General features: G+C 38.7%; 52 protein-coding genes and 1 tRNA gene (2 of these 53 running past the window's edge). 15 read left to right on the top strand and 38 right to left on the bottom strand.

What is annotated here, in order from left to right; translation table 11 throughout:
- Both H5126_RS11830 and H5126_RS11825 read right to left on the bottom strand, forming a co-directional pair.
- On the bottom strand, nt 1-107 hold the 5' portion of the coding sequence (locus H5126_RS11830) for a hypothetical protein (protein WP_002961147.1). Its footprint begins 322 nt before the window's first position; only the first 107 of its 429 coding nucleotides appear in the window; its start codon is at nt 105-107; the stop codon falls past the left edge of the window.
- Nucleotides 108-306: 199 nt separating this feature from the next.
- A complete protein-coding gene (locus H5126_RS11825) occupies nt 307-486 on the bottom strand; it encodes a hypothetical protein (protein ID WP_002961145.1) in 180 nt (59 codons plus the stop codon).
- A gap of 280 nt (nt 487-766) precedes the next feature.
- Here H5126_RS11825 and H5126_RS11820 point away from each other — a divergent pair, with 280 nt between their 5' ends.
- Together H5126_RS11820 and H5126_RS11815 are read left to right on the top strand one after the other, a co-directional pair.
- Nucleotides 767-1,156 carry a YkgJ family cysteine cluster protein gene (locus tag H5126_RS11820; RefSeq protein WP_024597255.1) on the top strand — a complete coding sequence of 130 codons (390 nt, stop codon included), beginning with the start codon at nt 767-769 and terminating at the stop codon, nt 1,154-1,156.
- A 215-nt stretch (nt 1,157-1,371) separates the two neighbouring features.
- Nucleotides 1,372-3,741: a TonB-dependent receptor gene (locus H5126_RS11815; RefSeq protein WP_182721383.1), complete on the top strand. Its 2,370-nt coding sequence runs from the start codon at nt 1,372-1,374 to the stop codon at nt 3,739-3,741.
- Nucleotides 3,742-4,102: 361 nt separating this feature from the next.
- Here H5126_RS11815 and H5126_RS11810 read toward each other — a convergent pair whose 3' ends face one another.
- From H5126_RS11810 to H5126_RS11780, 7 genes are all read right to left on the bottom strand, one after another.
- Nucleotides 4,103-4,723 carry an FKBP-type peptidyl-prolyl cis-trans isomerase gene (locus H5126_RS11810; RefSeq protein ID WP_002962890.1) on the bottom strand — a complete coding sequence of 207 codons (621 nt, stop codon included), beginning with the start codon at nt 4,721-4,723 and terminating at the stop codon, nt 4,103-4,105.
- 69 nt (nt 4,724-4,792) lie between these two features.
- Nucleotides 4,793-5,179: a hypothetical protein gene (locus H5126_RS11805; protein WP_182721384.1), complete on the bottom strand. Its 387-nt coding sequence runs from the start codon at nt 5,177-5,179 to the stop codon at nt 4,793-4,795.
- A gap of 53 nt (nt 5,180-5,232) precedes the next feature.
- Nucleotides 5,233-5,323: transfer RNA gene (locus H5126_RS11800), tRNA-Ser, on the bottom strand.
- A gap of 144 nt (nt 5,324-5,467) precedes the next feature.
- A complete protein-coding gene (locus H5126_RS11795; RefSeq protein ID WP_024596649.1) occupies nt 5,468-5,845 on the bottom strand; it encodes a hypothetical protein in 378 nt (125 codons plus the stop codon).
- Nucleotides 5,846-6,048: 203 nt separating this feature from the next.
- Nucleotides 6,049-6,597 (bottom strand): NAD(P)H nitroreductase, encoded by a 549-nt coding sequence (locus H5126_RS11790; RefSeq protein WP_138489000.1) that lies wholly within the window; start codon nt 6,595-6,597, stop codon nt 6,049-6,051.
- Nucleotides 6,598-6,726: 129 nt separating this feature from the next.
- The gene (locus tag H5126_RS11785; protein WP_182693918.1) at nt 6,727-7,410 is read right to left on the bottom strand and encodes a DoxX family protein; all 684 of its coding nucleotides are present in this window, start codon (nt 7,408-7,410) and stop codon (nt 6,727-6,729) included.
- Nucleotides 7,411-7,503: 93 nt separating this feature from the next.
- Nucleotides 7,504-9,465 carry an FAD-dependent oxidoreductase gene (locus tag H5126_RS11780; protein WP_182721385.1) on the bottom strand — a complete coding sequence of 654 codons (1,962 nt, stop codon included), beginning with the start codon at nt 9,463-9,465 and terminating at the stop codon, nt 7,504-7,506.
- A gap of 219 nt (nt 9,466-9,684) precedes the next feature.
- Between H5126_RS11780 and sppA the strand changes: the two genes are divergently transcribed.
- Together sppA and ansA are read left to right on the top strand one after the other, a co-directional pair.
- Nucleotides 9,685-11,550 carry a signal peptide peptidase SppA gene (sppA, locus tag H5126_RS11775; RefSeq protein ID WP_182721386.1) on the top strand — a complete coding sequence of 622 codons (1,866 nt, stop codon included), beginning with the start codon at nt 9,685-9,687 and terminating at the stop codon, nt 11,548-11,550.
- Nucleotides 11,551-11,632: 82 nt separating this feature from the next.
- Nucleotides 11,633-12,643 carry an asparaginase gene (gene ansA, locus H5126_RS11770; RefSeq protein ID WP_002962901.1) on the top strand — a complete coding sequence of 337 codons (1,011 nt, stop codon included), beginning with the start codon at nt 11,633-11,635 and terminating at the stop codon, nt 12,641-12,643.
- 68 nt (nt 12,644-12,711) lie between these two features.
- Here the strand turns inward: ansA and gndA are convergent, their stop codons facing one another.
- Complete coding sequence (gene gndA / locus H5126_RS11765) at nt 12,712-14,085, bottom strand: NADP-dependent phosphogluconate dehydrogenase (protein WP_182721387.1); 1,374 nt, start codon at nt 14,083-14,085, stop codon at nt 12,712-12,714.
- A gap of 377 nt (nt 14,086-14,462) precedes the next feature.
- On the opposite strand from gndA, the gene pyk reads away from it, so the two are divergent.
- Nucleotides 14,463-15,899 carry a pyruvate kinase gene (gene pyk, locus H5126_RS11760; RefSeq protein WP_024596643.1) on the top strand — a complete coding sequence of 479 codons (1,437 nt, stop codon included), beginning with the start codon at nt 14,463-14,465 and terminating at the stop codon, nt 15,897-15,899.
- A gap of 276 nt (nt 15,900-16,175) precedes the next feature.
- On the opposite strand, the gene H5126_RS11755 is transcribed toward pyk, so the two are convergent.
- The 10 genes from H5126_RS11755 to thrS all read right to left on the bottom strand — a co-directional run bounded on the left by H5126_RS11755 (nt 16,176) and on the right by thrS (nt 26,792).
- A complete protein-coding gene (locus H5126_RS11755; protein WP_024596642.1) occupies nt 16,176-17,000 on the bottom strand; it encodes a LytTR family DNA-binding domain-containing protein in 825 nt (274 codons plus the stop codon).
- Nucleotides 16,993-18,069: a sensor histidine kinase gene (locus H5126_RS11750; RefSeq protein WP_024596641.1), complete on the bottom strand. Its 1,077-nt coding sequence runs from the start codon at nt 18,067-18,069 to the stop codon at nt 16,993-16,995. The genes H5126_RS11755 and H5126_RS11750 overlap by 8 nt, the downstream gene beginning before the upstream one ends.
- 249 nt (nt 18,070-18,318) lie before the next feature.
- Complete coding sequence (locus tag H5126_RS11745) at nt 18,319-19,875, bottom strand: SulP family inorganic anion transporter (protein ID WP_002960702.1); 1,557 nt, start codon at nt 19,873-19,875, stop codon at nt 18,319-18,321.
- 129 nt (nt 19,876-20,004) lie between these two features.
- Entirely contained in the window at nt 20,005-20,463 is a 459-nt protein-coding gene (locus H5126_RS11740; RefSeq protein ID WP_002960703.1) for an Lrp/AsnC family transcriptional regulator, read from the bottom strand.
- A 106-nt stretch (nt 20,464-20,569) separates the two neighbouring features.
- A complete protein-coding gene (locus H5126_RS11735) occupies nt 20,570-21,211 on the bottom strand; it encodes an MBL fold metallo-hydrolase (protein ID WP_182721507.1) in 642 nt (213 codons plus the stop codon).
- Between the two features lies 1 nt (nt 21,212).
- A complete protein-coding gene (locus H5126_RS11730; RefSeq protein WP_182721506.1) occupies nt 21,213-23,030 on the bottom strand; it encodes a M14 family metallopeptidase in 1,818 nt (605 codons plus the stop codon).
- Between the two features lie 444 nt (nt 23,031-23,474).
- The gene (rplT, locus tag H5126_RS11725; RefSeq protein WP_002960711.1) at nt 23,475-23,834 is read right to left on the bottom strand and encodes a 50S ribosomal protein L20; all 360 of its coding nucleotides are present in this window, start codon (nt 23,832-23,834) and stop codon (nt 23,475-23,477) included.
- A gap of 15 nt (nt 23,835-23,849) precedes the next feature.
- Nucleotides 23,850-24,050, bottom strand: coding sequence for a 50S ribosomal protein L35 (rpmI, locus tag H5126_RS11720; RefSeq protein ID WP_002960713.1), 201 nt, complete (start codon nt 24,048-24,050; stop codon nt 23,850-23,852).
- Between the two features lie 211 nt (nt 24,051-24,261).
- Nucleotides 24,262-24,822 (bottom strand): translation initiation factor IF-3, encoded by a 561-nt coding sequence (infC, locus tag H5126_RS11715; RefSeq protein WP_002960714.1) that lies wholly within the window; start codon nt 24,820-24,822, stop codon nt 24,262-24,264.
- A 59-nt stretch (nt 24,823-24,881) separates the two neighbouring features.
- Nucleotides 24,882-26,792 (bottom strand): threonine--tRNA ligase, encoded by a 1,911-nt coding sequence (gene thrS / locus H5126_RS11710; RefSeq protein ID WP_024595638.1) that lies wholly within the window; start codon nt 26,790-26,792, stop codon nt 24,882-24,884.
- A gap of 354 nt (nt 26,793-27,146) precedes the next feature.
- On the opposite strand from thrS, the gene H5126_RS11705 reads away from it, so the two are divergent.
- Together H5126_RS11705 and H5126_RS11700 are read left to right on the top strand one after the other, a co-directional pair.
- On the top strand, nt 27,147-27,593 hold the full coding sequence (locus tag H5126_RS11705) for a DUF3010 family protein (RefSeq protein WP_024595637.1): 447 nt from the start codon (nt 27,147-27,149) through the stop codon (nt 27,591-27,593).
- Between the two features lie 185 nt (nt 27,594-27,778).
- Nucleotides 27,779-29,512 (top strand): AMP-binding protein, encoded by a 1,734-nt coding sequence (locus H5126_RS11700; RefSeq protein ID WP_182720869.1) that lies wholly within the window; start codon nt 27,779-27,781, stop codon nt 29,510-29,512.
- Nucleotides 29,513-29,654: 142 nt separating this feature from the next.
- Here H5126_RS11700 and hflX read toward each other — a convergent pair whose 3' ends face one another.
- The 6 genes from hflX to H5126_RS11670 all read right to left on the bottom strand — a co-directional run bounded on the left by hflX (nt 29,655) and on the right by H5126_RS11670 (nt 36,082).
- Nucleotides 29,655-31,004 carry a GTPase HflX gene (gene hflX, locus H5126_RS11695; protein ID WP_024595635.1) on the bottom strand — a complete coding sequence of 450 codons (1,350 nt, stop codon included), beginning with the start codon at nt 31,002-31,004 and terminating at the stop codon, nt 29,655-29,657.
- Nucleotides 31,005-31,331: 327 nt separating this feature from the next.
- A complete protein-coding gene (locus H5126_RS11690; protein WP_182694991.1) occupies nt 31,332-31,802 on the bottom strand; it encodes a DUF1456 family protein in 471 nt (156 codons plus the stop codon).
- A 117-nt stretch (nt 31,803-31,919) separates the two neighbouring features.
- Nucleotides 31,920-33,164, bottom strand: coding sequence for a lipoprotein-releasing ABC transporter permease subunit (locus tag H5126_RS11685; protein WP_182692978.1), 1,245 nt, complete (start codon nt 33,162-33,164; stop codon nt 31,920-31,922).
- Complete coding sequence (lolD, locus tag H5126_RS11680; RefSeq protein WP_007375330.1) at nt 33,154-33,852, bottom strand: lipoprotein-releasing ABC transporter ATP-binding protein LolD; 699 nt, start codon at nt 33,850-33,852, stop codon at nt 33,154-33,156. Before lolD ends, H5126_RS11685 begins: the two co-directional genes overlap by 11 nt.
- Entirely contained in the window at nt 33,845-35,062 is a 1,218-nt protein-coding gene (locus H5126_RS11675) for a lipoprotein-releasing ABC transporter permease subunit (RefSeq protein WP_033029508.1), read from the bottom strand. The genes lolD and H5126_RS11675 overlap by 8 nt, the downstream gene beginning before the upstream one ends.
- A gap of 147 nt (nt 35,063-35,209) precedes the next feature.
- The gene (locus tag H5126_RS11670; RefSeq protein WP_182720870.1) at nt 35,210-36,082 is read right to left on the bottom strand and encodes a LysR family transcriptional regulator; all 873 of its coding nucleotides are present in this window, start codon (nt 36,080-36,082) and stop codon (nt 35,210-35,212) included.
- Between the two features lie 134 nt (nt 36,083-36,216).
- Here H5126_RS11670 and H5126_RS11665 point away from each other — a divergent pair, with 134 nt between their 5' ends.
- Nucleotides 36,217-37,338, top strand: coding sequence for an S-(hydroxymethyl)glutathione dehydrogenase/class III alcohol dehydrogenase (locus tag H5126_RS11665; protein ID WP_182720871.1), 1,122 nt, complete (start codon nt 36,217-36,219; stop codon nt 37,336-37,338).
- Between the two features lie 66 nt (nt 37,339-37,404).
- Nucleotides 37,405-38,247, top strand: a complete 843-nt coding sequence (gene fghA, locus H5126_RS11660; RefSeq protein WP_182720872.1) for an S-formylglutathione hydrolase — start codon at nt 37,405-37,407, stop codon at nt 38,245-38,247.
- Here the strand turns inward: fghA and H5126_RS11655 are convergent.
- Nucleotides 38,201-38,575, bottom strand: a complete 375-nt coding sequence (locus tag H5126_RS11655; protein WP_008134020.1) for a hypothetical protein — start codon at nt 38,573-38,575, stop codon at nt 38,201-38,203. The two genes, fghA and H5126_RS11655, sit on opposite strands and share 47 nt — an antisense overlap.
- 513 nt (nt 38,576-39,088) lie before the next feature.
- Between H5126_RS11655 and H5126_RS11650 the strand changes: the two genes are divergently transcribed.
- Both H5126_RS11650 and H5126_RS11645 read left to right on the top strand, forming a co-directional pair.
- Nucleotides 39,089-39,505: an MgtC/SapB family protein gene (locus H5126_RS11650; protein WP_002960738.1), complete on the top strand. Its 417-nt coding sequence runs from the start codon at nt 39,089-39,091 to the stop codon at nt 39,503-39,505.
- A gap of 149 nt (nt 39,506-39,654) precedes the next feature.
- Nucleotides 39,655-40,839 carry a DUF1624 domain-containing protein gene (locus H5126_RS11645; protein ID WP_182715344.1) on the top strand — a complete coding sequence of 395 codons (1,185 nt, stop codon included), beginning with the start codon at nt 39,655-39,657 and terminating at the stop codon, nt 40,837-40,839.
- Between the two features lie 62 nt (nt 40,840-40,901).
- On the opposite strand, the gene H5126_RS11640 is transcribed toward H5126_RS11645, so the two are convergent.
- Together H5126_RS11640 and H5126_RS11635 are read right to left on the bottom strand one after the other, a co-directional pair.
- Entirely contained in the window at nt 40,902-41,927 is a 1,026-nt protein-coding gene (locus H5126_RS11640) for an energy transducer TonB (RefSeq protein ID WP_182720873.1), read from the bottom strand.
- Nucleotides 41,928-42,118: 191 nt separating this feature from the next.
- Nucleotides 42,119-44,026, bottom strand: a complete 1,908-nt coding sequence (locus H5126_RS11635) for a beta-ketoacyl synthase (RefSeq protein WP_182720874.1) — start codon at nt 44,024-44,026, stop codon at nt 42,119-42,121.
- Between the two features lie 126 nt (nt 44,027-44,152).
- Between H5126_RS11635 and H5126_RS11630 the strand changes: the two genes are divergently transcribed.
- Nucleotides 44,153-45,163 carry a GlxA family transcriptional regulator gene (locus tag H5126_RS11630; protein WP_138488986.1) on the top strand — a complete coding sequence of 337 codons (1,011 nt, stop codon included), beginning with the start codon at nt 44,153-44,155 and terminating at the stop codon, nt 45,161-45,163.
- A gap of 88 nt (nt 45,164-45,251) precedes the next feature.
- Nucleotides 45,252-46,478, top strand: coding sequence for an EAL domain-containing protein (locus tag H5126_RS11625; RefSeq protein ID WP_182720875.1), 1,227 nt, complete (start codon nt 45,252-45,254; stop codon nt 46,476-46,478).
- Between the two features lie 16 nt (nt 46,479-46,494).
- Here H5126_RS11625 and H5126_RS11620 read toward each other — a convergent pair whose 3' ends face one another.
- From H5126_RS11620 to H5126_RS11610, 3 genes are read right to left on the bottom strand one after another with little or no spacing between them, the layout of a single operon-like run.
- On the bottom strand, nt 46,495-47,007 hold the full coding sequence (locus H5126_RS11620; protein ID WP_002960746.1) for an MgtC/SapB family protein: 513 nt from the start codon (nt 47,005-47,007) through the stop codon (nt 46,495-46,497).
- Between the two features lie 8 nt (nt 47,008-47,015).
- Nucleotides 47,016-48,128, bottom strand: a complete 1,113-nt coding sequence (locus tag H5126_RS11615; RefSeq protein WP_182715339.1) for a GNAT family N-acetyltransferase/peptidase C39 family protein — start codon at nt 48,126-48,128, stop codon at nt 47,016-47,018.
- A 4-nt stretch (nt 48,129-48,132) separates the two neighbouring features.
- Nucleotides 48,133-49,527, bottom strand: a complete 1,395-nt coding sequence (locus H5126_RS11610; RefSeq protein ID WP_024605990.1) for a RimK family protein — start codon at nt 49,525-49,527, stop codon at nt 48,133-48,135.
- 293 nt (nt 49,528-49,820) lie between these two features.
- On the opposite strand from H5126_RS11610, the gene H5126_RS11605 reads away from it, so the two are divergent.
- Nucleotides 49,821-50,171, top strand: a complete 351-nt coding sequence (locus H5126_RS11605) for a zinc ribbon domain-containing protein YjdM (protein WP_182715338.1) — start codon at nt 49,821-49,823, stop codon at nt 50,169-50,171.
- A gap of 139 nt (nt 50,172-50,310) precedes the next feature.
- On the opposite strand, the gene H5126_RS11600 is transcribed toward H5126_RS11605, so the two are convergent.
- From H5126_RS11600 to H5126_RS11575, 6 genes are all read right to left on the bottom strand, one after another.
- Nucleotides 50,311-50,814, bottom strand: coding sequence for an REP-associated tyrosine transposase (locus tag H5126_RS11600; protein ID WP_182715337.1), 504 nt, complete (start codon nt 50,812-50,814; stop codon nt 50,311-50,313).
- A gap of 170 nt (nt 50,815-50,984) precedes the next feature.
- Nucleotides 50,985-51,746, bottom strand: a complete 762-nt coding sequence (locus H5126_RS11595; RefSeq protein WP_182715336.1) for a BRO family protein — start codon at nt 51,744-51,746, stop codon at nt 50,985-50,987.
- A gap of 404 nt (nt 51,747-52,150) precedes the next feature.
- Nucleotides 52,151-52,627, bottom strand: a complete 477-nt coding sequence (locus H5126_RS11590) for a GreA/GreB family elongation factor (protein ID WP_182720876.1) — start codon at nt 52,625-52,627, stop codon at nt 52,151-52,153.
- A 182-nt stretch (nt 52,628-52,809) separates the two neighbouring features.
- Nucleotides 52,810-53,745: a protein translocase subunit SecF gene (gene secF, locus H5126_RS11585; protein ID WP_182715335.1), complete on the bottom strand. Its 936-nt coding sequence runs from the start codon at nt 53,743-53,745 to the stop codon at nt 52,810-52,812.
- Nucleotides 53,738-55,576: a protein translocase subunit SecD gene (gene secD / locus H5126_RS11580; protein WP_182715334.1), complete on the bottom strand. Its 1,839-nt coding sequence runs from the start codon at nt 55,574-55,576 to the stop codon at nt 53,738-53,740. Before secD ends, secF begins: the two co-directional genes overlap by 8 nt.
- 108 nt (nt 55,577-55,684) lie before the next feature.
- Complete coding sequence (locus H5126_RS11575; RefSeq protein WP_182694981.1) at nt 55,685-56,146, bottom strand: hypothetical protein; 462 nt, start codon at nt 56,144-56,146, stop codon at nt 55,685-55,687.
- A 101-nt stretch (nt 56,147-56,247) separates the two neighbouring features.
- On the opposite strand from H5126_RS11575, the gene H5126_RS11570 reads away from it, so the two are divergent.
- Nucleotides 56,248-57,671 carry the 5' portion of an ABC transporter ATP-binding protein/permease gene (locus tag H5126_RS11570; protein WP_182715333.1) on the top strand. The gene runs 355 nt beyond the window's last position, so only the first 1,424 of its 1,779 coding nucleotides appear in the window; its start codon is at nt 56,248-56,250; its stop codon lies beyond the right edge, outside the window.

Raw genomic sequence — 57,671 nt, 5'->3', positions numbered from 1 at the left:
AATTGAGCAAATAAAGATTCAAATTTTTCTCGGTTATTTTTGTTAGCCGCCGCCATTAAATCTTCTGCTAGGTCATGTACCGCTTTATATATTTTTGTATTCATCATCACTGGTTATCCTTTAGTGCAACTAAACTAATTTACTGACTCAATTTAGCTAAAATGTATCATTACAGTCATTATAAAATGTATTTAAACAACTGATTTATTTAATTTGGTGTATAGCGTAATAATACATTAATAATGAACATCGCGTAGGCGTTAAACACACTGTAATTAAACTTTATCGCAATTACTCTTAGTAACCTCACACACTGAATAAACTTGCAACCCAATCCAACGTAAAGATGGTCGTAAACACTTTAAGTGCAATGACAACTATAAATAATAAGATGATTGCCGCTTTGGCTTTACTACTTTTGAGGTTGTTCCAATATAATAACTTTGCATTAAATTCTGTTTTTAACTTAGTAACAGCTTCTTTCATAATTACATCCTACTTAGGGATCCCGCTCAGCAACATTTAATAACTACAAAGCTGCCCAAGCAGGTTTCATAACATTTTTCGCCACCTTAGAGTAAAGCATTAAATAAAGCCTGTACTATATAAAATGTAACAAGGGGTTTTAACTTAAGTTATTGTATCTAACTTTTTTACACACCCAAAAAGCAAACACTGGGGCAATTCAGTAGAGCGTTAATAATAAATTTGGTGCTACACTAATACCTAACTTAAATGTGTTAACAGCCAACTAAATTAGCAAATTATGAAAGAGTGCAACCAGTGTGGTAAATGCTGTATTAAATATGGTGGCGGCGACTTAAGCGCAACGAAAGAAGAAATAGGTTTATGGGAGCTCTTTAACCCCGAAATTTATGAGTACGTTAAAAACAACGAAATTTGGTTTGACCCAAAAACAGGCTTAAGACTTCAAGTGTGCCCATTTTTAGAAATTGCGCCTAAAAAGGAGCCTCTCGCTAAAAATATGTATACCTGCAGTATTTACCTTGACCGTCCAGAAGACTGCCGTCACTACCCTAGCCTTATTTCAGAGATGATCCGCGACGAATGCGAAATGATTGAATCTATAGATATAACAAACCAGACAAGAGCGCAGCATAAACTAGATTTGATAATGATAGATAGCCGCTCTTAAATACCCAGATAAACCTGCAGCGCTATGAGTCTCGCACTTAAATAAATAAGTATTTCTATTAACATACCTATTATTATAATTTTTATAAAATTGGTTTAATCGTCATTTTTAGATCATTCATCGCAAAACACAAAGTTATACTATAACATTGTTGATTCACTGATTTTGCGGTGTTATATTATATCACAACATAATAACCGCGAACCAATATATCCATGACAAAGTTAACATTAATCTCCTCTGCTATTTTTTCTGTTTTATGTTCTCAATCAGCTTTGGCTGCCACTGTTACTGGTAAAGTAATGGATGATAAAAATCAACCAATCAAAAATGCCTCAATTCATGTGCATGGCAAAAACCAAAGCGTTAAAAGTAATGATTTAGGCGAATTTGCTATAGAAATCGATGCAAATAGCCAATTACATATTAGTAAAGACAACTACGTAGACTCTCGTATTGCTGTAAGCGAATCTTCAAATAATCTGTCTGTGTCACTTAAGCCAACATCAGTTGAGACAGTGGTTGTTTATGCCTCTGCACTTCATAAAAATAGCCTCGAGATGATATCGCCAGTAAGCGTGCTCTCAGGTGATGAATTAAGAAATAAATCTAAACCAACTCTTGGTGAAACGCTAAAAGGTTTACCAGGCGTAAATGCAAGTTACTTTGGCCCTGTATCATCAAGCCCAATTATTCGTGGTTTAGATGGCCCTCGCGTTAAAATCACACAAAACGGATTAGATGCCAGCGATGCATCACGTATTGGCCCAGACCATGCGACATCAAGCGATAGCCTAGCAGCAGAACAAATTGAAGTATTACGTGGCCCAAGTACCCTACTTTATGGCTCTGGTGCAATTGGCGGTGTTGTAAACGTGGTTGATAACCGCATTCCTACAGACAATATCGACGAGCTTACGGGTGCTGCTGAATACAGCCACGATACAGTGTCAAACTCAAACACAGTAGCTGCAAAACTTGAAACAGGTAATGAAGGCTTTAACCTTCATTTTGATGGCACTAAGCGCAGTGGCGATGATTACCAAACACCTACCTTCACTATTGCCGACGATGATGGCGATGTAGAAACAGAGAATTCTGTAGAAAATACTTTTATTGATAGCGAAACACTTAACTTTGGTACTAGCTATGTTGGCGATCATTTAACGATTGGTTTTTCGTACGGTAGTATTGATACCGATTACGGTATTCCTGGGCATGAGCATCATCACGATCACGAAGGTGAAACTGAAGAAGAGCATGCAGAACATGAAGACGAAGCAGCTGAAGAGCCGGTTTATGCACATTTAGAGCAAGATCGCTGGCAAGGGCTTGTAAGTTACGCCCTTCATAATAACTGGATTGAAACCATCAACCTACGTGTTGGCTACACAGATTACTCGCACAGCGAAATTGAAGATGGCGAAATTGGTACTACTTTTAAAAATAAAACGACTGAAGCACGTTTAAATGTAGAGCATAAGTTTGCTGATTGGCACGGAATGATGGGCTATCACTACAGCGATTCTGACTACGATGCAATTGGTGAAGAAGCCTTTACACCCGCAAGTGTAACTACAACTAACGCATTATATTTACTAGAAGAGCGTGAATTTGGCGACATTACAATTGAACTTGGCGCACGTGTTGAAGATTACAAAATTGAAAGCCAAATCACGGCACACGAGCATAGCCACGATGAAGTAGAAATAGATCACAGCGACGAAGAAACCATTGGGTATAATGAAAGTTTTACCAATTTAAGTGCCTCTGCTGGTGCCATTTGGCAATACAAGCCAGGTCATAGTATCGCTACGAGTATTTCTCATTCAGAACGAGCACCACTTTCGGCAGAGCTTTTATCTAACGGTTTACACATTGCAACTGGCACTTACGAGCTAGGCCTTGGTTACAATATTGAAGATAATGAAGCGCATTTTGAGCCAGAAAATATCAAGCAGGAAACTTCAACAAACTTAGATTTAAGCTTTAGACGCTTTAGCGGTGATTTTGGTTACACCGTTAACTTTTTCTATAACGATATCAAAAACTTTTATTTTCAAGAAAATACGGGGTTAGTTTACGATGAAGAAGATGGTTTAGAATCAGCTATTGGTGCACATGACGATGCTGTTGCGGTTTATCAGTTTACAAGTAAAGACGCAGAGCTTTATGGAATTGAGTTTGACGCGCATTACCAAGTAACACCAAGCGCTATGGTTAAAGTATTTGGTGACTCAACTCGTGCAAAACTAAAAGACGACGAAGGTAATTTACCACGTATCCCTGCCAATAAATTAGGCTCTGAGTTACAGTACGATTTAGGTGACTTACAACTAACATTAACGGGTACTCATTACTTTGATCAAAACGATGTAACTGCCTTTGAAACTCAAACTGATGGCTATACGTTATTTGATGCACAAGCTAATTACCAATTAGGTTTAGGCAGTGTCGATGCACAGCTGTATATAAACGTTGATAACATTACTGATGAGTTAGGTTTTGTACATAGCTCATTTATTAAAGATAAAGCCCCACTACCAGGCAGAAACTTCCGCTTTGGTGTTCGTGGCTATTTTTAATAATTAAAAGTAGTTTTAGTTTATAAACCGCATTTTATTAATGCGGCTTTTTTATTTTTAGAATATATAATATCGATCGGCAATAATACTTGATCAATTCAAGGGATTAAACTTTGCGCTAACTGCGTAAAAAATTATGATATACGACTGCATGGATGCAAAAGGTAGAGCAATGCAGGAGCAATTAGTGATAACAATTAGTTAAAAAAGTTTTTGCCTTGTTATCAACCCTATTTTCTTAGCGCAAAATAGATCACTTAATTAATCGAATTGGTATAAAACACTTAGATTACAGACACAAAAAAGCCGTATTCAGATTGAATACGGCTTTTTAAACTCTTAATTTTAAAATTTATTTAAATTAAGAAATGATTTCGTGTAGTTCAACGTCAAATACAAGCGTTGAGAAAGGTGCGATTGCAGCACCTGCGCCACGTTCACCATAAGCAAGCTCATGAGGAACGTAGATACGCCATTTAGTACCTACAGGCATCATTTGTAATGCTTCAGTCCAGCCTTTGATCACGCCACCAACTGGAAATTCAGCTGGTTGACCGCGCTCGTATGAGCTATCAAACACAGTACCGTTAATTAGTGTACCGTGGTAATCAACACGTACTGTAGACTCAGCTGTTGGCTTTTCGCCTTCGCCAGTCGCTAGTACTTCGTATTGAAGACCAGACTCAGTTACTGTGATTTCAGGACGTTTTGCGTTTTCTTCTAAGAATGCAATACCTTCGGCAGAAAGTACTTTAGATTCTTCTTCACGACGAGCTTGGATCTCTTCGTTAATCTTTTCGAATGCAGCTTGAATCTCAGGGATCTCAACTTGAAATGCGCTACCAGCGTACGCATCTTTCATGCCTTCAAATACTGAATTTAGGTTTAAGCCTTCAAAAGGATTAGACTTAAGTTGCTCACCCATTTGTAAGCCAATACCGTAACTTGCTTTTTCAGCATCTGTAGTAAAATTATCTGACATAATGTGTTTTTCACGTTTTGTTAGTTAAAAGACACGTATATGCTATCACAAAATAAACCCCGTTTGGGGCTAGTTTTTGCTGAGTTTTAGCTTAATTAGGCCAACAATATAACTACAAAGCGGTAAAGTGAATAAAATTCCAACAAGTAAAGGAATAGCTAATAATCCAGATTCACCAGACAATAAAAATGGCACTGCAACTAAGCCTACTAAACCAATAAAAGCAGAGCCAATTACTGGCCAATGTTTATCATATTTAGTAATAAGATGGGCAGCCAAAATATTAAAACCAAGACCATAAGCAAAAGCGGTAATTAATGGATATTCTGGCTGTGCGTCGACCGCCATTTTTGCCAACAAGCTAATAGCACTTTGATAGCAGTAACCAAATACCACCCATAATAAAACATGTTTTATTAATAGCTGTGAGGTTGATAGGTTTGTTGCTTTAGTCATTAATTAAACTCCACAAAGCAAAAAACCGCCTATAAGGCGGTTTTTTTAAATAATGGTGGAGAGATAGGGATTTGAACCCTAGATGGGCTATAAACCCATGCCGGTTTTCAAGACCGGTGCATTCGACCACTCTGCCATCTCTCCGTACGGCGCGAATAATATGGTTAAACGTGTTACTTGTAAAGAGCTAAATATAAATTAATCGTAAATAATAATTAAACGATTAAAAACAAGTCACATTGCTCTTTTGTTAAGCTAATTACTTCAACACGCATATTAATTCAATACTCAGTAATATTGTTTAGGCCTGCGAGCAATCCAAGAACAAATTAAACAAGCCAATAAACTCAATGCCGCGAATGTTACACTTTGAAAAATTAAGTCAAATCGATTTAAATCATCACTTGGCACTATTACAAACATAAAAGCGGGGAGTACACTTAGCGCTAAAACATAACAACACACTTTAAATGCCCGTCCAAAGTCAAAACGTTTAGACTGTTGCATCCACAAAGTTAACAGTATTAGCATACCTATTGCAGAGCCTGCTATAAAATGCGCTGCATTTGTACTCATTGCAACATACAAGGTTACAAAAGCACCAACAATTCCCCAAATTGACCACGCAAGCCAGTTTTCTTTTTCCTGTAAAAATAAATTTCCCATTGTTTTCGTCTTCTTTATCGTTATTTTTATTAAGACTTTCCATAATGTATCAAAAAACAACCGATTAAAAAACAAACTGAAGAAGAATTATTAACTTTTGTGCTTCCAAGCGCTTCTCACAGCCAAACCACTAACTCTTTTATATTACTCTTAGTAACCTTAATGAATTATGACTATGCAAATTGCATAAAGTTCATACTATTTCACAAATTACTAAAATAATGTTCTGGTTTATGGCGAGGTGACTTTTTACACTCAACTTGAGGAGTACCTATGTATAAGTACCCTACAATTTCATCTTGCTCATGTAAGTTAAGCGCTTTTTTGACTGCTCTACTTTGTGCAAAGTAACCTGTGCGCCAAACACCACCTAAACCTTGAGCAAATGCAGCTTGTTGCATTGCTAATACACTGCAGCCTGCACTTTGTACCTGCTCGATACGAGGAACTTTTGGGTGTTCTTGATATTTAGCAATTGCTATTACAATCATAGGCGCACGAAGGGGAAGCTCTTTAGCACGGTTAATTACTTTTTCTGTCTGTTGCTCTGCCACTGCACTTTGATGGTAAATTTCACCCAGTTTATTGCGTGCATCACCTTGAGCAATGATGAACTGCCACGGTGCTATACAGCCATGATCAGGAACACGTAATGCTGCTTGCTTAATTATGTCGAGCTGCTCAGGCGTAGGGCCCGGCTCTGTTAGTTTAGAGTCTGATTGGCGAGTAAGTAAAAGCTCGATAGCGTTCATAACGATTCCTCAAAATTCAAAACGATAGAGTAACATTTAAAACCTTAAATAATAAATACCGAGAAATTAAAATGCAAAACGGCCGCAAAGGGTCAACTATGCAGCCGTTAATAAAATACATTTAATGCGCTATTTTTTTATAACGTTTCGCTTTAACCAGTAATCAAAACTAACGAAACGCCCACCGCCCATAAAAAATAAACTTAAGAGCATAGCAAAATAAATTGCCGAAAATTCTATGCCATTATTTAAAATAGATGGTTTACCTTTTTCGTATAGGTAATCAGGAAAGCCGTGCTCTTCAACTAAGTCTCGAATTTTTCCTATCCTGTCTTGTACTTCTAATGAGTTTTCGAGGCTTTCTTTTGCACCTGGGATAGATAACCAATCAAGTACTTGCGCAGCACTTGTTTCTGGATTAGTCGGCGCTATTGCAAACCACCCGTTATGCCAATGTACTGAAGTAGCCGCTACAACCATTGTGAACATAAGCGGGATACTGACTAAGCGAGTTAAAAGGCCAAATAATAACAACCAACCACCTAAAAATTCACTCCATCCAGCTAAGAAGGCTAGTAAATCAGGAAACGGTAAGCCTAAACCCCATTCACTATTACCAAACCATTGAACGACATCAGGCGATGCTAAAAAGTTATTTAGAAAGCCTTCTGTTTCAGTACTTATAGCAAGTTTGTTATAACCTGCGATGATCATAACGGGAGCTAAAATTAAGCGAAATAGTAAAGCAGGTAAACCATCTAAAAACGATAGTTTACCCAATATTGTGTTATAAAAACTGATTAGTTTATTCATGCGTATCCTGTGTGTTCAATGTTTATTAAGTTATAGACTATAAACAAAAAAGACCGTATAGATTGATAAACTATTTCAATTTATTTACAAAGGTTAAATACTTCTCGCCACTTGTAGAGCTTCAAAAATAGCGCGTTTAGCATCAATTGCAGCAGCCAATTTAGCTCCGCCTATCACATGCACTTTTGCGTTATCTGTGTAACCTTCTAGCACTTCGCTATTAGAAACCTGACCAATACACGCAATAACAGTATCTACCGGCAGTACTTGAACTTCTCCAGCAACATTAATTGTTAACCCATTCTTATCAAAACTTTGATATTGGCAGTCAGCAATTTGTTTAACACCATGCTGTTTAGCAACTTGGCGATGTATCCAACCAGTGGTTTTACCAAGCTCACTACCAAAACGACCCGAACTGCGTTTTAACATATACAATTGGCGCTCGTCTTTATGAGGTTGTGCATCACACTCAATCCCCCATTGCGTTTTAAACTCGCTAATAGATTGTGATTTATGTTCACTTAAAAAAGCAACCATATCAAAACCAATACCGCCAGCACCTAAAATAGCGATTGATTTGCCCAGTTCTACTTCGCCGCGTATGACTTCGTCATAAGCAAACACACGCTTATCATCACTACATTTAATAGAGGCTTCACGCGGCCTAACGCCTGTTGCAAAAACAATATCATCATAATCTTTAAGCATTGAATCGTCGTAAGCTTTACCAAGCTCCACAGTTACTTTTAATCGCTCGAGCTCATTAGTGAAGTAAGTAAGTGTATGGTTAAAGTCTTCTTTACCCGGTATCTGCATGGCTAAATTAAATTGACCGCCCATTTGCGATTTTTGATCAATTAACGTGACGTTATGCCCTTTTTGAGCCAAGTAACAACTTGCTGATAAACCAGCAGGACCTGCACCGACAACTAATACATTTTTAGCTTTGGCTGCTTGCTCTAGCGGGTAATCTAGCTCAAATGCAGCTTGTGGATTAACTAAACACGTAGCACGTTTATTTTTAAATACGTGATCTAGACAACCCTGGTTACATCCAATACAAATATTAATTTGTTTAGATTGATTGTTTACATACTTATTAAAAAACTCAGGATCAGCCAATAACGGACGTGCCATCGAAATTAAATCAGCCTCGCCCGCATTTAAAATATCGTTAGCAATTTCTGGAGTATTAATTCGGTTAACAGCAATAACTGGCACGCTCACCACGTATTTTAAACGTTTTGATGCTTCTTTAAATGCACCCGGTGGCACCATACTCGCAATAGTCGGTACACGCGCTTCGTGCCAACCAATGCCAGTGTTAAATATATCAACACCCGCTTTTTCAAGTTCGGTAGCCTGAATAACAACTTCCTCTGGTGTTGAACCGTTTGGAATCAAATCAATGACCGACAATCTAAAAATAATTAAGAATTTTTCAGATACTTTTGCTCTTACAGCTTTAACTATTTCAAGTGCAAGTCGCATTCTATTTTCTAAGCTGCCACCAAACTCATCATCGCGTTTATTGGTATGAGGCGCCATAAACTCATTAATCAAATACCCTTCAGAACCCATGACTTCTACGCCATCGTAGCCGGCTTTTTCAGCCATATAGGCAGAATGCGCAAAGTCTTTAATTGTTTTTTTAATCGAGCCAAGCGACATCGCTTTAGGTTTATAAGGATTAATAGGTGCTTTTATTGCACTTGGTGCTTGATTGAAAGGATGGTATGCATAACGTCCAGCATGTAATAATTGCAAACAAATTTTTCCACCGTGTTTATGCACAGCATCTGTGTAAGCGCGATGCTTAAACACATCGTAATAACTATTAAATGAGGAAGAAATAGGTGTTAGCTTGCCACGTAAATTAGGGCTGTATCCGCCTGTAATTAACATCGCGGTGCCACCTTTTGCACGTGCTTCATAAAATGCACGTAAGCGTTTGCGGTTATGCCAGCCCTCTTCAAGGCCTGTATGCATTGAGCCCATAACCAAGCGGTTACGTAATTGTGTGTGTTTTAGTTGTAATTGTTGTTCTAACATCTTGTGCCCCGTTAACTGGTCTAACCTGTATACATTAGCTAATTCTGCTTTAATGGCAAGTAATAAGCAATATGTGCATGCATTTAATTAAAAATAGCAGTAAAAACTTACGTTTATATAGGTTCATAAACACTTCGTTACGATTTAGCAGTTAAATTTATTTTTATTCTAGGCTAAGATGGAACTAATGTATTAACTGTACCAAATTAAGGAGCTATTTTGATAGCAAAGGTATTTAAAGGTATTTGGGCTGGAATTAATTTTTCTCGTCGCTTAATACTAAACATTTTGTTTTTATTACTGGTAATTGTTTTCTTTGTGTCACTCTCAAGTGACGATGATCAAATAATAGTTGAAAATGGCTCTGTACTTAGGCTTAACTTAAATGGCCCTATTGTTGAAGAGAAAACATATATAGACCCAGTTGAAGCCGCAATTAGTGATGCAACTTCTGGTTCTGAAGCACCAAGCGAAATATTACTCGACGATATTGTTGAAGTAATAAACGAAGCGACTAAAGACGATCGTATCTCGGTGATATTGCTTGATTTACAAGAGATGCCTAAAGCACATTTAAATAAACTTAAGCAAATTACAAAGGCTATTGATGCCTTCAAGCAAGCTGGCAAAAAAGTAATTGCATCGGGTTATTACTATACTCAAGCACAATACTATATTGCATCGCATGCTGACGAAATAGCTATGCACCCATACGGCAGCGTAGGTATTGAAGGTTATGGCATGTACCCGCTTTACTTTAAAGATGCACTTGAAAAGCTTGAAGTAACGCAGCATATTTTCCGTGTTGGTACATTTAAGTCAGCAGTAGAACCTTTTATTCGTAACGACATGTCTGAAGCAGCTAAAGAAGCTAACCGCGTTTGGTTAGGCGCTCTTTGGAGCGAATACAAACAAGATGTTGCCGCTGTTCGCCCGTTTGATGAGTCAAATTTTGACGAAACAATGGACGTATATCTAGAAAAAATGAAAGCTGCCGATGGTGATGCAGGTAAATATGCACTTGATCACCAGTGGGTTGACTCTTTAAAAACAAATCAGCAAGTTCGTAAACAATTAATTGATTTAGTAGGCACACAAGAAGATGGTAAGACATTTAAGCAAGTTTCATTTCGTGAATACTTAAGCTTAATTAAACCGCCTATTGAAATTGATAACCCTATTACCGAAAAAGTAGCGGTAGTTGTTGCTAAAGGTACGATTGTTGATGGTGAGCGTAAAGCAGGCGAAATTGGGGGTGACTCTACAGCTGCCCTACTTCGTAAAGCACGCCTAGATGATAAAGTTAAAGCGGTTGTACTACGTATAGACTCTGGTGGCGGTAGTATGTTTGCCTCTGAAGTTATTCGTGCTGAAGTATTAGCCCTTAAGGCTGCTGGTAAACCTGTTATTGCTTCAATGAGTTCTGTGGCTGCATCAGGTGGTTATTGGATTGCCTCTGCTGCAAACGAAATTTGGGCAGCACCAAGTACAATTACAGGCTCAATTGGTGTATTTGGTACGTTTATGACATTTGAGAAAACCTTATCGAAAATTGGTGTTTATTCAGATGGCGTTGCAACAACCGAAATGGCTGGCTTTTCTATCACTCGTCCACTAAATGAAAAGATGGGTCAAGTAATTCAAATGAACGTTGAGGAAGCATACGGTCGCTTTTTAAATGTTGTTGCTGATGCGCGTAATATGACGCCTGAGCAGGTTGACAAAATTGCCCAAGGCCGCGTATGGATTGCATCTCAAGCACTTGAACTAGGTTTGGTTGATAAGCTAGGCGACAAACAAGGTGCGATTGAAGCCGCTGCTGCACTTGCCAAGCTTAATCATTATGAAGTTAAAACTATTAAACAAGATTTAAGCTCGCAAGAAAAAATGATTCAAAACATTTTTGGTAATGCGTCTATTAAATCTATGCTTGGTTTGCAAACACAAAAAACATCTGTGTTAGCAACACAAGCTAATTTACGAAGTGTTATTAACCAATTAAGTACTGAAGTTGAAAACCTTAAAGATTACAACGATCCACAAGGTGTATACGCACGCTGTTTAGTGTGTAACGTTGCACAATAAAAGTGCATAGCTTCACCTAATCAGCTGTATTTAAAGCTGCTTAACGTTATACTAGGCCCAGTTTTTTTACTGGGCTTTTTTTATGAAACGTAAACGCATTTATATCGCTTATACTGGCGGTACTATAGGTATGAAAAAATCGAGTCGAGGCTATATTCCAGCTGAAGGTTTTTTAACAGAAACCGTAGTGAATAACGCAGAATTTAATCGTGATGAAATGCCTTTGTTTGATATTCACGAATACTGCCCTCTTATAGATTCTTCAGACATGTCTCCAGAGCATTGGCAACTCATTGCTAATGATATCAAAGATAAATACCAAGATTATGATGGTTTTGTGGTGCTCCATGGCACTGATACTATGGCGTATACAGCCTCAGCGCTGTCATTTATGTTCGAAAATTTGACTAAACCTGTGATTGTAACCGGCTCACAAATTCCGCTCTCACAATTACGTTCTGATGGCCAAGTAAACTTACTTAATGCCATGTATTTAGCTGCAAATTATCCTATTGCTGAAGTAAGTCTCTTTTTTAATAACCAACTGTTTAGAGGTAATAGAGCAACTAAAGCACACGCGGATGGGTTTAATGCTTTTGCCTCGCCGAATCTAGACCCTCTCGCGTTATCGGGTATTAATATTCAACTTATTAAGGGTCAGCTTAGCCCATATGTTGAAAATGAGCTGCAAGTTACACCTATTACACCTCAACCTATCGGGGTGCTTTATTTGTACCCTGGCATTAGCCAAGAGGTAGTTAAAAGCTTGGTCAATGGCAATATTAAATCACTGGTGCTACTGAGTTTTGGTGTAGGTAATGCACCACAAGATCCGAGCTTTTTGTCAATACTCGAAGAAGCAAGTAAACGTGGCGTCGTAATTGTTAACTTAACTCAGTGTTTGAAAGGTCATGTAAACATGGGTGGCTATGCAACAGGTAATGCGCTATTAAATATTGGTGTAATAAGTGGGTACGATATGACTCTTGAAGCATGTTTAACTAAGTTACATTATTTATTTAGCCAAAAGCTTGAAGTCGAAACGATTCGTCATTTAATGCAAGATAACTTACGTGGTGAGTTGAGCCGTTAATTTTTAGCCTGTAAAAATACAAAAGGCACGCTAAATAGCGTGCCTTTATCGTTTTAAACAACTGTTTTTTATCTAACTTTAGCGTCTATATCTACTAAATCAGTTAAATGACACATTTCACCACTGTGGGTTTTTATGCCGTGCTCACCAAAGTAATCACGCTGGGCTTGAACTAAATGCCCATTACTCGGTGTAGTTAATGTTGCTAAATACGTTTGTGTAGCTCCCAATACAGGGAATGCTAAACCAGTCATTATTGCTTGACCGGTAATTTTTCGCAAAGAGTTAGACTCTTTTTTAAGAGTGTCAATAAATTCAACACCTTGTGCAACGCTATCAAGGTAGTCAGCACGAATTATACAACCAGCGCGCCACGTTTGAAGCGTTTTAGATAAATCTACTTTCCACTGATGAGTACGTGATGCACCTTTAATTAGCGCTAGACCTTGACGATACGCAAGTAAGCTTGCAAGTAAGAACGCGTCTTTTAGCTCTTCTAAATCAATTTCAACATTGTTCGTTGATTTAGATGCATATGTCATCTCTTGTGCAGCCGTTGTGTTGCATGCATTAGTTAAATGACGAGCTTGAACAGCAGCAACAAGTGAAGGGACAGCAATACCAAGTTCGAGTGCATTTTGCGCAGTCCAAAGACCAGTGCCTTTAGCGCCAACTTTATTATCAATTAAGTCCGCAAGCGGTACATTATTATGATTTTCAAATGACAATATATGGCTAGAAATAGACAGTAAGTAACTATTTAATTGACCTTCTGACCAGTCATTAAATATCTCAGCTACTTCTTTTGGAGAACGATTAGTACCTAAACGAAGTAATTGGTACACTTCTGCAATAAGTTGCATCAGTGCGTATTCAATACCGTTGTGAACCATTTTTACAAAATGACCACTTGCTGATTGGCCAACACGTGCAAAACATGAATCGCCATTATAGCTAGCAGCTACTTTTTCAAACCATGGCTCAATACGTTCCCAACCACCTTCAGAACCACTTGCCATCATTGCAGGACCATGGCGAGCGCCTTCTGCACCGCCAGAAATTCCCATAGTGGCAAATTCAAATTTATTTTGGTATTTGAGTTTACGCGTTATACCGTCTTTATAATTACTATTGCCGCAATCGACTATCATATCGTTACAATTAACGCCGGCCTCTACAAGTTCATTACAAACTGTATCAACTAACTCACCAGCAGGAACAAGTAATAAAATAGAACGAGGTGCCTCTAAACGCCTTACCATGTCACTTAAATCAGAGACAATGTGAAGCCTATCAGCCATGCCTTGTGATTTGGCACAACTTAGTAACTCTTCACCCGCATGTGGGTTTTTATCATAAGCGACTAGCGTTATCCCTTTTTCAATCAAGTTTAGGGCAAGATTTTTTCCCATAACGCCTAACCCTACTAATGCAACTTGCATCTAGTGTCCTCCTCGGTAACAACTATTTGGTTAGAAAATTCAGTGTATAAATTAAATAATACCGCGTGCATTATACTCATACAATCATAAAATACTAACTATGAGCCCATACAACATGCTTTTTTATTACAGATAAATAAGCTACGTAATTATATCAAACATCAATGCTCTCGGGGTGACTAAAAGCAACGCTAATTGAAATTAAGATCATTGACGCATTCTGACACCGGTGTCATAATGATGACACAATAGTTTTGTATAAAATAGTGGCAAACCTTTGAAGTTTGCACATAATTAAAATATTTTAATCTAATATAGATATTTTAATTCAACAAAATAACGTCAACATGCTTTCACCAAGCAAACAGGAGAAATTGATGCTAAGACGCACGAAAATAGTCGCTACCCTTGGACCTGCTACCGATAGAGATAACAACTTAGAAAAAATTATTATCGCTGGGGCTAATGTAGTACGTTTAAACTTCTCACATGGTGTTGCCCAAGATCATAAAGACCGTGCGCAAGCTGTACGCGATATTGCAAAAAAATTAGGCAAGCATATTGCTATTCTTGCTGACCTTCAAGGCCCTAAAATCCGCGTTTCTACTTTTAAAGAAGGTAAAGTAACGCTTTCTGTGGGTGCAAAGTTCACTCTTGATGCAAAAATGGAAAAAGGCGAAGGCGATGTTAACTCTGTAGGTATTGATTATAAAGAATTACCTAACGACGTTAGCCCTAACGACTTACTACTCCTAAATGACGGCCTTATTCAACTAACTGTTGATGAAGTAGCTGGGCACTTAGTACATTGTACTGTAACTGTTGGCGGTGTTTTATCTAACAATAAAGGTATTAACCGTTTAGGTGGTGGCTTAACTGCTCCAGCATTTACTGAAAAAGATAAAGAAGATTTAATAACTGCCGCTGAAATTGACGTAGATTACATTGCCGTATCATTCCCACGTAGTGGCGACGATATGCGCTACGTACGCTCACTTGCTGAAGCTGCTGGTTCAAAAGCACAACTACTTGCAAAAATTGAACGTGCTGAAGCCGTTGAAACACAAGAAGCTGTTGATGACATCATTCTAGCGTCTGACGCTGTAATGGTTGCCCGTGGTGATTTAGGTGTTGAAATTGGTGATGCAGCTCTTATGGGCAAGCAAAAACTAATTATTCGTCGTGCTCGTTCATTAAACCGTACTGTAGTAACAGCAACGCAAATGATGGAATCGATGATCGATAACCCTATGCCTACACGTGCAGAAGTTATGGATGTTGCAAATGCTGTTCTTGATGGAACAGATGCTGTAATGCTTTCAGCTGAAACAGCTGCTGGTGATTACCCTGAAGAAACTGTTGCAACTATGGCACGTGTTTGTTTAGGTGCTGAATCTCAAAAAGAAACGCATGTTTCTAAGCATCGTTTAGATAGTCGTTTTTCTAACAATGCAGAATCTATTGCACTTTCTGCTATGTATGCAGCTAATCACTTAGATTCTGTTAAAGCTATCATCACGCTTACTGAATCTGGTAGCACGGCTAAATTAATGTCACGTATCAGCTCTGGCTTACCAATCTACTCGCTTTCACGCCATGCGAGTACATTAGGTCAAACAGCACTTTATCGTGGTGTTTACCCAGTATTTTTTGATTCTACAAAAACTGAAAAAGACGGTATGGTAAAAGCGGCACTTGATACTTTAGTTTCTCAAGGTTCTTTACAGTCTGGCGATACAGTAATTATTACTCACGGTGACTCAATGGAAACTGTGGGCGCAACTAACACAATGAAAATTGTAACTGTCGCATAATTAATACCAATTCGCTTAATTAAGTGATCTATTTTGAGGATAGAAAAACGTGTTGATAGCTATTCAAAAAATCGCTATTTAGTTGTTCTCGGCAATTGCTCCTGCATTGCTCTACCTTCTGCATCCATGCAGTTGTAAATGAGAATTTTTTAACACAGGTAGCGACACGTTAGCCCCGCAAAATAACTAAGTATTGTTGCGGATTGGTATAATTACTAAATATAAAAAATGCGAGCTTAGCTCGCATTTTTTGTACCTGTAATAAAAGCGTTGGCTTTAACTTGCTAATGCCGCCTTAACCTTATCTCGATAGCTACGGCTCACTTTTAATTCTTGTCCGTTTTCAAGTACTAATAAATACTCGCCACTTACTTGTGTAACCAGCTTACTAATTTGTTTTGTGTTTACTATCGCACTGCGGTGTACACGCACAAATAACTGAGGGTCTAGCTCTTGCTCAAGCTCTTTCATTGTTTTACGAAGTATATGCGTTTGTCCATCTTCACAATGTAAACACATATAGTCACCTGCAGCATCAACCCATTGGATAGTCGCTACAGGTACCCGTATAATTTCACCCTGCTCTTTTACTGCAAGCGATTCTGGGTAACGTCTATCTGTTAAGGTATCGCCAGTGGCTAATTTTTTTAATATTTCTTCGCAATTATTACCAGTAATACCGGCTACAAAACTCGCTAGTTTTTTCTTATGGGCGTTGTCTTGCTGCGTTTTTAAATAAGTATGCACTTTTTCTACCGCCTGTTTTAATCTGTTATCATCAACGGGTTTTAAAATGTAATCGAGAGCATGAATTTCAAATGCTTTTACAGCAAACTGATCAAAAGCAGTTACAAATACAATAGCAGGTAGTACTTTTGTACTTTCGCTAAGCGCTCTTGCCACCTCAAAGCCATTCATACCTGGCATCTGAATATCTAAAAAAACCAAATCGATTTTCTCGCTTTGGCACATTTCAATTGCATCAGCGCCTGAACTACACAATTTAATTACTTCAATATCAGAATATTCTTCAAGTCTTACCGCTAAACCTTTTCGCGCTAACGGTTCATCATCAACAATGAGTGTTTTTATTTTAGTCATTTTTCACAGCCTTCTCAAAAGGTACTCGCAGATTAACTTTTAATCCACTTGGCGTATTATGTGATAATACAAACGAATAATTATTTTCATACAACGTTTTTAATCTATCTTTGGTGTTAGCAACACCTACACCTTGAGCGTTAACTAATTGGCCATCAAGTATTTCAGTGCCTGGGCCGTTGTCACCCACTTCTAGTAATAATTCATTCGCAAATACTTGTGCTTTAATATCAATTACACCACCTTCTGTCAGATGGGCAATGGCATATTTAATCGCGTTTTCTATAATTGGTTGCAAAATTAAGCTCGGTACTAAAGCCTCTTTTGCTTGCTCGCTAATATCTACATTTACTTTCAATCGCTCATCAAAACGGACGCGCTCTATTTCTAAATAAAGCATGAGAGCATGTAGCTCTTGCTCAAGCGGTACTTTTTTAATTGGATCGGTATTAAGTGTGTAACGTAAAAAGTCACTTAACCTTGCTACCATTAAGTTAGCATCTTTGTTTTCTTTAACCAAAATTAAAGTAGAAATAGCGTTAAGTGTATTGAATAGAAAATGGGGGTTGAGCTGATACCTGAGCATTTTTAGTTGCGCTTCGTGTGCCATCGTTGTGGCCTTTAACGCTTTTTGTCGCTCACTTTGTAATAACTGATAATATTTAACGCCAAAGTACAAACCACTCCAACATAAAATAATATAAACCGAATCTAAACCTTGCTGCAGGTAATAAAACCACTCCTCTGGTCTATAACCATGGCGGTATATTTCCCATAGATTGAATTTTTGAACGACAGCCCATAGAGTGCCCGTTATATAAGAGGCACCAAATACTACAATCATTAACACCCAGGGCGAGGCATTCCAAATTTTACGGTAAATATACCTAAGCGGCACTGTCATCAAACAACCAGCGTAAGCATTCAATAAAATAACAAATACATATATATCACGCATTTCAAATACTTTAGAGCCGATATAATTTACTAACGCGTAACCAATCCAGCCCGCGATTTGCAAAAGCCAAAAAAAACGTTGCCTGTTATCGACTAAAGATTGCCAGTTCAAAATAGATGTTTACTCCGTATGGTTAAAGCTAATTCCATAAAATAGGCGTTTGTTATTTTTATTATTTTTACCTATGTAGGGCTAATTTTCACAAAATTAGGTAGTCTTATTATATAGATTTATGAGTTTGCATAGCACTACAGTTTGCCTTGCTTTTTAAGAGTCTTACCGCAAACAAATAGTCGAGACACTAAAAAAGCGAAAGGTTATCCGCCTTCCGCTTTTTAAATATCAATAGCCTTGTATAAATTAAGCTAGTTTATCTGATGCTACTTTGTAGGTTGGATCTTCAATCACATTCACTTCAACTAAATCTCGTGCTTTATGAAGCAACTGCGTACAGTCTTTACTTAAGTGACGTAAATGAAGTTGTTTACCTGCTTTTGTGTATTTGTCAGCAAGTGTATCAATTGCTTCTATTGCACTGTGGTCAGATACGCGGCTGTGTTTAAATTCAACAATCACATTTTTAGGATCATTTTTCACATCGAATAACTCAGAAAAGTTTTTAACAGAGCCAAAGAATAACGGACCATGTAGTTCGTACACCTTAGCGCCTTCCTGATCAATGTAGTTAGTTGTATATATCTGCTTCGCATGCTGCCAAGCAAATACTAGAGCCGATACAATAACACCCACACATACAGCAATCGCTAAATCAGTAATAACCGTCACGCCCGACACAAGAACAATTACAAATGCATCAGATAATGGTACGCGCTTCATCATTTTAAAGCTTGCCCATTCAAATGTACCAAGTACTACCATAAACATAACACCAACAAGTGCAGCTAATGGGATCATTTCAATTAAGCTAGAGGCAAAAATAATAAAACCAAGTAGCATAAGTGCAGCGCTTATACCTGATAAACGAGAGCGACCACCTGAATTTATATTGATCATTGATTGACCAATCATTGCACAACCACCCATTGCACCAAACATACCGCAGGTAATATTTGCAGCACCTTGACCAATACATTCTTTATTACTATGACCACGGGTTTCTGTAATCTCATCAATTAAGCTAAGCGTTAATAATGATTCAATTAAACCAATAGCCGCTAAAATAAGTGCATAAGGAAAAATAATTTGTAGCGTTTCGAAAGTAAACGGTACCATAGGAATATGAAATTCAGGTAAGCCGCCAGCGATTGTTGCTGTTTCGTCGCCTGTCATTCCTTTTAAGAAATCTAATACTGTATGCGCTTCTAAATCAAACCCAATCACTAATCCAGTTACAGTTACAATAGCAACTAGAGAAGAAGGCACTGCTGTAGTCAATTTTGGCAAAAAGTGGATTATTGCCATGGTTAATGCAACTAAGCCAAGCATGATAAATAATGGATTACCTGTCATCCATTCTTGTCCGCCCATACCATCTGGCACTTTAAACTGCCCTAGCTGAGCTAAAAATATAACAATTGCTAACCCGTTTACAAAACCAAGCATTACCGGATGAGGAACCATACGGATAAACTTACCGAGCTTAAATACACCCGCGAGAATTTGCAGTATTCCCATCAGCAACACAGTTGCAAATAGATACTCAACACCGTGATCAAGCACTAAACTTACCATGACAACAGCTAGTGCACCGGTTGCACCTGAAATCATACCAGGGCGACCACCAAAAATAGCCGTAATTAAACCAACGATAAACGCGGCATATAGACCAACCAAAGGTTCTACATTTGCAACAAAGGCAAACGCAACTGCTTCTGGGACTAAGGCTAACGCCACAGTTAATCCAGATAGAATATCGTTTTTAGCAGAGCTAGGCGCCCTACTGAGTAAGTTAAACATTGAGGTCCTCAAATGGTGTAATGGGTATCAAAAAAAGCGCTAAATTCTACCAAATTAGCGCTCAGTTAACAATTATCATTATGTGGTTAAGCTAAACTAAAAATGGTTTAGCTTTTAAAAGAAGTGCTTTTACAAAGGAAGGGAAGTACTGCGTTTTACACATGTCATTGTTACATTAGAATGTACTTCTTGGACGTATTCTAAGCTTAGTAAATTATCGCGCACAAAATGCTCATACCCTTCTATGCCTTGTGAAATTATGCGTAGCATAAAGTCCATGGTACCAGCCATAGTGTAACACTCTGTTACCTCGTCGTAGCTCATGATCAGCTTTTCAAACTCAGCAAGATTCTTTTTACCGTGATTTGATAAACGCACATGTGCATATACAAGCATATCAAAGCCAAGTTTTTTCTCATCTAAAAGAGCCACTTTGCTTTTTATATAACCATCTTGCTCTAGCTTAGCGATTCGACGCCAGCATGGAGATTGAGACAAGCCTACTTTATCTGCAATTTCTGCGGTTGATAAACTAGCATCTTGTTGTAAAAGTGCCAATATTTGGCGATCTACGTGATTTAGAGACATTTTATTTCTTATTTATCAAATAAACTGGTTAAATTATACAACCATTTTAAAACTCAGTCTGCTTATTTTTAATGTTTATGCAGTTTGTAAACTTAAAATAAGCAACTTAACCAAACTTACCACTTACAAAAGGATTTGTTTTCTTTTCAAACCCCACCGTAGTGTCGCTACCATGTCCTGCCAATATTTTAGTATTATCAGGTAAGGTTAAAATATGCGTCTTAATCGACTCTATAAGTTGTTCACTGTTTCCCTTAGGAAAGTCAGTGCGCCCTACTGAGCCTTTAAAAATAACGTCACCGACAATAACGCACTCATAGTCTGGTTGGTAAAACACTATATGACCGGGTGTATGCCCCGGGCAATGTTTCACTAAAAAGCCAAGTTTACCTACGCTCACGGTGTCATTATGGTTTAGCCAAATATCCGGATAAAACGGTTCAATGGGTTTAAATCCAAACATCTGTGCTTGCATAGGTAAGTTTTCGAACCAAAAGTACTCATCTTTTTGTGGACCAATAATTTGTACGTTAAATTGATTTCGTAAAATATCAGCCCCACCCACATGATCTAAATGCCCGTGCGTTAACCAAATAGCACTTAATGCTAGTTTATGCTCATTAAGGACCGTTATTATTTTATCAGTGTCGCCACCTGGGTCGATAACCACAGCGTGTTTAGTTTCGCTACACCAAATAATACGGCTGTTTTGTGCAAAGGCAGTGACAGGTATAGTTATGATTTCCATATTAAATTTCTTTACTTTTTTGATCTGGAATAACAACTTCTTCTTCGAATGACATAAGTATTGGATACTTTAAGTACGCTTGATCATAAAATGGACTTTGTTCATATAACCAGTTTAATCGAGCTTCTGCGTCACTCGCGAATGATTTATCTTTAAGTTTTTCATCAAACTTAAGCGCAAGCTTTGGGTTATCTTTTAGCATTTGGCGTGCATACGGAATTAGCGCATAGTTTTCCATGTACTCGGTACGCTGAAAAATAGTATTAAACTCACCCCACGCAAAAAATGAATCAGGAGCTTCTGGGTGCAATAAATGCACAGCAAGCTCACCTGCTTTTTGTTGAGTATTGACTTGATACCAACCATCTAAATCTACATTTATAGCAGGGACGTAATCAAAAGTTGCTGATACTCTAAAACGCCCTTCAAATGGTGCTTTATCAAACGTGTAGTCAGCCACCTTTGCAACTTTCAAAGGCTGTGTGTTTGCCCCTTCAAGTTTATTAATAGAGACACCATGTAACTTTAGTTTCTCAATAATGTTGCTATATACAGGCGGAATAAAAAAAGCTTTAGGTACTTCAACTGTATGTTGTACATCTTTTTGCCAATAAATAGGTAACTCAGTATATGTATGTGCTTTACCCAAATATTTCACTTCATTTTGACCCGAAAGTGAATTCATGCTTGATGAATATTCAATGCCTTTAAACTGCGCAATCGTATCAGCTTGCTTAGTATAGCCACGCTTTACTATTAACTGTTTAGGAACAAATTCTTGTTCTTTTTTTACTGCATTAGCTAATTCATGACTGTGCTTTGATAGCGCAGTAATAGCACCATCTAAAAATACATAAGTTCCCAATACACGTTGCTTGTAAGGCTTCAATGAATGATTTTCGACTAAAATAGTCGGCAATGACTTTAAATCCCCCCAACCATTTGAAAAACGTGGCGTAGCAACCCAGCCCGCTAACCCTTTTTTAAAGTCGCGCTTGTCCATAACAAAAACAAGTGGTCCTGGGATGTGTCCTTGCTTCGCTAGCGTATCGTCAATGAGAGGTTTAAAAAACTGGTTTAATGTATCTGATACCGCAGGCGATTCGCTCGAAAATACCGGATTGTAACCATAAGTCACATCGTATTGGTAATCTGCGCCGTCGGTAACGTGTACATCAATGTATAAATTTGGGTTGTAGTCGTTAATAACCTTTAAAACACTTCTAACTTCTGGGGTATCTAATTTAGTAAAATCACGATTTAAATTAAGGTTATTAGCATTTGTTCTAAAGCCCATTTTTGCAGGGCCCCGTTGATTAATGCGATTGAATGCACTGCTACGTTCGTGGCCATCTACATTTAAAATAGGAATAAATAATATGTTTACCTTTTTTAAAATGTCACGGCGCTTACCCGTCGCTATATCTCTGAGTAACATAAACATGGCATCTTTACCGTCTATTTCACCAGAATGTATTCCTGCCTGGATAAAAATAGTTGGCTTAGTGCTATTAGCCATTTGCCTTGCTTCAAAAAAACCTTGCTCACTGGCAATTAGCATTTTTATTGCACGCTTACTATTACTATAGCCAATGGTTTGAGATTGAAACTGAGTAGGGTTTGCAGCAACTAACCTATCTACAAATGCCATTGTATTTGCATAATCGGGCGACGCTTCACCTGCAGATAACTCAAAGTCAGTAGTTAACGGCCCTTGTTTTTGTAAAAGCTCTACGCTTTTCCCCTGCCACTCAATGAGTGGAGGTAAGTGTGCGTCATACGCCACACTTGCAGATAAAATGAGTAAACTTGCAAACATAAAATTCTCTAACAAACGCCTTAATTATATAAATTATATCAACTAAATTTTTTATAATGAGGAAACTGCGGTGATTCAACAAAAAAATGCAGCCAAATACATTTCACTCATTCACACCTGTGTTTTTAGGCTTTATAACCTTATTAAGTATTATACCAATGTGCAATAATACTTAATCATTTTGCGGGGCTAAACATGTCGCTACCTGCGTTAAAAAACTCTCATTTATGACTGCATGGATGCAGAAGGTAGAGCAATGCAGGAGCAATTGCTGAGAACAACTAATAAATAGCGAATTTTTTGCCTAGCTATCAACACGTTTTTCCGCCCTCAAAATAGATCATTTAATTAAGCGAATTAGTATTACTCATTGGGTTAAGTTACTAAATTACAGGCACAAAAAAAGGAGCCATAGGCTCCTTTTTAATACTTATATAAAAAAGCTTAAGCGGCTAGGCCTTCTTTTGCTTTTTCTACAAGCGCTGCGAATGCAACTTGGTCGTAAACAGCGATATCTGCAAGGATCTTACGATCGATTTCTACAGAAGTCTTTTTAAGACCATTGATAAAACGGCTGTAAGACAGACCATTTTGACGTGAAGCAGCATTGATACGTGCAATCCATAATTGACGGAAAGTACGTTTCTTCGCACGACGGTCACGGTAAGCGTATTGACCCGCTTTAGTAACAGCCTGGAAAGCTACGCGGTAAACACGTGAACGTGCTCCGTAGTAACCTTTTGCTTGTTTTAAAACTTTTTTGTGACGTGCACGTGCGACAACGCCGCGTTTAACTCTTGCCATTTCTAAAAACCCCTATTAAGCGAACGGTAACATACGTGAAACTAGACCATGGTCATTTTTATGAACCATCATCTTAGGACGTAGGTGTAACTTACGCTTAGAAGTTTTCTTAGTCAGAATATGACGAAGATGCGCTTGTTTACGCTTGAAACCGCCAGAAGCAGTCTTTTTGAAACGCTTAGCAGCGCCACTGTGACTTTTTAGCTTATAAGCCATTGCAATAACTCCAATTGTATTGCTTTTAAATTAGTAAGCAGGCGTGAGATATATTTCTATAGCTCCACTTTTAGGCCTAACTTACTGCCATGTTCCGGTGAAGACCCAACATAAATGCCGCAATCTTGCTTTAAGACCGGTTAACTCAGGTGAATATTCGCATATTGCTTGCAGACCTGAGCTAATTTCGGTGCGTATTATCGCTTAAAAATTATTTTTTAGCAACAGGCGCCATCATCATAACCATTTGGCGGCCTTCAACACGATTTGGGAAAGACTCAACTACTGCAAGCTCTTCTAAATCGGCTTTGATACGGTTTAATAATTCTATACCAATTTCTTGGTGAGCCATTTCACGACCACGGAAGCGGATAGTAATCTTAGCTTTATCACCAGCTTCTAAGAACTTACGTAAGTTGCGAAGCTTAACCTGATAATCACCTTCATCCGTACCAGGACGGAATTTGATTTCTTTTATCTGGATTTGCTTTTGCTTCTTCTTCTGCTCTTTTAGTTCTTTGCTTTTTTCAAAGATGAACTTACCGTAGTCCATGATTCTACAAACAGGCGGCTCAGCGTTTGGACTGATCTCAACAAGATCAACACCCGCTGCATCGGCCATAGTTTGCGCGTCTTGTAATGACTGAATTCCAGCTTGTTCGCCTTCAATGTCAATTAAACGAACTTCTTGCGCTGTAATTTCTTCGTTAATACGATTTTTTTGAGCTGTTTGTTGCCCTTTCTTGCCGCCTCTAATAGTACGTTCCTCCAAGAATATCAATAATATAAGCGTGTAAATGGCTGTTTGTTAATGCCTTACACGCTCGATTTTTACTGTCGATTTTTAATTTCTTCACTAATTTTAGCTACAAAATCATCAACATTAAATTTGCCAAGGTCTTCACCTGTGCGAGTACGCACTGCTACTTCTTGCTGTTCAACTTCTTTATCGCCAACAACAAGTAAATATGGAATACGCTTCAGTGTATGCTCACGGATTTTAAAGCCAATCTTCTCATTTCTCAAGTCAGCAGCGGCTCTAATTCCAAGTTTATTTAATTTTTGTACAACTTCTTTAACATAAGGAGCCTGTTTATCGGTAATATTCATAATTACCACTTGCTTTGGTGCAAGCCACGTCGGGAATAAACCAGCGTACTCTTCAGTTAAAATGCCAATAAAGCGTTCAATAGAACCTAAAATAGCACGATGTATCATTACAGGTGTACGACGCTCGTTATTTTCTGCTACATAAGTTGCACCTAAACGACCCGGTAATGCAAAGTCTAATTGCACTGTACCACACTGCCACGCTCTGTCTAAACAATCGTACAAAGTAAATTCAATCTTAGGACCGTAAAACGCGCCTTCGCCCGGAAGATAATCAAATTCAATATCGTTTAGCTTAAGTGCATCAGCTAAAGCAAGCTCTGCTTTATCCCACATATGGTCTTCACCAATGCGTTGTTCTGGGCGAGTAGATAGCTTAACTACAATCTTCTCAAATCCGAATGTTTCATATGTATCATAAACCATCTTAATACACGCTGACACTTCGTCCATTATCTGCTCTTCAGTACAGAAAATGTGAGCGTCATCTTGTGTAAAGCCACGTACACGCATTAAACCGTGTAGTGCACCTGATGGTTCATTACGGTGACAACAACCAAATTCAGCCATACGAAGTGGTAAATCACGGTACGATTTTAAACCTTGGTTAAAGATTTGCACGTGACCAGGGCAGTTCATTGGTTTAATTGCGTATTCACGTTTTTCAGACTCAGTGGTAAACATTGCTTCTGAATATTTTTCCCAGTGACCTGATTTTTCCCAAAGTGAACGGTCCATCATCATTGGACCTTTTACTTCTTCGTACTCATATTCGCGTAATTTTTCACGTACAAATTCTTCAAGCTCGCGGTAAATGCTCCAACCATCGTTGTGCCAAAATACCATGCCTGGCGCTTCTTCTTGCCAATGCCATAAATCAAGCGCTTTACCAATACGACGGTGATCGCGTTTTTCAGCTTCTTCAAGGCGCTTTAAATACGCTTTAAGTTGCTTTTTATCGCCCCACGCGGTGCCGTAAATGCGTTGTAGCATTTTGTTTTCTGAATCACCACGCCAATATGCACCCGCCACTTTCATTATTTTAAAGTTTTGGCAAAATTTCATGTTAGGAACGTGAGGTCCACGACACATGTCTACGTATTCTTCGTGATGATATAACCCAGGACGGTCATCTTTAGCGATGTTTTCGTCCAAAATTTCTATTTTGTATGTTTCGCCACGCGCTTCAAATGTATCGCGTGCTTCTTGCCAGCTTACTGTTTTTTTCACTACGTCGTAGTTGGTTTTTGCAAGTTGCAGCATACGCTTTTCAATTGCTTCAAGATCATCTTGTGATAGTGAGTGTTCCATATCGATATCGTAGTAAAAACCGTTATCAATGGTAGGACCAATTGCCATTTTTGCGTCTGGGAAAAGTTGCTTAACTGCATGACCGATTAAGTGAGCACAAGAGTGACGAATGATTTCAAGGCCGTCATCGTCTTTAGCGGTAATGATCTCAAGACGAGAGTCATCACTAATTAAATCACATGCATCAACACGGTCGCCATTTACACGGCCCGCAATGGTCGCTTTAGCTAAACCAGGACCAATGTCGTTTGCAACATCAAGCGTGCTTACAGGGTTTTCAAAACTACGTTGACTTCCGTCTGGAAGAGTAATAACTGGCATTATAAATCCTTGCTACAGTGGTGACACCTACAATGTATCACGTGTATTTTTAATAAATTAAATGAGAATGACTCGACAACGCTTTTACGAATAAGCATTGACTAATATATGTAGATGAGGAGTCTATTCAACTACAAAGATATATTGTCGCGTGCCGCGCATTTAATTACAAGTTTAAAGGGGTGAAATCGACCCGTTTTATCCACAAAATGTAGCTTTTAAAGCAAAAAAATCATTTTATTAAAATATAAAAGCATCAATGCAGTAATTACGCGCCTACAGCTATACCCACACTCGCATTTTAATGTGCGTTGCGTATAATACTGCGTAATTAAGTTATTTTAGAGAATAGACATGAGAACATGTGGTGTAGAAATTACCGGTAGTGATGTACTACTTTGTATTTTAAGTAAAGATAATGACGTATTTGATATTCGCGATGTGCGCCAAACACGCTTTACCTTAGGTAACGGTAACGACACTGAAGTAATGCGTAAATTTCAATTCGATTTTGCAAAACTAATGCAAGATTACCAAATTGATTCTGTTGCAATTCGTGAGCGTCAGCCTAAAGGTAAATTTGCTGGCAGTGCAAAAGGCTTTAAAATGGAAACTGCAATTCAATTAATCAACAACTTAGATGTACGTTTATTTACTACAACTGAAGTTAAAGAGCAGTTAAAACGCAACCCCATCCCTATTGATTTTGAAGAAACAGGCCTTAAAAAGTACCAAGAAAATGCTTTTGTAAACGCTTACGTTTATATCATGAAAAAAACATACCGCAGCGACGAAATGTAAACTCATTACTCGTTTAAAAACGCGTACTTACATTGTAAGACGCGTTTTTTTGTGTCTAAAAAGTAGTATTAGCTTTTATTAATCTAATAATACATTAGTCTAACCTTACTCCTCTTTGTCGACAATATGTGTTTATTTTAACTTTGTAGTTTACATAACTCACACACATTTTCATGGAGAGAGCAATGCACGCACACACTACCCCGGTAAAAGAAGTAGACCAAATAAATCACTTGCCGTTATCTCAAAGCTACTTTAAAGGTATACAAAGCACACCTTTAACAAATTCAACTATAGGCGATTACTTTGACTTCATTGTCGACAAAAACCCAGAGGCGTTAGCTGTTGTAGTTCATCACCAAGGTATTAGATTAACGTATAAAGAATTTCAAAAAGAAGTTAATCAGCTTGCTATGGGGTTACTTGCCCTTGGCGTAAAACCAGGTGAGCGCGTTGGTATTTGGTCTCCTAATAATATTGAGTGGTGCTTAACCCAATTTGCAACGGCAAAAATTGGCGCAATAATGGTGTGCATCAACCCAGCCTATCGTCCTAACGAATTACAATATGCTTTAAATAGTGTTGAATGCTCTACTCTAATCACAGCATCAAATTTTAAAGGCAGTGATTACTTAGAAATGCTTAATTGTTTAGCGCCAGAACTTGCAACTTGCGATAAAGACACACTTAATTTAAAAGCACTACCCACTCTTAAAAATATAATCCGCATTGGCGATGAAGCATCTCCTGGTATGCACTCTTTTAATGATGTTATTAACTTGCCAACAGCAGCTCATGAGCTTGAATTAAAAGCAATAGGTGAAAACTTAAATGCTGAGCAAGACATCAATATACAATTTACATCAGGCACAACAGGCAACCCAAAAGGCGCAACGCTCACTCATAAAAATATTTTAAATAATGCGCTATTCGTCGCCGAATCTATGCACTTTACGAGCGATGACAAGTTATGTATCCCTATCCCGTTATATCATTGCTTTGCAATGGTATTGGGTAGCTTATTGTGTGTTAGTAAAGGTGCAGCAGCCATTTATCCTAGTGATTCGTTCGATGCAAAAACCACGCTTGATGTAGTTCAACAAGAAGGATGTACAGCGCTGCACGGTGTACCTACTATGTTTATTAGTGAGCTTGAGCTGAGTAATTTTAACGATTATGATCTAAGTACTTTACGCACGGGTGTAATGGCAGGCTCTACATGCCCAGAGCAAGTAATGCGCAAAGTACAAACACAAATGAACATGCATCAAGTACTGATTGCTTACGGGCAAACGGAGTGCAGCCCCATAAACAACATTACCGAAACAGACTCTTCAATTGAGCGGCAAGTAACAACGGTTGGCCGCGCACTTGCCCATACCGAGGTTAAAATAATTGACGAGCTGGGTAACATTCAAAAAATTGGTCAACCTGGCGAAGTGTGTAGTAAAGGTGCAGGCATAATGCGCTGCTATTGGAATGACGAAGCTAAAACAAAAGCCACTATAGATGACGAAGGTTGGCTGCACTCTGGCGATTTAGGTGTCATGGATACAGAAGGGTTTGTCACAATTGTTGGGCGTATAAAAGATATGATTATTCGCGGCGGCGAAAACATTTACCCTCGAGAAATAGAAGAAGTACTTTACACCTACCCTGGCATTCAAGATGCTGCCATATTTGGTATAACCGATGAAAAGTATGGCGAAGAAGTGTGCGCTTGGATCCAACCAAAAGAAGATGCTGTACTTGATGAGCAAGCAATTCGTGAGTTTTTAAAAGACAAACTAGCCTACTTTAAAATGCCACGACATATCCGTTTCGTAGAAAACTACCCAATGACAGTAACAGGTAAACTGCAAAAATTTAAAATGCGCGAGCAAATGCAAGAAGAGCTAAGCGACAACGCTTTTTCCTAGTTTCGTCTTTAAGTAACTGAGGCTCTGGGTAGGGAATTTATCTCAGAGCTATGTTCAGAGCTAGCAGCGTTAAATTTACGTATGTTAGGACTAATACTAAAAAGCACAGCCAATTGGCTGTGCTTTTTATGTACTGAATTTATTATAAATTCAACATTCTCTTTTTTAAACGTTCTAAATCAATCGCACTCGAACGCACTGTTAATTTAATATGGCTGTATTCATATTCTTCTTTAACAACACTCATACTCGATCGAATTTCGCCCACAATACCTTTAGCTGTGTACGGTATAACAATCTCTTCTTCAATCATGTCCTCTTGAGCAATGCCAATAATGTATTTGTGCAGTTTACTAATATCATCTGGATTACGTGTAGAAGTCATCATCGCATCAGGAAACTCATCCATTAGCGACTGCTGTTGATCAGTACTTAATTGGTCTGACTTATTCAGTACTAATAATTTTTTGCTACCTTCTACCCCAACTTCTGCCAGTACTTTATGTACTACTTCAAGTTGTGAGCGAAAAGAAGGATCTGAAGCATCTACAACATATAACAGTAACGACGCATCATGTGCCTCAGCGAGCGTTGAATGAAATGAAGCAACCAAATCATGAGGTAATTTTTTAATAAAACCAACCGTATCTGAAACCAATATACGAGGCTGGGTAATCGGATACAGCGCGCGAACAGTGGTATCTAGCGTTGCAAAAAGTTTGTTTTCGCCTTCTACATCACTACCTGTAATTGCGCGCATCATTGATGACTTGCCCGCATTGGTATAACCAATTAAAGCCACTGAGAATAGCTCAGAGCGCTGCGTACGTCTGTCCATCATTACATCTTGAACACTAACAAGTTCGCGCTTTAATTCTGCTAACTGATCGCGCACCTTACGGCGATTTAGCTCAAGTGTGGTTTCACCCGCACCTTTACCCATTTGGCGTTCTTTATCACCTGTTGATGTTTCACGAAGCCGTGGCGCGACATAATTAAGGCGAGCAATTTCAACTTGTAATTTTGCTGTTTTAGTACGCGCATGACGGCTAAATATTTCAATGATAATACCAGTGCGATCAAATACTTCTACACCTAATTGGTTCTCAACATTACGCAGTTGAGAAGGCGTTAAATCGCAGTCAAATACCACTACATCGGCACATGCAAACTCTAAATCGTTTGATGGAATTTCTGAGGATATTTCGGTTAAAGGGTCTTCATCAAGTAAATCATCTTCTTGCTCGTTTTCAACCATCCCTTTATTGCCGGTAAGGTGTGCTATTTCAGCTAGTTTTCCTGAGCCCAGTACATTAACTTTTTGGGTAGAACTTTGCTTTTGCGATTGTGTACCTACTACTTTAAAGCCTAATGTAGTTACCAAACGAGCAAGCTCTGCAAGCGATTCTGTTGCTTCGTCGCCTTTAAATTGTGGTGTACTAATAGAAATAAGTAACGCATTAGGAAGTGATGGTTTTGCAGTTAGTTGCATAATTTTTTATATGTTAATGCACCTAAAGTGCAAACCTAATTTTCATTCGAAAGTAACTTGATCCTACGCTGTTATGACCGAGCTTTACAGCGTTATAGCTTACGAATGCAATTATTATCTTTATTTTGCCAAAATTAGCGTTAATCTGTGAACTATTTGTGCGGCGGCAATATAATTTTTACACGCAAGTAAACCAATAAGTAACTTGGTGTTGTTATAAATGTATTTAATTATTAAGTGTTGGGGTTTAACATTGATAATAGGCTTTATGTAGCATTGCACATACACAAGCCCATTAACTAAAAGCTAATTAGCTAAAACCAGTTACTAAGCAGACTCTTCTGGACGATGCTGCTTTTGTACGCCGGTTAAAAACAAACGTAATATTTGATCGTTACAAACACGGTAATGTTTGTTATCTACTTTACGAGAAAACGCGCTTAACTCATGCTTACTTAAATCAAAATCAACAAGTGCAAGTGTTGCTATAACATCTTCTGCTTTCATATTTAAAGCAATACGTAGCTTCATAAAGATAATATTGTTGTTTAGCTTTTTCTCTGGCTCTGGTTGCTCACCTTCGCGTTTGCCACGTTGGGTATTAATAAACCCATTTAAAAAGCTTGCAAACTCAGTATCACTTATTGGGGTAAAAGCCTCTTCACCTTCTTTAGTTAACCATGCAATTACTTGCTCTTTGGTGACCGTATGCTCTGCTGATGCAAAAACATTGACCATAGCAGTATCAGTTAAGTTAAAAGTGTAGCGAATGCGGCGTAAAATATCGTTATTAGTCAAAGTAAATCCCAAAGTGAGGTATAGCAACCAAGCAGTTATTGCTTAATTTTATATAAGCACCTAGTTTAACAGGTTTACTAATACCACCCTATTAATTTTTATCTGAGCTTCTTATACCTAGTTACCAAGCACCTTGGCAGGATCTACGCGCGTTGCTTGCCATGCAGGATAAATAGTGGCAAGTATCGCAAGCACAAACGTAACAATCACTGTAATACCAATGTCTTCAAGTACTAATTTACTTGGTAAAAACTCTATAAAATAAACGCCCTCAAGCGGATTGGCTCCAAATAATTGGCTTATCCACGTAAAAAGCTCACTTATATTAAGCGCTAATACCACGCCAATTAGTGTCCCTAGTGCCACGCCTACAAATGCTTGCATTAAGCCTTGCATTACAAAGGTGGCTAAAATAGTACTGTCTTTCGCGCCCATGGTTTTTAAAATTGCGATATTACCTTGTTTTTCGCGTACTTCCATCACCAAGGACGATACAATATTAAAACTGGCTACCGCTATAATTAAAAACACCACAATATAAACAATGGTACGCACCATTTGAATATCTTGATAAAGGCTGCCTTGGGTTCTAAACCAACTAGAAATATACACGTAGTCGTCAATAGTTTGGCCCACTCTTAGCGCTATTTGATGCGCCGAAAACACATCATCAACACTTAAACGCAGCCCTGTTACTTGGGTTTCATCGTAACCCAATGTTTGTTGTGCTTTGTTAAGATGTATAAATGCAGCGGTACTATCAATCGGTCCGCCCATTTCTATAACACCTGCAAGGTTAAGTGTTACGCGTTTAGGCGCTAATAATGATTGACCTTTTTGACTAATTTGCGGAATAAGTAATGTAATGTTATCGCCTACTTTGGCGTCTAACTGTTTTACTATTTGTTTACCTAAAATTACATCGTCAAGGCCTAGCTGGCTGACTAATTTACCACTGGTAAACTGATTTACCGCCGATACATTACTCTCGAGCGATGGCTCAACACCTCGAATTTCTATCGCTTTTAGCTGGCTTTTATATTGCGCCATCCCATTCACTGCAATAAATGGCGCAGCCCCTGTTACATGCGGTTGTGTTTGTAAATCCTCTATTTTTTGCGACCAATTCGCGATGGGTCTACTTGGTGCTACATATTCAACCTGTGGCACAACACTTAGTAATCTATGTACTAGTTGCTGCTCAAAACCATTAATTACCGACAGCGCCACAATTAAAACCGCGACACCTAATAAAATACCAATAGTCGACGCTTTAGCGATAAAACTAACAAAGCCGTTTTTTTCATCTTTGTGGCCTGAATAGGCTCTAAAACGTTTACTTAAAAATGCACTAAGCAACATGCTGCGACTCTTTAATAGCTAGTTTTCCATCGTCTAAATAAGCTATTTTGCCCAGCTTATCGGCAAGTTCTAAATCGTGTGTTACTACCACAAAACTGGTGTTTAAGCTTTGGTTAAGCTCATTAATTAAATCGTAAATTTTAATCGCATTTTGTTTATCTAAATTACCGGTTGGTTCATCAGCAAGCACAAGCGCAGGTTTTGTAACCAGTGCACGGGCAATAGCCACGCGTTGGCGCTCTCCACCAGAAAGCGCAGACGGTTTATGCGAGCTGCGATGTGCAAGGCCTACTTTTTCGAGCATATCGAGCGCTTGAGCTTTGGCTTCTTTTGCACTCAAGCCTTTAATTAATAATGGCATAGCCACGTTTTCGACTGCGCTAAACTCCATTAATAAGTGATGAAATTGATAGATAAAGCCCAAGTTTTGGTTTCTAAATGCGGCTTGCTCTGTTCGCGAAAGTTTTGCAACTTCTTGGTTTTTAATTTTAGCGCTACCTGAGCTTGCGGTATCTAATGTGCCAAGTATGTGTAAAAGCGTACTTTTACCAGAGCCAGAACTCCCTACAATAGCGAGCATTTCACCTTGCTGCAGCGCTAAATCAACACCTTTTAATACTTCAACTTGGTTGCTGCCATCTTGATAAACTTTACTTAAATTTTCACAACTAATTACTAAATCATTCATAACGTAATACCTCTGCTGGTTTTACTTTTGCGGCTTTACGCGCAGGATATAAGGTAGCTAAAAAGCTCATAGCAATACTGGCAAACGCTATTATTACTAAACTCAAAATATCAAATTTTACCGGAAGCTCTATACCTGCCAATAAGTTTAAGCCCACTAATGCAAGTAGCTCATTTATATATAAACTAAATATTACACCTAAAAATGCGCCTATTGCTGTACCAATTACGCCGTTATATAAGCCTTGCACCATAAACACTTTTTGCACTTGCGAAGGCGTTAAACCTAACGTTTGTAGTATGGCCACTTCACCTTGTTTTTCGCTTACCATCATGGTTAATGCCGATACAATATTAAATACAGCCACCAATACAATGAGGGCAAGCAACATAGACATAATGCGCTTTTCCATAGCAACGGCTGCAAATAGAGTACCTTGGGTACTGCGCCAATCACTATAATTATGATCTTGTAAAATACGCTGGCTTGCTTCAATAAACTCATCTAGTTCGAAAGGTTCGTGCAATGAAACACTTAAATTTGGGGCAGTGTTTTTATCCAGCTTTAATACCCGTTGTAGTGAAGCGCCACTTGTAAACGCAAGTGCCATATCTATCTCAGATCCGGTTTCGTATATTGCGGCCACTTTAAATAAACGCTGGCTGGGTACTCGCCCAAGAGGTGTATATGTTGAAGCATTAGGCATAATAACGCGAAGCTTATCACCCACGCTAACGCCTAATTTACGACTCAAATAACGGCTTATAGCAATGTTGTAATTTTTGTTTAATACAGTTTTCCAATCGCCTTGCACTATTTTATCGGTAATTTTATACAAAGACCCGCTGTCGTTATAAAGGCCTTGTAGTAAAACGCCGTGCAAGTCTTTATTCGTTTGCAAAATAGCTTCGCCGTGGCGATATAAGCTTACATGATCAACATAAGGAGATTGTTCGAGGTCGGTTTTAAGGGTGCCCATTTGGGTGGCAGTATTTTTACCTGCGCTAACTTCAACATGCGGAATAAGTCCAAGCATATTGGTTTTTAGGCTATTTTCAAACCCGTTCATTACACTGCTTACCGTAAATAATGCCATTAAACCAATAGCGATACCGGCAATAGAAAAAAACGAAATAAACGATATAAACGCATTTCCTTTAGAGGAGCGACTATATCTAAGCCCTATAAATAAGCTAACCGGTTGAAACATATTATTTTTAACACTTATCGTAAAAGTATTGAGCAATAGTAGCACGAAAAAAGTGCCTTTGGGTATGGCGTAAAATGTAAGAAATAATTTAAAAATCTGATACTTGGCTATATTTACAGCAATACATGCTTAACCATTAATTCGCGATTAAGCTTTCAGCCCTTTAACTAAATAATCGAGCAATACCCGTACATTAGTCGCCACAAACTGCCTTGGTGGATATACGCCCCATACCCCTTCTTGCTGTGGTTGATAGGGTGTTAAAATAGGCACCAATTGCCCTGAGTTAATTTCGTTTTCAATGTAGTAGTCTGGGAGTTGTACAATACCGAGCCCCTTTTTTGCGCCATCCACCAGCGCCCAACCACTATTACACTGTAGCCGCCCTGCTATTTTAATGTGTTTATCGCGCCCATTTTCGTTTACGCGCCAGTAGCTACTATTCCCAATTAAACATTCATGGCTGTTTAGCTCGCCTAAAGTATGCGGCTCACCAAATCGCGTTAAATACTGCGGTGCAGCGCACATAATAAAACGCCGCGCACTTAACCTACGCGCTTTTAAGCTCGAATCTTTTAAATGCCCTAACCTTATGGCTAAATCAAATCCGCCCTCTAATAAGTTTTCTTGCTCGTTACTTAGTGTGGCAACAACTTCTACCTCGGGATGCTCCTTCATAAAATTATGCACTATGGGCATAATAAAGCTCTCTCCGTACATAACTGGTGCTGTGAGCTTTATTTTACCTTTAGGCGTACTTTGTTGCTGAGCAAGGCCTTGAGTTGCCTCGTCCATAGCGTGTTGTAAGTTCTTTATTTGATGTAAGTACACTTCACCTTCTTTAGTTAAAACCACTTTACGAGTAGTACGAGTTAAAAGCTGGGTATTTAAACGTTGCTCAAGCGCCGTAACATGGCGGCTAATATGCGCAACCGAAAGCCCAAGCATTTTTGCAGCCGCAGTAAAGCTGCCCTCTTCACCAACCGCTATAAACTCATCAATTCCATCCCAACGTGCCATTATTACCATACTGTAAAAGTGTTTTAATAAAATTGAGATTATCATTATTTGAGAAACAAATACAATAAGCCCATCACCCAAGCAAATTGGGTCTACAATTATTTTTTAATAGCCAGTTAAAGGAAATAAAACACATGTCTGAATTTATTAAATCAAAAGCTGCCATTGCTTGGGGTCCTAATCAACCACTTAGTGTTGAAGAAGTTGATGTGATGATGCCTAAAAAAGGCGAAGTTATGGTAAAAATTACCGCTACAGGTGTGTGTCATACTGATGCATTTACATTATCAGGACAAGATCCTGAGGGCATATTTCCTGCTATTTTAGGTCACGAAGGAGCTGGTGTTGTCTATGCAGTTGGCGAAGGCGTAACGAGTGTTGAAGTGGGGGATCATGTTATTCCTTTATACACTGCAGAATGTGGCGTATGTAAAATGTGTACTTCAGGTAAAACTAACCTGTGTTCAGCCGTGCGCGAAACACAAGGTAAAGGCCTAATGCCAGACGGCACTACACGCTTTTTTAAAGATGGCCAACCAATTTATCACTACATGGGTACATCAACGTTCTCTGAGTACACTGTATTGCCAGAAATCTCACTTGCTAAAGTAAATAAAGAAGCATCACTAGAAGAGATTTGCTTACTAGGCTGTGGTGTAACAACGGGCATGGGCGCAGTTACCAACACAGCTAAAGTAAAGCCTGGCGACACTGTTGCTATATTCGGCTTAGGCGGTATTGGTTTATCAGCCATTATTGGCGCAAAAATGGCTGGTGCGGGTCGTATTATTGGTGTTGATATAAACACCACTAAATTCGATTTAGCAACAAAACTTGGTGCAACTGATTTAATTAATCCAAAAGATTTCGACAAGCCAATTCAAGAAGTTATTGTTGAAATGACAGATGGCGGCGTTGACTACTCGTTTGAATGTATTGGTAATGTTGATGTTATGCGCTCAGCGCTTGAGTGTTGTCATAAGGGCTGGGGCGAATCGGTAATTATTGGTGTAGCCGGTGCTGGCCAAGAAATATCAACCCGTCCGTTTCAACTGGTAACTGGGCGTGTATGGCGTGGCAGTGCGTTTGGTGGCGTTAAGGGCCGTTCACAACTACCTGAAATAGTAGAGCGTTATATGGCTGGAGAATTTGCTCTTAACGACTTTATTACCCATACAATGGGCCTTGAAGATATTAACGAAGCATTTGATTTAATGCACGAAGGTAAAAGCATTCGTACAGTAATTCATTACTAATATTTGCTTAAATACGTTTAATAATGAGCCGTAATACTTCTAAGTTTACGGCTTTAAGGATTAAGTATGTTAGAAAATATTTCAAGTGTAAAAGTGTCTGGCGGTTGGCATAAACAATATACTCACAGCTCGCAAAGTACACATTGCACTATGCGCTTTGCCGTATTTTTACCACCTGGTGCAAGTGAAGCCAACAAAGTACCGGTACTTTATTGGCTATCAGGTTTAACTTGTACAGACGAAAATTTTATGCAAAAAGCCGGCGCATTTAAAAAAGCTGCCGAGCTGGGTATTGCTATTGTAGCGCCTGACACTAGCCCGCGCGGCGAAAACGTACCCAACGAAGACAGCTACGACTTTGCTCAAGGTGCTGGCTTTTACGTAAATGCTACGCAAGCTCCTTACAACACCCATTTTAATATGTATGATTATATTGTTAGTGAGTTACCAGCACTTATAGAACAACATTTTCCGGTAACAAGCACAAAAGCAATTAGCGGTCACTCTATGGGCGGGCATGGTGCATTAATGTTTGCACTTAAAAACCCGACTGCGTTTGTAAGTGCCTCGGCTTTTAGCCCTATTGTAAATCCGATTGAATGCCCTTGGGGTGTAAAAGCATTTACTGGTTATTTAGGAAATGATAAAGCGCTTTGGAAGCAATACGACAGCTGCGAGCTGATGAAAAACGCAGAGCAAGCTAATTACTTACCTATGTTAGTGAGTCAAGGTGATGCCGATGGTTTTTTACAAGAACAACTTAAGCCAGAAAACTTAGTCGCTATTGCAGATAAAAAAGGCTACCCGCTTACACTTGAAATGCAAGCAGGCTACGACCATAGCTACTTTTTTATAAGCAGCTTTATTGACCAACACTTATTATTTCATCATCAGTTTTTAACTGCTTAGACTCATTAGTGTGTAGAGATGACTTTTCTACCTCTACACACTCTTTTAGACTTTTAGTGACCTGCCTACATACTTGCGTAGTAGTGCTTTCCCCTTTAACTAGGCTAACAAGAGCCGAATCTATCTTTAATCCCATATCAGTAAAGTTAAATCCGTTTTTATCTGTAGGTACTGGCTCTAGTGGGTTTTTATAAGGTGTTGACTGCGCCGGGCTAATACTATTTTTATCATTACGCGCCTGAGATTGTGCTTGCCCATCAATAATAGCGCCCGCAACTGTACAGCCAGAAAGGCAATAAAAAAACAAAAGTACAATAATTGTTTTCATCATTCATCCTTAACAAAATATTACCTAAATTGTATACGTTTTTTATTGTAACTCTGTAAAAAAATGTAAGTATTACTACCTAAAATCATTTATAAACTTTCTTGTAACACCCACCAGCTGCAATATAAAAAATGGCGACCCTAAATAACCTAAAATTTTATTAATGGTAGGTTGTAAGTGTTCTGTGAGAAGTTCAGGAAATAAAAAAGCAAAAACAGATAACCGAGCGCAAAATAGTAACGCTGTTTTTTCAAGTTTAGTGGGTGTGATTAATGTTTTATTTAAAGGCAAAAGGTTCACATAGGTGTCTTTTAGGTATGATAAAAGAGTACGGGGCTTTAAAACTCAGATCAAATTAACTATCGCGTAAAATAGTAATAAAAACATGTAAAAGTTTCCTCAATAATTTTTATTAAACTCAGCTTCCTACAATAAACCATTGATTATTAGTTATTTATGCAATGGCCCACTGTTTGCTTATTATTAACAAAATTAACCCGCATAGGCTCAATAATGGAAATTGATTTACAGTGGAATGAAATCATCGATAACTTAATACATTTAGGTATTGCCTACCTACTTGCGCTACCTATGGCTTACGACAGAGAGCGTAGCCATGATGGTGCAGGCCTTCGTACCTTTCCTCTTGTTGCTGTTGCATCGTGTGGGTATGCATTAATAGCGATGTCGGTTTTAGATGGCGCAGAAGCTCAATCTAAAATGTTGCAAGGCATCATTACTGGCATTGGTTTTATTGGCGGTGGCGCAATTTTGAAAAATAACAAATCAACCTCCGGTACAGCAACCGCAGCCAGTATTTGGAATATGGGCTTAATTGGTATAGCTGTGGCCTATAGCCGTTACGAAATAGCCATTTTGCTTGCCATTATTAATTTTATAACGCTAAGGTATGTAAAAAAGTTTAAGTGATAATTGGCTGTATTATTACAAGTAATGCGAGCAAATATTGGTCGTATTACGTGTGTATAATCACTGGTAAAATATAAATACACGATTTCAATTTGATACAATATAACATATAATAAATACAGTTTTAAATCACTCTATATAGCTCTCTTATGCCGCTACCTTCAACCGATAACCGCTTACATCATATTGATATATTACGGGGCATTATAATTATATTTATGGTTATTGACCATGGTATGTATTATTGCCTTAATTACTCAGTTACCGATCCGATGACTATTCCAGGGACTGATCCCGTTACCTTTTTTACGCGTTTTGTTTCTCACTTTTGCGCACCACTCTTCGTATTCTTAGCAGGTCTATCTGCGGCTATAACAGAGCATAAATATGTATCCACTAAAGCATTTTCACAAAGCTTGATTATTCGTGGTTTAGTGCTAATTTTGTTTGAATTTACTATTGTTTCGTGGTCTTGGAGCTTTAACCCACTATACCCAATGCTATACGCACAAGTTATTTGGGCTATCGGCTGGGGCTTTGTTATTTTAGGACTGCTGCGTTTCCTGGGCATTTATGCCATTTTTGTAGCAGGCTTATTACTCGTGTTTGGGCATAATTTATTTGATGGAACAAGCTTTGAGCCTAATACATTTGCACATACTGCTTGGTCTATTGCACATCAAAAAAATGTACTTGATCTCCCTTTTGATTTTCAAATTAGAACAACCTACCCAGTTGCCCCTATTGTTGGCTTAATGGCATTGGCATATTGCGCTGGTGTTTATTACAAAGCGCAACAATACAGTAAAAAAGTGATGAATCACGCATTGTTATTAGGGGTTACTTGCCTTGCGCTTTATGGCATTTTACGTGGGTTTAACTTATACGGTGACATGTCACAGTTTGCTATACATACAAACTCATTACTCACTGTTATGTCGTTTCTAAACCCAACAAAGTATCCGCTTTCGCTGCAGTTTATGTTACTTACTGTTGGCCTTGGGCTTATTTCTTTAAAGGCATTAAGTGGTTTAAAAACCGATTTTTCGCATAACTTTTTACAAGTACTGGGTAAAACAAGTATGTTTTCATACCTTGTGCATTTGTATTTATTACATGCTATTGCTTGGTTACTTATACCTATTCTTGGCTTTAATTTTAGCGATATGACCTACGCAGATACGCTCGTTGGTTTGCCTGAAGGTTATGGCATGAGTTACACAGCAACACTTTTATTTATAGCCGTTGTAATAGGGCTAACAACCCTACTCGCTAAGCGATACATTGTTTGGAAACGAAGCCACAAACATAGCTTAATTGCTAAATATATATAAGTAAAAACACAAACCCCGCATAATATTTGCGGGGTTTTATATCATTAACCAATACGTAAAACTTATAAAAAGCTATCACCACTTTGCTTTAGCGTTACGGTTTGTGCTTGAGCGCTTTTAATTAATAACCCACAACGCACATCGTTTTGTGAAATTACAATTTTATCAATTGTGCTTGTATCGTAATTTACTACTTTGTTCTCGCAGCGTAACTGAACTTTAGTTAGCGGCATTTGCGCTTCAAGCGCTACTTCACTTTTTGACAATAAAGGTAATACCGCCTGCTTAGGCAATAGCTCTATTTGTTGTTTTATATCGCCAGAACTTTTATAAATATCATTAACTTGAGCTAATAACTGTTCCTTATTTTGCTGTGTAAAAGTGATGGATTCAATATTGCCTAACGCATCTATTGCGTCATAGGCACGTACATAATCTTGTTTTGATATAAACCATTGTAATGCATTTTTTATCACACGCTTTTGAATTTGATCTGGTAGGTTACCTCTAAATAAAAACGCTTCGTTGATGTGCTGCTCAAAGCTCTTCCAGTCTTGTACAAAATAACTGTGCTGGCTTTTAAGCCATGCAAGCAAAACAATCTCAACCGTATTTTTCGTATGTTCGTTTTCTAACTCATTAATACGGCTTTTAGCTTCATCGTATTTCTTTTCATCGATTAACTTACTAGCTTGTTCATAATCATTAAAAAAGCCGCGAGACGCTTTATCATTTGAAAATCCAGCATGTAAATTTTGCGAACTTACAGTAATAGTTTTTGCTACAGGTATAGTCTCGCCATTTAATTTTGCACTTTTGTAGTTGAGCTTAGACACGTAATCCATTACTTCTCTTTGGTACTTTTTTTGCCCGACCGTAGCTACAATTTCTATATCACTAACCTGCCCGCTTTTATCGACCACGTAACTGCTTAAATTAATCCCCTCTAACCTCGAAGCGCGCGAGGAAGTATTAGTGAGCTGATCGTAGTTTTTATTAATCACTTCTGCAGGAACAAAGTCGTCTGCAAAAGCAGGAAGTTGAGTAAAAGCAGAAGTTAAAGAAAGCGCTAATATGAGTTTTTTCATCGGTTTTATCCATCCTAGATAGTGTTTATATAATAGAAACAAACGATCAACATAAAAGCAAGTATAAACACAAAAAATAAGTTCAATTAATAAGCTAAATTTGGGGGGTAACAAAAATAATCTAATAGCTACATATATTTTAGGCATTAAAAAAGGCGCTTAAAAAGCGCCTTGCTAACAAGTATGTGTGCTTAAAACATATCTTGGTAGGAGTTTGTTATGCTAAACGTAATTGCTTTTTCAAAGCCTGGTAACTGAATACTTTGCTCGTCTATTACAATGTCGTTGTCGTCAATAAGTCCGTCGCCAAAGCGATAAATAAGCTCGTACTGGCCTAAATCTGCTTGTGTTTGATACGTTTTCTGCGAAGCGCTAACCACACTATTTTTCTGTGTGTAACTAGTCATAACATCATCGCCATGGCGCTTAGCAAGCATTTGCATTGTTACTTTTGGTGAAAGTACAGTCGCTGTTGCATTGTTTCCACCAAAGCCTTTTGAATTTATAAAAGCAATATCCATATCAGCGCATTCGTAATGGCTATTACGAATATCAAGATGGTCGCTGTAAACATCATCAGCCACTTTATCAATTGTGGTAATACCCGGCATAATATTATGACTAAATATGCCTAACGCAATCGCTAACTGGTCACCACTTGCAGGTGCAATAGTATGGCCAACATACGCTTTTGGCGCTGTTACTTTCCAGTTATCAATAGCAAACGTTTGCGCTACTTTATGATAAATCAAAGACTCTGTTACACGGTTTTGCGGTGTACTAGAACCATGAGCTAAAATAAAGCTACGTTCTTGCAGTGCTTCTTTACCTAATAAGCTGCTAGCAAGTGCAGCTGATTTTGCCATTGTAATATAGTTACCAGGTCCAGGTGATGTAATCGACTTTTTAACGCCATCTGCATTTACAAACACATCCGGTACGCTGCCCATAATATCAGCGCCCAACTCAAGGGCTAAAGCATCATCCATTAAAATAGCAACTTGCGCGCCCTCACCTAATGTAAAGCCACAGTTATCGCCAAATGGGCGGCTGCTATTACGGTAATCTGGTTCTTCATCATTTGATAAGTTATCTAAACGGCGCAAACCTTCAACGTTTGCAAGTGCGCTCATGTTACCAAAGCCTTCTACAACTTCTGGTGTAATAGCACACTCAACACTTGCGACAACCGCAACGCGTGTACGCCCTGCTTGTATGTCATTAACCGCTGCACGTAAATTATATAAAAACGTTGCACATGCGCCCGAGGTCGAAAACGTAGTCCCTACATTGCCCGTAACATAGGCATTAATAAAATCGGTAGACATTGTATTTAAGCCCAGTGCTAACTGCTTAGTGCTAACACGGTCGCCTTGTTGGCGCGCTTTTACTAAACCACCTAGGCCTTTGTCGTCCATTTGGCCAATTACCGATGCTGAATAGGTACCAATTTTATCTGGCTCTACGCTATTCATAATATGCTGCCAATCAAGCCCTGTTGATTTAATCGCATCTGTAGCTGCAAAAATAGTGGCTTGCAAACCACGAGGCTGATAGCGGCTGTTATACATAACTGATGGATCAAACCCAGTCGGAAATTGCCCAGCAGATTTAATTGGGTTATCGCGTGTTGAGTCATGCTTTACGTCTAAGTCGGCTGCAATAGTTACTTTAACTTTTTTGCCTTCAAGCTCTTCAACTTGCCAGCTAGCTGGAATAGGTGCAGGTAAGTCGCGAGCACGCGTTTCAAACACAATTGCGTTATCGCTTGATGCGGTTAGTGTCATTTTTTGCTGCCACGGTGTTGCGTCGGCATCAAAGTGTTCTTTTTCAATTTTACGAATAAGTGTACCAGCAATAATTTGCTCACCAAAGCGTGCTTCTATGTCGCTTTGCTCAACATTATTACCTTGTGTATCTTGTAATTGGCCGTTTACAACGCTTACTAGATTCATCAGTGTGGCGAGGCCTAAAAATGTTTCACTGCGATCTTGAGCATTTAAACTATCTAACACGATACGGCGATAACCTTGATGAAAAGAAGTACGGCCAGCGGCGTTAATGCCACCCATGCCTACTATAACGGGTAATGCTGTCATAATTTACCTTTTAGAAACGTGTTATGAGGAGAAGAGGCAGTTTAAATGGATTACGCACCACACATTGTGCTTTAATAGCCAAATATTCAGCACAAAAGGCCAAAATGTACTGGTCGGAGCATTTATATGACTGATAAACACACTAATCCACCTCTAAACATTGCTATAGCGGTATATCCGCATTTATTAGTGACTAGTTTAACGCTGCCTATAGAAATGCTAAGAGCCGGCGAGGCCTTTGCTAAAGGGCATCTTGATAAGCAAAGCTTTAGGCCACTTGCTATAAATTTAGTGGCTAAAAGTGCTGAATCTATACCCACCCGTGCAGGCCTTGCTATAAATCCTGATTGCATAACAACTAACGCGCCCTACAGCGATTTGATTATAGTGCCGGGTATTTGGCGGAACCCACGCCCAGTGGTGCGAACAAATCAGGAAATAGTTGATTGGCTAAGTGAAAGCTTTAGCGCAGGCAGCCATATAATTGGTGTCGGTACTGGCAACTGTTTATTAGCTGAGGCTGGCTTACTTGATGGCCACCCTGCTACCACCCATTGGCATTACGCCAAACAATTTAGCCATGACTACCCGCAGGTGCGCTTAAAGCCCGACTTTTTTATAACCCAATCAGAGCGCATGTATACCGTAGCAAGCCTTAATGCCCTTGCAGATGTTATCGTACATATTATCAGCCAGTACTACACAAAAGCCGCCGCGCAGCATGTAGAGCGTAATTTTTCGCACGAAATACGCAAACCCTACGAAGATCAACGCTATTTAGAAGGTGCAGTAGACCGCCACCCCGATGAGCTAATTGCGCAAATTCAATTTTGGCTAAAAACGAATTTAGCCACCGAGCTAAACTTGCAAGAAGTCGCTGCCCAATTTAGCTTAAGCTATCGTACTTTTACCCGCCGCTTTAGAGCCGCAACGAACCAAAGCCCTATTGAGTATTGGCAACAATTACGCGTAGAAGGTGCGAAAGAGTTATTAGCATCATCAAATTTATCAATTCAAGAAGTGGCTTTAGAAGTTGGATATAACGACCAAGGGCATTTAACCCGCGTGTTTAAAAAAGTATTAAGCCAAACACCCAGTGGCTACAGAAAAGTAGTTAGGAGAAAGTTGTTTGGCTAACCAGCGACGACACTCTAAATTGGCATTTTTTTATACATAAATTATACTCTTATCAATAATATAATTTACGCCATACCAAGGTAACTGCATGAGAGATAAACTTAGTAAGCACCTTTTTGATCCACAAAGCGATGCTTCTATTGAATCAAAGTTATTAAAGTTACTTTCACTTGTACGAAAACATTTAAGTATGGAAGTCGCGTTTATTTCAAAATTCACCAATACTGAGCGCGTTTTTAAAGTGGTAGATAACCAAACTACAAATACATGCGTATCAGTAGGTAATTCAGATCCAATTTGCGAAACTTACTGTAAAAAAATATCTGATAACGAGCTAGAACAAATAATCCCTAATACTCTTGAGCACCCAATAACCCGCAACATGCCAGTCACAGAAAAGCTAAATATTGGCTCTTATATTGGTGTACCCATTATTTTATCCACCGGAAAAGTTTATGGAACTTTTTGCTGTTATAAAACCGTATTAGACAATGCCCTGAACGACAAAGATTTGTCATTTCTTAGGCTCATTTCTGAAATAGCTACTGAGTTAATCGAAAAAAAAGTTCAGTCTGACATTTTAAATAATGAGTCAAAGTCGCTTATTGAAAATATTATAAAAACAAACGATATTACGATTTATTTTCAGCCCATATTTAATTTATCAACCAACCAACTTTCGGGTTATGAATCTCTGTCACGCTTTTTTATTAAACCCTATAAAACACCTGATATTTGGTTTAAAGATGCTGAAAAACTGGGTTTAGGAGAAGCATTAGAAATACTTGCTATACAAAATACATTACATTGCTTAGATCAATTTGATGAAAAAGCTTATATCACTATAAATACTTCACCTCAGCATATTTTATCAGGCTCAATAGACAAAGTATTACAAAGCATCGATTGTAATAGAATAATTTTAGAAGTGACTGAACATTCACCTATTTTAGACTACCAAGCGATGCGAACTGCACTTCAACCATTAAGAAGCAAAGGCGTAAGATTAGCTATAGATGATGTTGGAGCTGGCTATTCGTCTTTTCAACATATTTTAGAATTAGAGGCAGATATCATTAAGTTAGATATAAGCCTCACTCAAAATATAAATAAAGACAGTAGAAAGTTTTTATTAGCTAAAGCACTATGCGGATTTGCCAAAGCTATTAATTGCTCAATTGTAGCTGAGGGTATAGAAAATCAAGATGAATTAAACACACTAAGAAAACTAGGCGTTGATAACGTACAAGGCTATTTTATTGGGCGCCCAGCTCCTATTGAAGATGCCATCCAATATCAAACAATTACGCTATAATTAATAAACGCCACTTTTAGTGGCGTTCTGATTCGTTAAATTCTTTTCGATAATAGCGCTTTTGATAGTTTTTTACTTTAGTGTGTACGCCTTTGCTTAAGCTTTTAAATTTAGCCTCAAGTACGTCTACACCGTATAAAATACCGACCACCAGCACCGAGAGTTTTATTGCAGCCCCAAGGTTTTCTGTCGCTATCATCACGCCTATTGATGCAAGCACCCAAATGGTTGCAGCAGAGGTTACGCCAACTACCGCACCATCTTTTGCGAGCATAACGCCTGCCCCTAAAAAGCCAATACCTGTAATTATTTGCCCAACTACACGAGAATGATCTATTACATCCCCTTGTAAATTAAACGCAGTGGATAAAAACAAATACGTACCCAACGTTATTAGGGCTGATGTACGAATACCTACAGGCTTGCCGCGCAATTGGCGCTCTATTCCAATAATAGCACCACAAAAAGCCGCAGTACCAATAGCTGCCCATGAATACGGGGCTACATCAATTAAATCTAAAAAAGTCACTGTTAACCTTATATTTTATTAGCTATAGCCACCGCCGTTCTTAAACGTTGGCTACCAAACGCTGACATTTTGCTAAAATCACTTCGTGCAATAGGTACATATTGGCAATCTATTGCGAGCTGTTTATCGTTACCGGGCTCACAAAACGGATCGTGAACATACACGCAGTGCTCATCAAGGTGCGTAACACACACCCAGTGTGGCGATTTTTTACCATCAAAACTGTATGTACTAATTAATAACAGCACACTAAAGCCTTTACTTAACCACTGCTCAATATGCTCAAGCTCTACATCTTTATACGTAAGCGGTATATTTGCTTGTGCAATACCATCTACAAATTGTTGATGCACGGTGGCAAGTACCACTTTTTTGTTTTCGTTACGTACGCCATCTAAAAACAAAGGCTCTGTGGTATTAACCATTACCTCGCTTTTAAAACCACGCTTATTAGCCCCAAGTGCCAAACCAAACGGATGGCAACCACCATGACCCGATGTCATAAAAATGGTGGTACCTTCACGCCAAAGTGCCAGCTCATGCGATTGGGTAAGCTCAGTTGTTGGCTCAAGTGCGCCCATTGCCATTAATAGTGCAGCAGGTCCGCACGTAAACTCAGTAGTTTGCTGATACCACGGCGTTAAACGCGCCACTTTTAACTCACTCGTTTGTCGAATGTTTTTTTGCATTCGTAGTGCGTCACTGTGGTCATCGTAATAATCGCTATATTGACCAAACACTCTGTAACCTAAGCTTTTATAAAGCCCTATCGCACCTTGGTTATTTACAGCCACTTCTAAACGAAGGTAAATACGCCCTCGCTCATACGTTTCTTTTTCAAGGCTAGTAAGCAATGTCTTTGCAACGCCCTTACCTTGCATTGTAGGTTTTACAGCAAGCGAATATAAACGCGCTAAACGCGTCCCTTTATGGCACCACACTAATCCATATCCACATACTTGCTCGCCATTTTGGGCAACGAGTAAAATACCGTGTTTTGCACTAAGCCAGCGTTTTAAACTACGCGGACTTAATTTATCGTTATTAAAGCAAGCGTTTTCAACGTCAATCAGTGCATTTAAATCACTACTAAGCGCCTTTCGAATAACAAGGTTGCTCATGTTATTACCCACGGCCTCGTGCTTCTAAGCGTTGTTTAAACTCATCCATAATGATCATGTATAGCTCGTCGCCTAAATAGCCGTCTTCTACCTTGTGATCAATACTTGGGTTGTCGTTTACTTCAAGTACATATGCTTTGCCTTGATGCTCTTTAACATCTACGCCATATAAACCCCTACCCACTGTTTTACATGCTTTTAATGCTGCATCTAACACCGCTTTTGGTAACTCAAAGGTTGGTAGAGTTTCAAAGCCGCCAGAGAAAAACCGTTTAGCGTCGTGGTTATAAATTTGCCAATGGTTACGCGCCATTAAATAGCGGCATGCATAAATTGCACGGCCATTTAACACACCCACTCGCCAATCATATTCGGTATACATGTACTCTTGTGCAAGCACTAATGCGCTATATTCAAACAGCTCTGTAAGCTTAGCGGCAAGCTCATCACGGTTTGAAACTTTAAACACACCTTTTGAGAACGACCCTTCAGGCATTTTTAAAACAAGCGGATACGTAAACGCTTCTTCTAATTGCTCAAGCGTTTCATTTGCTTGATCAGCCACTACAACCGTTTTTAAACTTGGCACTTTTTGATAATTAAATGCATCGTGTAAATACACTTTATTACAACAACGTAAAATAGACTCAGCATCGTCAATAACCACTAAACCCAGGCTTTGCGCTTTGCTTGCAAGGCGATACGTTGGGTGGTCAATCGCTGTAGTTTGGCGAATAAATAACGCATCAAACTGGGCAATGTTATCAATTTCGTCAAAGCTTAATGCTTGTGCATAAATACCGTGTTTAGCCGCTGCTTTAATAAAACGTGCAATGGCGTCTTTGTCACTCGGTGGTACTTTTTCGTTATGATCAACAAGTATTGCCATGTCCCATCTAAAACGACGTTGCACAGAACTAATACGCCACTGCGTTTTAGTAAAGTTATCTAGCTTGGCTACAAATTCGCTGTACTGCTGCTCGCTTAAAGACGACATCGAGCCTTGTTGCAATAAGCCTTGCTCATCAACAAATAAAATAGGCGTTGGGTATTGTTTAAATACCGACTTTGCCGCTTTTGATTGTAAATCGTTTTGGGCATTACCAAAATAAAGTGTGCCATCTATTTGGCCCACATTTAACATAGGAGCTTGGCCACTACGAAGTGCATTAATGGTTTTTACACTGGGTAAAACTTGGTGTTTGCGCGCCTCAGCAAGTAACGAGCAATAGTAACCTTTGCTCAAGTATTGGCTTGAGTCGCACAGATTAATAATGCGTGTTTTTGGTTCGTTATGTTTTGGGTAATCACGTAAGTAGGTATTAAACGTAATTACATTTTCGAACGATTGAGCAAGAGTTTGCTCGTTGTTATCAACCACAATTAAGGTTTTAAACACGACTTTTCCTAGTTAAGTCAAAATATAAAAAGCATGCTTAGTAAAATACTAAGCATTATAAATAGAAACACCCATCGTACTAAGTGGGCATTGCGCGAATCACTTAATATGATGGGTGCTTTAACAGGTACCTACTGTACGAGTTAGCGCTTAAATTGCTTAAGCGACATGTGCTTTATATGCCCTTTTTTAAAAACGCACAAACGAGATATTTTTAGCGTGAAGATGAAAAATATTGATTAACTAATAATGCAGATTAAAATACGCAAAACAACACCTTATGAGAGTTAAAAATGTCGCTGCCTGCTTGCCCAAAATGCCAATGTGAATATGTTTACGAAGACCAACAACTGCTTATTTGCCCCGAGTGCGCCCATGAGTGGAACCCAAATACTACAAATGATGAAGACGCAATTTTAGTAAAAGATGCCAACGGCACTTTACTTAATGATGGCGATAAAGTGACCGTAGCCAAAGATTTAAAAATTAAAGGCAGCTCGCAAGTAATTAAAATTGGCACCAAAGCGGTCGTTAGAAGAGTGCTTGATAAAAAAGATCACGAACTTGATTGTAAAGTAGAAGGCATTGGCGAAATGATGGTAACAGCGAAATTTGTGAAAAAAGCTAATTCGCAGGTCGGATAAATGGCGAAGCCATGCCATCCGACGCGTAATAAAGGCCAAAGTTATTTCATTCAACAACAAACTTTTGTACAAAGCTAAAGTGTATTATGTTGCTATGGCTTTGTCGGATGGCGCTTCGCTTATCCGACCTACAAATAATTTATATCTTTTCGCCACACCAGTTATTCGTATAAATCCCTCGCTTTACGGCTCTGTGAAAACTTGAATAAGGCCAATCAACTATTCGACTAACTAGACCATGCTTTAACGGATTAAAATGAACATAGTTAACATGGTGCCAATAATCATTATCATCCCTGATGGTATGTTCCCAAAAACGGCGTTGCCAAATTCCTCGCTCATTTTTACGTTTTCTTGTTTGAGTTAAAAACTCTGTTTTTGGGAGTGATTTTGAAAATCGCTTTTTAATTTCTCGCCAGCGCCCAGAATAATCCGTATCGTTGTCTGGCAAGGTTAAAACCGCATGAAGGTGATCGGGTAGCACAACCCATGCATCTATATAAAATGGCCTTTGGAATTTAACAACGCGGATAGACTCTCTTAATAAATCAATATGCTCAACTAACAACGATTTATTACGGTCGAGCAAATTAACAGTAAAAAAATATGACCCTCCTTTTACATAATTCCGACGATATTGCATTGTATGTCCACTATATTATTAGATACCTATTAGATAAATAAAGCGTAAATTTAGGATATATACAACATTGGCGTAGGTCGGATAAATGGCAAAGCCATGCCATCCGACAATAGATTTATGAACAAAGGTAATAGTTTATCGTGTTGGTAATTAGGCTGGGTGTCCCCTAATTATTTATCTATTTGTAATTCTTTAGCTGCAGCAACTAATACATACATAGGGAATTGAAGAACTTCCTGCGATTTAACTATGACTCTTCTTGATGGTTCTCCTTTTTCTGCACAGATTTTTATACACCACCCAAGAACAAGCTGCTCCTCTGTTTTGTCAATTCCGTGTAAATTACAAAAATCCATAACACACATAAAATCAATTTGTTGATTGTTCGATTCTATATTTTGTAATTTATTGCCAAGATGATTTAGCATTTTTTCATGTGTATTAAATTGTTCCTGAGTTTTACGTTCCAACTCTTCTCTTTGTTCAATTTCCATTAAAAGAGTAGTAGCTAGCCTTTTAACATCAGAGTCTTGAGAAACTAACGGTGGTGGGTATTCACCATATTTGGTTAATGAAGGTACAACCTCATGAAACAACCATCTTTGGAAAGTTTTACCTGCAATAGTTTTATCACTAGATAAAACTCGATATAACCCAGGTTGTGTAACAAAAATTTCTTCATCATCAGAATACTTGCCACCTATGACTGGTTCCATAATATATTCATCTGAATCAAGCGCATTCAATTGCCCTTTAAGCACGTTCACCATAGATTTAGCGACATGATTTTCATTAATTTCACGATTTTCTTTATTTAACGTAATAAGTACGTCTCTTAAAGAAACATATAAAATATCATCTCTATGAAATGTTCTTATATCGCTAGAACCAGTTTCACCTGTATAGCAAACTTTGACTAAATTATTATTCATGTGCTTTAAATGAACTCCTAAATTGATGTAGTGAACTAGCAACTTACCGAACACCACTTTGGGGTTTTATAACATCCCAAAACGACGTGTATTACTTAGCCCAGTAATTCCACTAAATAACTTCAATGTAAACAAATGATTAGCCATGTTATAAAATAGGCTCTGTTGTTTTGCACCAAAACGACTTTTAATAGTGTTATGAGACAAAATTACCTTTGTCGGATGGCGCTTCGCTTATCCGACCTACATTTAAAGATTACATATTCACCACGTCAGGTATTAAAGCATTGACGTAGGTCGGATAAGTGGCGAAGCCATGCCATCCGACAATTAATTTATAAAAAAGCGTTTATTACTTTGGTATGGCTCTGCCAGTAAACGTTTCTCTCTTAAAAACCAAAGCTTTATAAAATCTCTACCACTACATATTCGTGGGCTTTACCTGCAATTGTTAACGTAATTTCATCATCAATCTGTTTATTTAGTAACTGCTTACCCATTGGTGCGCCGGGTGTTACAACAGCAATTGCGTGCTTTTTAACGTTTACTGTTAAACCACCAGCTGCAGGGCCTAAATAAAACCATTTTTGGGCTGCGTTATCATCTTCTAAACACACCAACGAACCGATAGCTATTTTGTCGGTTGGTTTTTCATTAAAGGCAGGTACGAACAATTCTATGCTTTTATAGCAATCGTTTACGCGCTGGGCTTGGCCTTGTGCTAAATAAGCGGCTTCGAGCCCTAGGGTATCGTATTTGTTTTCGGCTATGTTTTCTTCATGTGTGGCGGTGTCGTGCGCGGTTTTTGCCGCTACTTTTGCTGTTGTAAGCTGCGCTTCTAGCGCAAAACGAAGATGTTCGATAACGTGGGTTTTATTCATGGGGATTAATACAATACTGGCAGTAAAAATAAGGCAGTTAGTTTAACATTTTTGCTAGGCTTAAAACCATTGTTTTAAACCCCCGCAAGTTTGGTGGGAATACTAGCGGGGCTTAAATTAGCATTAAACAAGCAAAGAGCTGTTGGTTGGTGCAGCTCTTTGCTTGTGCTTTATTAAAAACCTTATGGCATATCTAATAATGTTTGCGTGTGGGCATCTACTTTAACTTCGTAGTTTTTAGCGCTTAAGCCCAATAGCTCTGGCAAGGTTGCCGCTATACAAATAGACGAGAACGTACCCACTACAATGCCGGTAAATAATGCTATAGCAAAGCCTTGCAGTGGTGCGCCTGCAAGTAACCAAACGCTCGCAACCGTCGCAAGTGTGGTACCCGACGTTATTAAGGTGCGCGTTAGTGTGCTTTTAATCGCATTATTAATAATAGTCGCTGGGCTAAGTACATTATTTGATTGAACACGTAAAAGCTCACGCACTCTATCCCCCACTATTATTGAGTCGTTAAGTGAGTAACCAATAATAGCCAGTAAGCTGGCCAGCACGGTCAGGTTAAACTCAATTTGTAATAGTGAAAATAACCCAAGTACAAGTATTAAATCGTGCACTAGCGCAACCACAGAGCCTACCGCTAATCGCCATTCAAAACGCACTGCAAGGTAAATCATTACCGCAATCATTGCAGCAAACATTGCTAAACAGCCTTGATCAAATAACTCATCGCCCACTTGTGAGCCAATATAAGCTGACGATAATACCTGTGCGTTTATATCATCGTTTTGTGTAACAGCGCTTTGCCAATCAAGGCTATTAGCTGTTGTTGATGCACTTGGCGCTTCTCTTAATTGAAAATGACTATTACCTTGCGCGGTTAGCTCAAACTCACCGTTGTGATTTTTAGCAATAAACGATTGAAGCTCTTTTAGTTCAACACTTTGGCTGGTTGTAAACTCAGTTAAATAACCGCCGGTAAAATCTAGGCCAAAATTTAGACCTTTTTGCGTAAGCGTAAATACGGATAGCAGCACTAAAATGGCACTTAAAAGCATACCCATAAAGCGTAAACGTGTGCCCGCCTCGCCTTTCAAAAAAGTGTTAAGCATGTGCTTTTTCTCCTACTTTTTTACCCATTTTTAAATACAACGTTTGGCTTAATATTTTTGATACGTACACACCTGTAAATACAGACGTTAAAAGCCCCAGTGCGAGTGTAATGGCAAAACCTTTAACGGGCCCATAGCCTATGCCGTATAAGATAAGTGCGGTTATCATGGTGGTTATATTGGCATCAAATATTGTATTTGCGGCTTGTTTATAACCCTCTTGAATAGCTTGATATGGTGCACGGCCTTGGCGGCGTTCTTCTTTAATGCGTTCAAATATTATTACGTTAGTGTCTACCGCCATACCTATGGTTAGCACCAGGCCAGCGATACCCGGAAGCGTTAACACAACCCCTGGTAATAATGACATTAAGCCCACAAGCGACGTTAAATTTAATATAAGTGCCACGTTTGCAATAAGGCCTAAACGACGATACCAAAGCGCCATAAATGCAAGGGTAATACCCATACCTAACATAAGCGCGGCTAAGCCATTACTAATATTTTCGCTGCCGAGGCTTGGCCCTATTGTTTGTTCGTGCACAATTGTAACGGGTGCTGTAAGCGAGCCTGCACGTAGTAATAATGCCAGATCGGCTGCCGCTTGTTGGCTTTTCATATTGGTAATACTAAAACGCGAACTTAAATGCTGAGCAATATTGGCAACGTTAATAACTTCGCTTTTTTTAACTACTTCGCCTTTAGCATTTTGAGAGTACTCAGAGTAAACCGTCGCCATTGGCTTACCAATATTGGCTTTTGAAAACGCCGACATTGCATCCCCGCCTTGGCCGTCTAGGCTTAGTTGTACCAATGGTTTACCCCAATCGTCGCGGCCTATGTTTGCATTATTAATATGATCGCCTGTAAAAATTGGCACAGGATCGAGCTTTATCTTTCCGCCCGATTGCATATTAAATGTTTGCCCGCCAATTTCTTTTAATTGATAAAAACCAAGCGATGCTGTTGCACCAATAATACGTTTTGCTTCGGTTGGATCTTGCACGCCTGGTAGCTCTATACGAATGCGGTGCTTTCCTTGGCGCTGTGTTACCGCTTCGGTAATGCCTAACTCTTCAATACGTGAACGAAGGGTTGTGAGTGTTTGCCCCATTACTTCTTTATCAAAGCTGCTGCGGCCTTGCTCCGAATAACTAAATTTGGCAGTTTTAACGCTGCCGTTATTGCTTGTTACAACGGCTAAATTAGCAAACCGGCTTTGTAGCTCTTCAATAACGGGGGTTAACTTGTCTGTTGCATTAGGCAATGCGTTTATTTCAAACCCGTGCTGAGTTTGCTGCGCTTTTACGCCATGTGCTTTTTGCTTAATAATGATTGATTTAGCTTGTTGATACGCACTGACTAACTGCTCATCAACGGCTTTATCTAAATCTACGTCTAATACAAATAGCACACCGCCATTTAAATCAAGGCCCAGCTTTATTGGTGATAAACCAAAATTTTGTAACCATGTAGGGCTGGTTGCATGCTCAACAATTTTAACTTGCGTGTTTGGGTATTGCGCTTTTATAGCCGCTTGTGCCTGAGCGCTTTTAGTTGGCTCGTTTAAAAGTACATTAATAGTTGATTGCTTATCTAAACCCTGCTCAACCTCTAACCCTTGGTTATTTAAAAAAGTAACTAGCGTTTTAGTGCTCGGTAAAGATTGCGTTTCACTGTGCGGAGCAGCACTAATGTGCAACCACGATTTATTTGGGTATAAATTTGGTAATGCGCTGATAGCTAATAAAACCAATACTATTAGCATGGCTATATAGCTTAATTTGAACTTAGCCGTAGACGGTTTTTTGTCTTTTTTAAAACTTAACATGTTGAATCCTTATTGCCAGCAAAGCTAGCAACGTACTTTTTAAAAGCACAATTAATCTGCAGGCTAAAACTTTAAAAGTTAAAACCTAATAAAATTAAATAAGGAAAATTAAGCGTGGTAGGTAGTTACAGCTCTGTAGAGTAAATTAACGTCTTTCCAGCCACTCAAGCGCGACTTTTTACTATTAGTTACAAGCGTATACCAAGGCTGTATAGGATTAATCGCTCTTGGTCGTAAGAATATATGCCTAACAAGATTTTGAGCAAAAAATTCAAAAACCACATCGTATTCTGGCTCACTTTGAACAGTGTGCAAAAACAATGATGAATTATTGGCAGTTAACCTTGGTTGGTGCGCGTCAAAATCGGTTTGATGCGTTTTTTTATGCTGCGCAGTATCTACAGACTTACTAATAGGCTGTATTTTAGTTAAATCGGCAATATCAGTAAGCGAAACCTGCGTACTAACAGTAATATTTAAATTTTGTGAGGCGCCCATAGCATTGCTCTGCACACTAAAAAGTGCAGCAAGTAGCAAAAAGGCAGTTAAAAACACTCTAAATTTAAACATTCACGTTTTAAAACTAAAATAAGGGATGCGTAGTATATAAGGGCAAGCATTTAAAATACAATGCTTATTAATTAAGTATTTAGTTTTAACAGAGATCACTAATGCGCCCCAGACAAAGCACAGAAAAACGCCCCGACGCCATGAATTTACGCCAAAGTGTAAAAACACTGTGGCCCTACCTTACAAAATTTAAAGGCCGTGTTTTTATTGCACTTATGGCGCTTATAGGCGCAAAAGGTGCCACTTTGTTAATGCCGTGGGCACTTAAAGAAATTATAGACTCGGTAGATAAGTCGATTAACCCACTGTTAGTTATCCCCGCTTTATTGTTATTGATGTACGGTGCACTGCGTTTTGCTAGCGTATTTTTAGGTGAGATAAGAGATGCTGTATTTTCTCGCGTAACCGAGCACGCTATGCGTGATATTGGTTTAAAAGTATTTAAGCATTTGCACTCACTTGAGCTGGCTTTTCATTTAGATAGGCAAACTGGCGGTATTAGCCGCGATATAGAACGCGGTACTAGTGGGTTAAGTTTTTTAATGCGCTTTTTAATGTTTAACATTGTGCCTACTTTGTTTGAAATACTGACCGTTGCGATTATTTTTGGCACGTTGTTTTCTGTTTGGTTTGCGCTGATTACATTACTGGCAGTTGCTATTTATATTACCTTTACTGTGGTGGTTACTCAGTGGCGAAACCGCTTTATTAGAGAAGCAAATGCTGCCGACAATAAAAGTAATACCCGCGCAATAGACAGCCTGCTTAATTATGAAACTGTAAAATATTTTAATAATGAGCAGTTTGAAGCCAAAACGTACGACACCTTTTTAGCAAACTGGGAAAAAGCCCGTTTAAAAAATAGAATGTCGTTGCTCGCCCTCAACTCAGGCCAAGCACTTATTATTGCCTGTGCTATTACCGCGTTAATGTGGTTGGGCTCAACCGAGGTAGTTGCAGGTACGCTTTCTATTGGTGAACTAGTGATGATCAACGCGTATATGATTCAATTGTTTTTACCGCTTAACTTTTTAGGCTTTGTGTACCGCGAAATAAGACGCGCGCTAACCGACCTTGAAAACATGCTTGGGCTACTTAACAAAAAACCACAAATAACCGATGCACTTAATGCTAAAGAGCTCAATATTAGCCAAGGTGAAATAACATTTAATAATGTAAGTTTTAGTTACGATGCGCATCGCCCTATTCTTAATAATCTTAGCTTTAGTGTTAAAGCAGGCAGCAAAGTAGCTATTGTTGGTGCCAGTGGGGCTGGTAAAAGCTCATTGGCGCGACTGCTTTATCGTTTTTATGATGTAAGCGCCGGTGAAATCAGTATTGATAATCAAGCAATAAACTCAGTTACACTTAATAGTTTACGAAAAGCTATTGCAATAGTCCCGCAAGACACCGTGCTGTTTAACACCACCATTCGTGAAAATATCGCTTACGGCAGACCATCAGCAAGCGATGCTGAAATTGACGAAGCCATTGCTATGGCCCATTTAAAAGACTTTATAGGCAC

Source organism: Pseudoalteromonas sp. SG45-3 (assembly GCF_014164075.1).
Lineage (GTDB): Bacteria > Pseudomonadota > Gammaproteobacteria > Enterobacterales > Alteromonadaceae > Pseudoalteromonas > Pseudoalteromonas distincta.
The sequence above is the reverse complement of the archived record's forward strand: the minus strand, read 5'-3'. Positions and strand labels throughout refer to the sequence as shown.

What these genes read in the sequence shown, in the direction of transcription:
- H5126_RS11795 (WP_024596649.1), bottom strand. Translation starts at nt 5,845, where the DNA reads ATGGGAAATTTATTTTTACAGGAAAAAGAAAACTGGCTTGCGTGGTCA.
- H5126_RS11625 (WP_182720875.1), top strand. Translation starts at nt 45,252, where the DNA reads ATGAGAGATAAACTTAGTAAGCACCTTTTTGATCCACAAAGCGATGCT.
- thrS (WP_024595638.1), bottom strand. Translation starts at nt 26,792, where the DNA reads ATGCCAGTTATTACTCTTCCAGACGGAAGTCAACGTAGTTTTGAAAAC.
- pyk (WP_024596643.1), top strand. Translation starts at nt 14,463, where the DNA reads ATGCTAAGACGCACGAAAATAGTCGCTACCCTTGGACCTGCTACCGAT.
- H5126_RS11685 (WP_182692978.1), bottom strand. Translation starts at nt 33,164, where the DNA reads ATGTTGCTTAGTGCATTTTTAAGTAAACGTTTTAGAGCCTATTCAGGC.
- H5126_RS11665 (WP_182720871.1), top strand. Translation starts at nt 36,217, where the DNA reads ATGTCTGAATTTATTAAATCAAAAGCTGCCATTGCTTGGGGTCCTAAT.
- H5126_RS11615 (WP_182715339.1), bottom strand. Translation starts at nt 48,128, where the DNA reads ATGAGCAACCTTGTTATTCGAAAGGCGCTTAGTAGTGATTTAAATGCA.
- lolD (WP_007375330.1), bottom strand. Translation starts at nt 33,852, where the DNA reads ATGAATGATTTAGTAATTAGTTGTGAAAATTTAAGTAAAGTTTATCAA.
- H5126_RS11595 (WP_182715336.1), bottom strand. Translation starts at nt 51,746, where the DNA reads ATGAATAATAATTTAGTCAAAGTTTGCTATACAGGTGAAACTGGTTCT.
- H5126_RS11785 (WP_182693918.1), bottom strand. Translation starts at nt 7,410, where the DNA reads ATGAATAAACTAATCAGTTTTTATAACACAATATTGGGTAAACTATCG.
- H5126_RS11670 (WP_182720870.1), bottom strand. Translation starts at nt 36,082, where the DNA reads ATGGCACGTTGGGATGGAATTGATGAGTTTATAGCGGTTGGTGAAGAG.
- rplT (WP_002960711.1), bottom strand. Translation starts at nt 23,834, where the DNA reads ATGGCAAGAGTTAAACGCGGCGTTGTCGCACGTGCACGTCACAAAAAA.
- H5126_RS11655 (WP_008134020.1), bottom strand. Translation starts at nt 38,575, where the DNA reads ATGAAAACAATTATTGTACTTTTGTTTTTTTATTGCCTTTCTGGCTGT.
- fghA (WP_182720872.1), top strand. Translation starts at nt 37,405, where the DNA reads ATGTTAGAAAATATTTCAAGTGTAAAAGTGTCTGGCGGTTGGCATAAA.
- H5126_RS11590 (WP_182720876.1), bottom strand. Translation starts at nt 52,627, where the DNA reads ATGAATAAAACCCACGTTATCGAACATCTTCGTTTTGCGCTAGAAGCG.
- H5126_RS11675 (WP_033029508.1), bottom strand. Translation starts at nt 35,062, where the DNA reads ATGTTTCAACCGGTTAGCTTATTTATAGGGCTTAGATATAGTCGCTCC.
- H5126_RS11635 (WP_182720874.1), bottom strand. Translation starts at nt 44,026, where the DNA reads ATGACAGCATTACCCGTTATAGTAGGCATGGGTGGCATTAACGCCGCT.
- H5126_RS11630 (WP_138488986.1), top strand. Translation starts at nt 44,153, where the DNA reads ATGACTGATAAACACACTAATCCACCTCTAAACATTGCTATAGCGGTA.
- H5126_RS11780 (WP_182721385.1), bottom strand. Translation starts at nt 9,465, where the DNA reads ATGTTAGAACAACAATTACAACTAAAACACACACAATTACGTAACCGC.
- H5126_RS11645 (WP_182715344.1), top strand. Translation starts at nt 39,655, where the DNA reads ATGCCGCTACCTTCAACCGATAACCGCTTACATCATATTGATATATTA.
- H5126_RS11820 (WP_024597255.1), top strand. Translation starts at nt 767, where the DNA reads ATGAAAGAGTGCAACCAGTGTGGTAAATGCTGTATTAAATATGGTGGC.
- H5126_RS11605 (WP_182715338.1), top strand. Translation starts at nt 49,821, where the DNA reads ATGTCGCTGCCTGCTTGCCCAAAATGCCAATGTGAATATGTTTACGAA.
- H5126_RS11755 (WP_024596642.1), bottom strand. Translation starts at nt 17,000, where the DNA reads ATGACTAAAATAAAAACACTCATTGTTGATGATGAACCGTTAGCGCGA.
- H5126_RS11735 (WP_182721507.1), bottom strand. Translation starts at nt 21,211, where the DNA reads ATGGAAATCATAACTATACCTGTCACTGCCTTTGCACAAAACAGCCGT.
- H5126_RS11575 (WP_182694981.1), bottom strand. Translation starts at nt 56,146, where the DNA reads ATGTTTAAATTTAGAGTGTTTTTAACTGCCTTTTTGCTACTTGCTGCA.
- H5126_RS11650 (WP_002960738.1), top strand. Translation starts at nt 39,089, where the DNA reads ATGGAAATTGATTTACAGTGGAATGAAATCATCGATAACTTAATACAT.
- H5126_RS11825 (WP_002961145.1), bottom strand. Translation starts at nt 486, where the DNA reads ATGAAAGAAGCTGTTACTAAGTTAAAAACAGAATTTAATGCAAAGTTA.
- secD (WP_182715334.1), bottom strand. Translation starts at nt 55,576, where the DNA reads ATGTTAAGTTTTAAAAAAGACAAAAAACCGTCTACGGCTAAGTTCAAA.
- H5126_RS11705 (WP_024595637.1), top strand. Translation starts at nt 27,147, where the DNA reads ATGAGAACATGTGGTGTAGAAATTACCGGTAGTGATGTACTACTTTGT.
- H5126_RS11790 (WP_138489000.1), bottom strand. Translation starts at nt 6,597, where the DNA reads ATGAACGCTATCGAGCTTTTACTTACTCGCCAATCAGACTCTAAACTA.
- H5126_RS11740 (WP_002960703.1), bottom strand. Translation starts at nt 20,463, where the DNA reads ATGTCTCTAAATCACGTAGATCGCCAAATATTGGCACTTTTACAACAA.
- H5126_RS11730 (WP_182721506.1), bottom strand. Translation starts at nt 23,030, where the DNA reads ATGTTTGCAAGTTTACTCATTTTATCTGCAAGTGTGGCGTATGACGCA.
- secF (WP_182715335.1), bottom strand. Translation starts at nt 53,745, where the DNA reads ATGCTTAACACTTTTTTGAAAGGCGAGGCGGGCACACGTTTACGCTTT.
- H5126_RS11640 (WP_182720873.1), bottom strand. Translation starts at nt 41,927, where the DNA reads ATGAAAAAACTCATATTAGCGCTTTCTTTAACTTCTGCTTTTACTCAA.
- H5126_RS11810 (WP_002962890.1), bottom strand. Translation starts at nt 4,723, where the DNA reads ATGTCAGATAATTTTACTACAGATGCTGAAAAAGCAAGTTACGGTATT.
- hflX (WP_024595635.1), bottom strand. Translation starts at nt 31,004, where the DNA reads ATGCAACTAACTGCAAAACCATCACTTCCTAATGCGTTACTTATTTCT.
- H5126_RS11700 (WP_182720869.1), top strand. Translation starts at nt 27,779, where the DNA reads ATGCACGCACACACTACCCCGGTAAAAGAAGTAGACCAAATAAATCAC.
- H5126_RS11600 (WP_182715337.1), bottom strand. Translation starts at nt 50,814, where the DNA reads ATGCAATATCGTCGGAATTATGTAAAAGGAGGGTCATATTTTTTTACT.
- ansA (WP_002962901.1), top strand. Translation starts at nt 11,633, where the DNA reads ATGAAACGTAAACGCATTTATATCGCTTATACTGGCGGTACTATAGGT.
- H5126_RS11815 (WP_182721383.1), top strand. Translation starts at nt 1,372, where the DNA reads ATGACAAAGTTAACATTAATCTCCTCTGCTATTTTTTCTGTTTTATGT.
- gndA (WP_182721387.1), bottom strand. Translation starts at nt 14,085, where the DNA reads ATGCAAGTTGCATTAGTAGGGTTAGGCGTTATGGGAAAAAATCTTGCC.
- H5126_RS11805 (WP_182721384.1), bottom strand. Translation starts at nt 5,179, where the DNA reads ATGACTAAAGCAACAAACCTATCAACCTCACAGCTATTAATAAAACAT.
- H5126_RS11745 (WP_002960702.1), bottom strand. Translation starts at nt 19,875, where the DNA reads ATGTTTAACTTACTCAGTAGGGCGCCTAGCTCTGCTAAAAACGATATT.
- rpmI (WP_002960713.1), bottom strand. Translation starts at nt 24,050, where the DNA reads ATGGCTTATAAGCTAAAAAGTCACAGTGGCGCTGCTAAGCGTTTCAAA.